This window comes from Trichocoleus sp. DQ-A3, from assembly GCF_039961975.1.
Classification (GTDB): domain Bacteria; phylum Cyanobacteriota; class Cyanobacteriia; order Cyanobacteriales; family FACHB-T130; genus FACHB-T130.
The window spans coordinates 1-57,671 of record NZ_JAMPKC010000010.1 but is presented as its reverse complement, the minus strand read 5'-3'; the positions used below and the strand labels follow the sequence as shown (position 1 = coordinate 57,671).

37 protein-coding genes (1 of these 37 running past the window's edge) are annotated in these 57,671 nt (G+C 45.8%); 18 read left to right on the top strand and 19 right to left on the bottom strand.

Annotated elements, in window-relative coordinates; genetic code table 11:
- From sufU to NDI44_RS16270, 4 genes are all read left to right on the top strand, one after another.
- Positions 1-294 carry the 3' portion of a Fe-S cluster assembly sulfur transfer protein SufU gene (gene sufU, locus NDI44_RS16285; protein WP_190411233.1) on the top strand. Its footprint begins 189 nt before the window's first position, so 294 of the gene's 483 nt are visible here — the last part of the coding sequence; its start codon lies beyond the left edge, outside the window; its stop codon occupies positions 292-294.
- A gap of 6 nt (positions 295-300) precedes the next feature.
- Positions 301-822, top strand: coding sequence for a Ycf51 family protein (locus NDI44_RS16280; RefSeq protein WP_190411136.1), 522 nt, complete (start codon positions 301-303; stop codon positions 820-822).
- A gap of 205 nt (positions 823-1,027) precedes the next feature.
- A complete protein-coding gene (locus NDI44_RS16275) occupies positions 1,028-2,212 on the top strand; it encodes an iron-containing alcohol dehydrogenase family protein (RefSeq protein WP_190411232.1) in 1,185 nt (394 codons plus the stop codon).
- A gap of 137 nt (positions 2,213-2,349) precedes the next feature.
- Positions 2,350-3,567 (top strand): aspartate aminotransferase, encoded by a 1,218-nt coding sequence (locus NDI44_RS16270; protein WP_190411135.1) that lies wholly within the window; start codon positions 2,350-2,352, stop codon positions 3,565-3,567.
- Positions 3,568-3,845: 278 nt separating this feature from the next.
- Here NDI44_RS16270 and NDI44_RS16265 read toward each other — a convergent pair whose 3' ends face one another.
- From NDI44_RS16265 to NDI44_RS16235, 7 genes are all read right to left on the bottom strand, one after another.
- Positions 3,846-4,397, bottom strand: a complete 552-nt coding sequence (locus tag NDI44_RS16265) for a hypothetical protein (protein WP_190411134.1) — start codon at positions 4,395-4,397, stop codon at positions 3,846-3,848.
- Between the two features lie 416 nt (positions 4,398-4,813).
- On the bottom strand, positions 4,814-5,083 hold the full coding sequence (locus tag NDI44_RS16260; protein ID WP_190411133.1) for a ChaB family protein: 270 nt from the start codon (positions 5,081-5,083) through the stop codon (positions 4,814-4,816).
- 403 nt (positions 5,084-5,486) lie between these two features.
- Positions 5,487-8,360: a right-handed parallel beta-helix repeat-containing protein gene (locus tag NDI44_RS16255; RefSeq protein ID WP_190411132.1), complete on the bottom strand. Its 2,874-nt coding sequence runs from the start codon at positions 8,358-8,360 to the stop codon at positions 5,487-5,489.
- A gap of 108 nt (positions 8,361-8,468) precedes the next feature.
- Positions 8,469-14,618: a DUF4347 domain-containing protein gene (locus tag NDI44_RS16250; protein WP_190411131.1), complete on the bottom strand. Its 6,150-nt coding sequence runs from the start codon at positions 14,616-14,618 to the stop codon at positions 8,469-8,471.
- Between the two features lie 538 nt (positions 14,619-15,156).
- Positions 15,157-18,753, bottom strand: a complete 3,597-nt coding sequence (locus NDI44_RS16245; RefSeq protein ID WP_199304753.1) for an endonuclease/exonuclease/phosphatase family protein — start codon at positions 18,751-18,753, stop codon at positions 15,157-15,159.
- A gap of 805 nt (positions 18,754-19,558) precedes the next feature.
- Entirely contained in the window at positions 19,559-20,311 is a 753-nt protein-coding gene (locus NDI44_RS16240; RefSeq protein WP_190411130.1) for a peptidylprolyl isomerase, read from the bottom strand.
- 192 nt (positions 20,312-20,503) lie between these two features.
- Positions 20,504-22,099, bottom strand: a complete 1,596-nt coding sequence (locus NDI44_RS16235; RefSeq protein ID WP_190411129.1) for a serine hydrolase domain-containing protein — start codon at positions 22,097-22,099, stop codon at positions 20,504-20,506.
- Between the two features lie 219 nt (positions 22,100-22,318).
- On the opposite strand from NDI44_RS16235, the gene dxs reads away from it, so the two are divergent.
- From dxs to NDI44_RS16195, 8 genes are all read left to right on the top strand, one after another.
- Complete coding sequence (dxs, locus tag NDI44_RS16230; RefSeq protein ID WP_190411128.1) at positions 22,319-24,226, top strand: 1-deoxy-D-xylulose-5-phosphate synthase; 1,908 nt, start codon at positions 22,319-22,321, stop codon at positions 24,224-24,226.
- Positions 24,227-24,476: 250 nt separating this feature from the next.
- A complete protein-coding gene (mtnA, locus tag NDI44_RS16225) occupies positions 24,477-25,535 on the top strand; it encodes an S-methyl-5-thioribose-1-phosphate isomerase (RefSeq protein ID WP_190411127.1) in 1,059 nt (352 codons plus the stop codon).
- A gap of 294 nt (positions 25,536-25,829) precedes the next feature.
- Positions 25,830-26,210, top strand: coding sequence for a type IV pilin-like G/H family protein (locus tag NDI44_RS16220; RefSeq protein WP_190684665.1), 381 nt, complete (start codon positions 25,830-25,832; stop codon positions 26,208-26,210).
- 172 nt (positions 26,211-26,382) lie between these two features.
- On the top strand, positions 26,383-26,931 hold the full coding sequence (locus NDI44_RS16215) for a type IV pilin-like G/H family protein (protein WP_190411125.1): 549 nt from the start codon (positions 26,383-26,385) through the stop codon (positions 26,929-26,931).
- 178 nt (positions 26,932-27,109) lie between these two features.
- Positions 27,110-27,664 carry a type IV pilin-like G/H family protein gene (locus tag NDI44_RS16210; RefSeq protein ID WP_190411124.1) on the top strand — a complete coding sequence of 185 codons (555 nt, stop codon included), beginning with the start codon at positions 27,110-27,112 and terminating at the stop codon, positions 27,662-27,664.
- Between the two features lie 73 nt (positions 27,665-27,737).
- Positions 27,738-28,037 carry a hypothetical protein gene (locus NDI44_RS16205; RefSeq protein WP_190411123.1) on the top strand — a complete coding sequence of 100 codons (300 nt, stop codon included), beginning with the start codon at positions 27,738-27,740 and terminating at the stop codon, positions 28,035-28,037.
- Positions 28,038-28,099: 62 nt separating this feature from the next.
- A complete protein-coding gene (locus NDI44_RS16200) occupies positions 28,100-28,900 on the top strand; it encodes a sterol desaturase family protein (protein ID WP_190411122.1) in 801 nt (266 codons plus the stop codon).
- A 116-nt stretch (positions 28,901-29,016) separates the two neighbouring features.
- Positions 29,017-29,541, top strand: coding sequence for a rhodanese-like domain-containing protein (locus NDI44_RS16195; RefSeq protein ID WP_190411121.1), 525 nt, complete (start codon positions 29,017-29,019; stop codon positions 29,539-29,541).
- A gap of 39 nt (positions 29,542-29,580) precedes the next feature.
- Here NDI44_RS16195 and NDI44_RS16190 read toward each other — a convergent pair whose 3' ends face one another.
- Positions 29,581-30,606 (bottom strand): 1-acyl-sn-glycerol-3-phosphate acyltransferase, encoded by a 1,026-nt coding sequence (locus NDI44_RS16190; RefSeq protein ID WP_190411120.1) that lies wholly within the window; start codon positions 30,604-30,606, stop codon positions 29,581-29,583.
- On the opposite strand from NDI44_RS16190, the gene NDI44_RS16185 reads away from it, so the two are divergent.
- A complete protein-coding gene (locus NDI44_RS16185) occupies positions 30,589-31,155 on the top strand; it encodes a hypothetical protein (RefSeq protein WP_190411119.1) in 567 nt (188 codons plus the stop codon). The genes NDI44_RS16190 and NDI44_RS16185 overlap by 18 nt on opposite strands.
- A gap of 179 nt (positions 31,156-31,334) precedes the next feature.
- On the opposite strand, the gene NDI44_RS16180 is transcribed toward NDI44_RS16185, so the two are convergent.
- The 6 genes from NDI44_RS16180 to miaA form a co-directional block, all read right to left on the bottom strand.
- On the bottom strand, positions 31,335-31,922 hold the full coding sequence (locus tag NDI44_RS16180) for a GDSL-type esterase/lipase family protein (protein WP_190411118.1): 588 nt from the start codon (positions 31,920-31,922) through the stop codon (positions 31,335-31,337).
- 114 nt (positions 31,923-32,036) lie between these two features.
- Positions 32,037-32,690, bottom strand: a complete 654-nt coding sequence (locus NDI44_RS16175) for a hypothetical protein (RefSeq protein WP_242036982.1) — start codon at positions 32,688-32,690, stop codon at positions 32,037-32,039.
- A gap of 45 nt (positions 32,691-32,735) precedes the next feature.
- A complete protein-coding gene (gene glcD / locus NDI44_RS16170; protein WP_190411117.1) occupies positions 32,736-34,208 on the bottom strand; it encodes a glycolate oxidase subunit GlcD in 1,473 nt (490 codons plus the stop codon).
- A gap of 8 nt (positions 34,209-34,216) precedes the next feature.
- Positions 34,217-37,243: a tetratricopeptide repeat protein gene (locus NDI44_RS16165; protein ID WP_190411116.1), complete on the bottom strand. Its 3,027-nt coding sequence runs from the start codon at positions 37,241-37,243 to the stop codon at positions 34,217-34,219.
- A 186-nt stretch (positions 37,244-37,429) separates the two neighbouring features.
- A complete protein-coding gene (locus NDI44_RS16160) occupies positions 37,430-40,582 on the bottom strand; it encodes a PAS domain S-box protein (RefSeq protein ID WP_190411115.1) in 3,153 nt (1,050 codons plus the stop codon).
- A 566-nt stretch (positions 40,583-41,148) separates the two neighbouring features.
- On the bottom strand, positions 41,149-42,075 hold the full coding sequence (miaA, locus tag NDI44_RS16155; protein WP_190411229.1) for a tRNA (adenosine(37)-N6)-dimethylallyltransferase MiaA: 927 nt from the start codon (positions 42,073-42,075) through the stop codon (positions 41,149-41,151).
- 375 nt (positions 42,076-42,450) lie between these two features.
- On the opposite strand from miaA, the gene gyrB reads away from it, so the two are divergent.
- The 5 genes from gyrB to NDI44_RS16130 all read left to right on the top strand — a co-directional run bounded on the left by gyrB (position 42,451) and on the right by NDI44_RS16130 (position 49,485).
- Positions 42,451-44,394, top strand: coding sequence for a DNA topoisomerase (ATP-hydrolyzing) subunit B (gene gyrB / locus NDI44_RS16150; protein WP_190411114.1), 1,944 nt, complete (start codon positions 42,451-42,453; stop codon positions 44,392-44,394).
- 437 nt (positions 44,395-44,831) lie between these two features.
- A complete protein-coding gene (locus NDI44_RS16145) occupies positions 44,832-45,809 on the top strand; it encodes a type IV pilin-like G/H family protein (protein WP_190411113.1) in 978 nt (325 codons plus the stop codon).
- A gap of 89 nt (positions 45,810-45,898) precedes the next feature.
- Entirely contained in the window at positions 45,899-47,827 is a 1,929-nt protein-coding gene (locus NDI44_RS16140) for an ABC transporter ATP-binding protein (RefSeq protein ID WP_190411112.1), read from the top strand.
- Between the two features lie 44 nt (positions 47,828-47,871).
- Positions 47,872-48,711 (top strand): DUF1838 family protein, encoded by an 840-nt coding sequence (locus NDI44_RS16135; protein ID WP_190411111.1) that lies wholly within the window; start codon positions 47,872-47,874, stop codon positions 48,709-48,711.
- Positions 48,712-48,936: 225 nt separating this feature from the next.
- On the top strand, positions 48,937-49,485 hold the full coding sequence (locus NDI44_RS16130) for a DoxX family protein (RefSeq protein ID WP_190411110.1): 549 nt from the start codon (positions 48,937-48,939) through the stop codon (positions 49,483-49,485).
- A gap of 215 nt (positions 49,486-49,700) precedes the next feature.
- On the opposite strand, the gene NDI44_RS16125 is transcribed toward NDI44_RS16130, so the two are convergent.
- From NDI44_RS16125 to hemE, 5 genes are all read right to left on the bottom strand, one after another.
- Positions 49,701-51,290: a B12-binding domain-containing radical SAM protein gene (locus NDI44_RS16125; RefSeq protein ID WP_190411109.1), complete on the bottom strand. Its 1,590-nt coding sequence runs from the start codon at positions 51,288-51,290 to the stop codon at positions 49,701-49,703.
- Positions 51,291-51,380: 90 nt separating this feature from the next.
- Positions 51,381-52,967, bottom strand: coding sequence for a B12-binding domain-containing radical SAM protein (locus NDI44_RS16120; protein ID WP_190411108.1), 1,587 nt, complete (start codon positions 52,965-52,967; stop codon positions 51,381-51,383).
- Between the two features lie 355 nt (positions 52,968-53,322).
- Complete coding sequence (locus NDI44_RS16115; protein ID WP_190411107.1) at positions 53,323-54,924, bottom strand: B12-binding domain-containing radical SAM protein; 1,602 nt, start codon at positions 54,922-54,924, stop codon at positions 53,323-53,325.
- A 269-nt stretch (positions 54,925-55,193) separates the two neighbouring features.
- Complete coding sequence (locus NDI44_RS16110; protein ID WP_190411106.1) at positions 55,194-56,171, bottom strand: NAD(P)-dependent oxidoreductase; 978 nt, start codon at positions 56,169-56,171, stop codon at positions 55,194-55,196.
- 59 nt (positions 56,172-56,230) lie between these two features.
- On the bottom strand, positions 56,231-57,280 hold the full coding sequence (gene hemE / locus NDI44_RS16105) for a uroporphyrinogen decarboxylase (protein ID WP_190411105.1): 1,050 nt from the start codon (positions 57,278-57,280) through the stop codon (positions 56,231-56,233).
- Positions 57,281-57,671 lie beyond the last annotated feature (391 nt).

Here is a 57,671-nt window from a genome sequence, read left to right as displayed (position 1 = left end):
GAAGGAGAAGGCTGCGCGATCGCAATGGCTTCTGCTGACTTGATGGCGGATGCTTTGCGGGGAAAGCAAGTAGATGTAGCGCTGGAAATGGTGGAACGCTTCCAAAACATGATGAAAGGGGAAGCCGAGTTCCCCAAAGAGCAACGCAAGCTGAACGTGATGCAAGGCGTTTCTCAGTTTCCAGTTCGGATCAAATGTGCTAACCTCACCTGGCATACTTTAAAAGCTGCCTTAGAATCACCCAATGGCAATCAGCCAAATGGGTTCGTCAGTAATGAAAAGGAAGACGCTTAAGTTGCCATGTTAACGACTACTTTTTTTCTAGAACTAGCCAAATGGTCGGCGGTTCTTACCATCGCCAGTGCAGTTGTAACCGTGCTGGGGTTTATTTTCCGATGGGGTATTCGGTTTCGGCTGGTGGGTAGCACTGGATTTATGGGTGTGCTAACAGCCGGTTTATTTTCTTTGAGTTTGGTACCGCTTACCCATACAGCAGTTCCAGGTTCGGTTCGCTATAAGTTGGTTTATGACACCGGCGGGGCGCAAACGGTGATTTCCGTACCGCCGACGATTTCCAACGCCCAATTAGATGCAACGATGCGTCAAGCTGCTAGCGATTTGTACTCTTATGGTCGTTTAGGTCGGGCCAAAGACAATTTACTGACCATTCGGGTACGTACCGTTATTCATCCCTCCCCTGGCGCTTCTAAACCGCTTTACTTGGGTGAGGTGAAGCGATCGCTAGCCATCCGGGATGATGAACAGCTTAACATCCAAGTCTTCCCAGAAAACCTGGCACAATTGCCAAAGTCTACCGCGTAATTACGGATCTTTCTCTATTTTCTCTACATTGGGTCTTTCAGAGTCAAAGCGAGGCGGAGCCTAGAAACGAGTGCCTAGAAACGAGTGTTAAATAGGCTGCTGCCTCCCTCAATTACTAAAGTAAAGTTATTAGAGAAATTTGTTATAAATTCTTTCATAAGCAGTATTGAGCAATTCCCTTCTTTAAACTAGAATGGTTGATTCTATGCCCAATCAATCCTTACCAGAGTTGTCTACTCAAACCGCTCCTTCGTTATTTCCGCTGATGGTGGCTCCCGGTCGGGTGCTGCGCGGTCAGAGGGCGCTGGAACAAGCGGGAGACGCGATCGCGACTTTTGGGCGGCGTCCCTTGGTTGTCGGGGGCGATCGCACGCTGTCCGTCACGCTACCCCGATTGCAGCTTGCCCTAAAACAGCAAAAGACAGACATTGCCCAGGCATCTTACAGTCCAGATTGCAGTACGCGATCGCTCGAATCTCTGCGGAAAGCTGTCACCGACCATCAAGCCGACGTAATTATTGGCATCGGCGGTGGCAAAGCATTAGATACCGCAAAACTCCTGGCTCATCAATGCCAGTTGCCAGTCGTCACAATTCCCACCTCAGGGGCGACCTGCGCTGCTTGGACAGCCCTTTCTAACGTCTATTCCGACGAAGGGGCATTTCTCTATGATGTCAGCCTCGATCGGTGCCCGGATTTGCTAGTGCTGGATTACGAGTTAATCCAGACTGCACCGCAACGCACCTTAATTGCTGGGATTGGCGACGCCTTGGCGAAGTGGTACGAAGCTTCTGTCAGCAGCGGTCACTCCGACCAAACTTTGATGATCGCCGCCGTGCAACAAGCGCGAGTGCTACGGGATATTCTCTTCCAAAAAGCCGCAGCAGCGCTGAAAGAACCGGGCAGTGAAGTTTGGCGAGAAGTCGTAGATGCCTCAGTTTTACTTGCCGGGGTCATTGGTGGTTTAGGTGGTGCCCAGTGCCGTACCGTCGCCGCCCACGCCGTCCACAATGGGTTGACCCATATCCCTGCTGCCCACGGTGCCATACATGGTGAGAAAGTCGCCTATGGCATTCTCGTCCAGTTACGGTTAGAAGAAATGCTGCAAAGCAACCAACTCGCAGCAACCGCAAGGCAACAGTTATTGAAGTTTTACGCCGAAATTGGACTGCCTCAAACTTTGGATGATTTGGGCTTGGGAAATATTACACTGGGAGAATTTCGGCAAGCCGCTGAAATTGCCTGTGCCCCTAACTCGGATATCCACCGGCTACCCTTCCGGGTGGTGGCCGAACAGCTGATGGCGGCAATGGTGTCCACAACCGCACCCGTTGAGGTAGGGCGTCCAAATCTGGGGCTGACCTCAGCGGCGAATCATAATGATGTTTGAATTTCAAAAATTGCAGGTTTAAACGCATTGAAGGTTGAAGAATCTCAAAAGTTGAAAGTTTTAATCAACCTGCCAATCTCCAACCTGCAATCCTGCCTGCCAACCTGCTTTCCTTGCCAACTTTCCTGCCTTAACCAATGACGTTAGATTGGATTAGCCCAGCGGAACGCCTGCAATCACTGCCCCCTTATGTATTTGCCCGTCTGGATGAACTGAAAGCCAGGGCACGCGAACAAGGGCTGGATTTAATTGACTTGGGAATGGGGAATCCAGATGGCCCAGCACCTCAGCCAGTGATAGACGCTGCGATCGCAGCGTTGCAAAATCCAACAAATCACGGCTATCCCCCCTTTGAAGGGACTCTCAGCTTCCGCCGCGCCATCACTAATTGGTACGGGCGTCGCTATAATGTTGACCTCGATCCAGATAGCGAAGCCTTGCCGCTACTCGGTTCCAAGGAAGGGCTGACTCACCTCGCCTTTGCCTATATCAACCCAGGCGATGTGATTCTGGTACCCAGTCCCTCTTATCCCCCACATTTTCGCGGGCCAGCGATCGCTGGGGGCAAAATTCACCCGCTGATTCTCAAACCCGAAAATGACTGGTTGATCGATCTCGGTGACATTCCCGATGATGTAGCCCAACAAGCAAAGATTCTCTATTTCAACTATCCCAGCAATCCTACTGGCGCAACCGCACCCCGCGAGTTCTTCAAAGATATCGTTGCTTTTGCCAAGAAGCACGAAATCTTACTCGTACATGATTTGTGCTACGCAGAATTAGCTTTTGATGGTTATCAACCAACCAGCTTGTTAGAAATTCCAGGGGCGAAGGAAATCGGCGTCGAGTTTCATACCCTGTCTAAAACTTACAACATGGCAGGCTGGCGCGTCGGCTTTGTCGTAGGCAACCAACACATCATTCAAGGGTTGCGGACACTCAAGACTAATCTGGATTATGGCATCTTTGCCGCCTTGCAATCTGCCGCCGAAACCGCCTTACAGCTTCCAGATGTTTATGTAAATCAGGTCTGCGATCGCTATCGCCGTCGCCGCGATTTTCTGATCGAGGGATTTGCTGAGTTGGGTTGGACAGTTCCCAAGCCAAAAGCCACCATGTACCTGTGGGTTCCGTGTCCGGTAGGGATGACCTCAACGGATTTTGCCCTCTCTGTCTTGCAGCAGACGGGCGTGGTCGTGACTCCCGGAAATGCCTTTGGTTTGGGTGGCGAGGGGTATGTGCGGGTGAGTTTGATTGCCGAATGCGATCGCTTAGCTGAAGCTTTGCGGCGTTTCAAAGAAGCCAATATCCGCTATTCATCCGAAAATGAGGGCGCGTTTATCAAGCAGGGATAAAACATCGAAGCTTGAATTTTTGGGTTTAATCTCCAATTTGGAAACTCGGCTATTTCAAAAATAACTAGCGTTATCCTTTAGATGAATTTGCTTGTATAAGTGCAAACTTTAATTAGGGATAAAATTTGTCTGATTTTCTACCGTTCCCAACCCCTCCCTGCCATTTTCTGAGGCTCCGGCACCCCTCCCCGCAGGCAGGGAGGGGTGCAATGTGTTAAAGGGAATTACAAATCATCTACCGTATCGTATCCAGTAGATGATTTTTGTTTGCGCCGCCCTTATTTCAAAGTAAAAGCTTTAGTTTCTGTTACCCTACCACCACCCACCTTGTCATAAATCGTTAGCTGAATTTGGTAAGTTCCCGGTTGAATTTTAGGAGTTGTATTAACAGTGCCATTGGGAGAGGCTGCTACATCATCTTTTAAAGCTGTATGTCCTTTTTCTCCAATTAAGCTCTTTTTCACCAAAATAACTTCGCCCTTGGCATTTTTAACTTCCATATCCATATCTAGCCAGTTTTTCCCATCCTGACCTTTCTTAAATTTGCCAACATTGAGCAAGACTAGCTGAACATCTTCTCCCCTTTTATAAACTCCATCATTAACCGGCACAACTTTTTTATCGGGAGTTTTTCTGACCAAAAAAGATTTTTCAAACTTCAGTTGAGAAGAAGTCGGTTTAGAGGTAGTTGCAGTCTGGGATGTAGGAGATTTTGGGGAAGGAGAAGCCTGAGAAGTAGTAGAGTTTTCGCCTCCACCACAACCACTGACCAGCGCCATTGAAAACACTACAAGACCTGTTAACAATAGGTTATTGAATGTTTTTTTCATTATGTTCTACCTCCTTTTATTTTTTTACCTGGTTAATTGATCAACCATGGAGTTGAGACAATTAGCAAGGTTGAGCTAGCTACAACCATAAATTATCATAATTTATTCAAATTTATCTTTTGGGCGCAGTTGCTTTAGTCAACTGGCGACGCGAACAATTTGCTTTCAGACGCCACGATGGAAATTCTTTATTGAATGCACTCTGGTGTAACCCTACCTTGTGAACCCAGAGGGAGAGGGGCTAGGGGTGAGGTTCTATCTGAGGGTATTTATCTATATATCGTTCGCTGCACTTGAAACGGTTCATTTTACGGCAAATTCAGTTAAACGTAGACCTATAGGCAGAAGGCGGTCTGTGACTTGCACAGACCGCCTTCTATTGTCAATCAATCTAAACGATTGCTACTTAAAAGCGTTTAATTGCCGCCAGACTGAACCGCAGCGCGGGTTACGGGATTTGAATTGTCTTCGTTTATCATTTCAGGAGTCCGCTCCCACTCGCCATTTTCACCTTGACGGTATTCGCTTTTGATGGTATTCCACGCAACTTTGCGGGCAGATTCTTCGTCCATCCCGTCTTCTTGGGCACTCTTAAATGCAGCCTGGAAAATCTGCTGAGCTGCCTCAGGCAGTGCTTGTACTTCTGAAGGTAAGTTATTAACTTGTTGATCTGGTTGCTCGGTCATAAACTACTCCTATTATTTTTGCCTGGGATCATCTTAGAAAGCCAGATGTACGAATTCCTCTTCCCAGGATGTAGTTATGGCTGCTCGATATACCTATCTGAGGTATTATCTTATGTAAAGTAATTTTGTATTTACATATACAAAAATTTGCCCCAAATCATCTGCTTGCAAATACAGTGGTTTAGCTCTCCGACTTGTTAGAGAACTCAGTGGACTCGGATTCACGAATCATTGAGGATTGCTATAGATGAGATGGAGCCGCTACCTAGTTCGCTGCTAAAGCGAGTTCAAAGCTTGGAAGCAAACAAATACCAATTCACTTTATGGCTCGAATCTCACCTGAAAAGGGGGTTGGAGGATCTAATGTGTAATTCCACAAAAGTGAACTGGTATCATTTACCGACTAAGGGAAACCACAAGTTCCAGCCGGTACAGTGGTTCCAGACCAATTGCTGAGGTCACTGGTAGAAATATTATTTGTAGACAGCGTTCCCGTTTCTATCTGGATCGCTCCTCCAAAACTGTCATTTAAGAAAAAGTTTCCAATCGTATTATTGCGGGGTTGGAGACAAATTGTATCGCCAGAACCGCTGGTTATTGCTTCGAGATCGCCGATTGCGCTGCCTGTTATGGTGTTAAGCCGGACTCCGGCAAAGATTTTAGCAGTATCGTAGCTGTTGAGGGAAAGCCCGGTAAAAGCATTATCTATAATTTGATTTGATTCACTGAGGAATTGAAGTTGGGCGTTTCCATTGATGCTGGTAAAAATTCCGTAAAATCCATTTTTGGAAATTTGCTGATTGTTAGAAATATTGACTGTTCCTATCGCTGTATCGGAAAGTGCGATATTCACTCCATTATCTTGATTTTCAGCAATGGTGCTATTGGTAATGTTGAAGGTTCCAGAGGTGTTATTTGAGAGAAGTATCCCAATCCCATAAAACCCGTTCTTAGAAATTTGAGTATTAGTGATATTAAACGTTCCAGTCGCGCTATCGTTTAGCTTGATAGAAATTCCATCAAATTGATTGCCTGAGATTGTGCTGTTGGCAATCTCAAATGTCCCCAAAGTATTGGATTCAAGTTCAATATTAATGCCACTAAATTGATTTGCAGTTATTTGGTTATTAGTCAGAGTAAAGGTTCCGGAAGCACTCTCGAACAGTTTTACCTCGACTCCGTCGGCGATGCTCCCGAAGCTGTTACTGCCAGTAATCGTATTCTCTGAGATATTAAAGGTTCCAGTTGCAGTATTGCGAAGTTCAAGATTGATGCCGTCCCCTTCGTTAGCTAAAGCACCATTGTTGGCGATCGTGTTTTTGACAAGAATTAGGTTAACTTGCCCCTGATTATTGCTGAGGGAAAAGCCTTCCAAAGCAGAATTTGCGATCGCATTGTCTTGAATTAGTATCTGGCCAGTCACGTTCTCAAGTAAGATGCCCTCACTGGCAGAATTCGCGATCACGTTGTCTCGAATAATTGCATTGCTGATGTTGCTTCCAGCGATGCCAGAACCAGTAGTTGTGCTAATGGCAAAACCCGAAAGGGTTGTCGTGTTCCCCATCGTGACTGTTCCTGTCACGTCTGCCAATACCCCCGCATTAGACAAGGGTAATTGTAAATTGCCGAGTTCCACGGTATCTATACGCTGCACAGGGCCAGTTGAAAGCACCTGCACTTGGTCGGGAATCTTGAAAGCAGGAACCCCAGGATTTGTCCCTGGTTGCACGTAGACAATATCATTGGATTGAGCCACAGCCAAAGCTTCTGCAACCGTTGCAGTCGGATTCTCGAACGTGCCGTTCCCGGTTCCAATTCCCAAATTGACGTGCCGAAATCTCCACGGTTGACCCGTCGCGGGATTCGTGACAAATACCGTATCCTGCACGCTGAAAGACTCAGATTCGGATTGTTCATCGACTACGATATTCGCGTTTCGGGTCACAGATTCCCCCAGACGCGCCAGAACCCGATCTTCTGTTCGTATCCCTCTCGGACGAGTTCCGGGAAAATTCGCCCCCACACTCAGCACTAAATTCGTGCCAAAAGTGGCATCATTTGAGAGCAATAGTCCCAGCCTGAAAGTGTCAGTAGGACGGGCTTCTAACCGAGTCCGCCAGCCTAAAATCTCCGAACTGCCTGGGGCATCATAATAATACAGTCCGGCATAACCTCGGAGGTCGCCGGTTTGACCTAGCTGGGCGATTTTCACGCCAGCTTCAACATCAAATCCTGCCATCGCTGCTTCAAAATTGCGATCGCGTTGAAGTTGTTGATTTCTAGTTTGACCCAAGAAATTACCCTGAAAGAAAGGGTCTGAAAACGATAAACCTGTAGAAAAAACCCTCTCTTGGGTCAGTTGGCGGGTATCTCCAACCGGAATGTAAGCATTCGCGCGAATATCCCAGTTTTCTCCTAAGCTTTCAAACCCAGCACCCAGTTGATTAAAGTTGCTATTACCCGTGTCGCGGGTATCGAAGGCGACATAGCCGCCCAAGATCCGGTTATCTTTGGCACTATAAAAGCGATGTCCTAAAACAATATTGCTGCTTATATGAGAATCTTCCGTTAACAACAGCAATCGACCTTCTAAGAAGGTGAGGTTGTCTGAGTTTTGCCATAGGGGAACAAAGCCTCCAATGCTACCAAAAGAACTTTCATAACCCACACCAGAACCAGTGGTAAATTCAGCGCCGATCCGGGGCAGAAATCGTTGAGAACGAACTCGATCTGATGGTGCTGTTTGTTTAGTGGCAGCGCTAATCTCTTCTGTAGGATCGGCGTTTTCTGGGGTTAGTATTTCTTGGAGTAACCCTGCTTCGCGCAAAGTCCGAGGAGGTGTTTTTACTTCTGCTAAAGGTTGAGAAATCTCAACCTCCAATGTCTCTGGGGAAGGTACGGTTTTGGGACTAGATTCTGGTGTGGGGAGTGCAGTTTTTACATTAGATATTTGGGCAAGAAAACGCCCTTGTTTTAGCGTGTAAAAAGACGGTTTGGCTAAAGACTTCTGGTCCTCGAAGCTTAAGGCTGCGGGTTCCAACGCCCCTGGTGGGTGTTTTGCTACATCAAGGGTATCGCCAAAGGATGAGTCTACAGTATCGTTATTTAATTCAGGAATGCCATCAGGTAGCTGGAGGATTGTAACGCCTGTAAAGTCTGTTGTCGAGCTTGATGGATTGGGTTTTAAATTAGGTGTTTGGGCGGTAGCAGTTGAAGTTAGCGTTCCTAACAGCAGCCAAATTGTGTAGATGTACGGTGTTGATGTTCTTAGAAGCATTTTCTCTATTAGATTCTGTTCTGGCTTCAGGCTCATATCCACAGCAACTCATTGTCAATAGTTGCCAAATCAGCAGCTTTAAATATTAATTAAAGCTGCTTCCTCATACTAGATACTTACAAAAGTAGAAGCTGCATTACTCATAAACGTAGCAGCATTCACCCCAGCCAATATTGCCAGAGTCTGGTTGTTGGAATTGTCAATAATACTGGTATTGCTTCCTTGCTGAATAATCGACAACTGGTTCAATTTCAAACCCCCGCCTAACCCTATGTAGTCTTGACCAATCTGGAAGTCGCGGATGGTGTCAGTGTCTTCCCCTTTGGCAACGGCGAAGATATCGCGCCCTAGACCTCCGGTGAGGATGTCATTCCCCAAACCTCCGTAGAGTCGGTCATCGCCCCCATCTCCCCAGATTTGGTCATGTCCGGACTCACCGTACAGATAATCATTGCCACCACAACCGTTGATGCGATCGCTACCTGTACCGCCGTAGATGATGTCATCCATACCTATCGAACCCCCAGTCAAGAGATTATTGTTGAGGTCGCCAATCAGGGTATCGTTGCCGTCATCGCCGTAAATCCGGTCTTTTCCCAGTCCCCCTACAATCGTGTCATGACCGCCAAAACCATTGATCCGGTCGTCTAAAGAGGTTCCCACCAAGGTTTCAGAAAGCCAAGTGCCGTTAATGACATTGAGGGGTGCAGTGTCGTTGTCAATGTTGACAACAGCAACATCTTGCGGGTTCAGTCCGTTGTATTTGGCGTCGGTGCTAATAGCAGGGGCAGTAACGATGCTGTAGGCGATATTTCCATCGACAAGTACATCGTCAACTCCTTTCACCGTAATGGTTTGAGCAATATTCCAATTATTTGAAGTAAAGGTCAGCGATGGGCTGGAAACGCTGCCTTCTGTCGGATCGGAACTTCCTAAACCAAGGGTGACGTTAGCTGTAGGTTGACTATTGAGTTTGACGGTAAAGTTGGCAGCGCCTCCGGCTTCGGTGGTGTTGCCGCTAATTGGGGTGATGGTAAATCCGGCGGCGTCGTTGTCGATGTTGGTGACAGCGACATCAACAGGATTGAGTTTGTTGTAGTTAAGGTCGGTACTGACGCTTGGGGCGGTGATGATGTTGTAGGCGATATTGCCATCAACCAGTGCATCATCAACTCCTTTGACCGTAACGGTTTGAGCAATATTCCAGTTATTGGCTGTGAAGGTGAGGCTGGGGCTAGAGACGGTACCTTCGGTGGTGTCGGAACTGGTTAAGCCAAGGGTGACATTAGCGGTGGGTTGGCTGTTGAGTTTAACTGTAAATGTGGCAGTACCTCCAGCTTCGGTGGTGTTGCCGCTGATCGGGGAAATAGTGAATCCAGGGGTGTCATCGTTTTTGATGATGCCTGTGGCAGTAGTGTTGCCTAGATTGGCGTTGGTAGCACTGTTGAGTTTGACGCTGAAGGTTTCATCTTTCTCAAACTTGTTGTCACCCGTGGCGTTAACCGTGATGGTTTTTGTTAAGGGGTCGCCCGGATTAAAGGTAAGGATGCCGTCGTTGTCGGTGTAGTCGCCGTCGGTTGTGGCGGCGGTGCCGTCGTTGGTACTGTAGTTGACCGTAATTGGCTGGTCGCTGGGGTTGGAAAGGGACACGGTGAAGGTGTAGGCGGTGGTGCCAGTATTGCCTTCGCTTTGAGTAACGGTGGCTGGTGCGATAGAGACGATGGGTTGAGAATCGTCGTTGGTGATGATGGCGGTACTGGCGTTCGCCTCTGGGTTAACGGTGGCGTTGGTCGCACTGTTGAGATTGACGCTGAAGGTTTCATCTTTCTCAAACTTGTTGTCACCCTTGACGTTAACGGTGATGGTTTTGGTTAAGGGTTCACCGGGATTGAAGGTAAGGATACCATCGTTGTCGGTGTAGTCGCCATCGGTGGTGGTGGCGGTGCCGTCGTTGGTGCTGTAGTTGACCGTAATCGGCTGGTCGCTGGGGTTGGAGAGACTGACCGTGTAGGTGTAGGCGGTGACACCATTACCTTCGCTTTGAGTAACGGTGGCTGGTGTGATGGAGACGGTGGGTTTGGCATCGTCGTTGATAACCGTTACCTGTGCTGTACCTGTAGTAATCGTCGAACTTGCGGGGGCAAGTGTTAGGTTCGGTTTACTCAGGGTGACATTGATGGTTTCATCTTGCTCAAATATTGTGTCACCCAAAACATCTAGGTTGATTGTTTTGGTTGTTTCGCCAACTCCAAAGCTAAGCGTGTCGGAAAGGGCAGTTGTCCCACCTGTAACCAGTATGTTGTTGTAGTCAATGCCATTGGTTGCGGTTCCACCAATTCCATAATCAACGGTACTGGCTACACCAATTCCGCTGCTGCGCGTGACAGTAAAGGTAACGGTTTGCTTACCAGTCTCACCTTCCTTTAAAGTTAGGGAAGCAGTAGTAATCGCGTATTGAATCGTGTCGTTGGATGCGATCGCTACCGTAGCATTGTTCTTAGCAGCATCAATGGTGTAACCCGCACCCGTCGCCAAGTTTAGCCGCAGCGTTTCGGCTAACTCTGGCAAAGTATCATCAACAGCAGTAAGAGTAACATTGACAAAACTCTGCCCATTTGGAATCACCACGGACAAACCGCCGCTACTGAGATTGTAGTCGCTTGCGATCGCAGGGCTGCTACCATCAACAGCAAGATTCACTGTCAAATCGCCCGTTGTGTTGCCAGTCCGGGTAATCTGGTAAGTTCCAGTATTTGCGCCTGCTTCTGCTGCATCAGCATCTATCGCCTGGATGCTAACTGTCGGTGTTCCAGAATTGACGGTAATTTGAAAGGTTTGCAATACTGAGGTATCGATACCACCGTTAGCAGTGCCACCATTGTCCTTAACTTGGACTGCAACTGTGGCTGTAGTAGCTGTCGCAATTGTTGCAGCAGGAGTATAAGTAAGATTACCTGTCAGCGGGTCAATTTTTGGTGCAGAGGCGAAGATACCAGGGTTGCTAGTGACGTTGACGATGTAGTTGTCGATGCTTTGACTTGATTCGTTGGCAGCACCCGGATTAAACCCACTCGCCCAGCCAGTGACAGTTTGCGCCCCTGCCCCAGCTGCGATACTTTGATTGCCACCAAGTGTGAAACTGGGGGCATCGTTTACTGGGTTAATAATAATACTGACTGTTTCAGCATCAATGCTGAAGGAAGATGCGCCGCCACCCGCCCCAGGATTTACTCCAGTTTTACCGCTAGTGAGTCCGTCAGAAGCATCCCAAGCGCGGAAGGTAATGCCTGAAGTGACAGTACCGTTAAAATCGGCATTAGGGAGAAAACGGATGAGATCGCTTGTTGTATCTTTTAGTACGGTAGCAGCCGCAGCAGACACCACAAACTTATTCCAGCTACTTCCGCCATCAGTAGAATATTCCCAAGTGCCGTTGGTATTATCCACCCCAATTACAGCAATTCCTTCTACTGCACCTGCATCTGCATCGGTGATGGGGTTGCCACCAGCACCGCTAGCAATAATTTCAGAAACCAAAGTCCCATTGTTACTGGCAAGGGCAACATCTTCGTTAATCGCTGTTAGTGCCGGACTCCCAGTATTATTTAATACCGGGGCATCGTTGGCTGGGGTGACGGAAATCGGTATCGTCTTGATATTGCTAGTCGCCGCACCATCGTTAGCTGTAATCTTGAGCGTGTCGCTACCATTAAAGTCTTGCTTGCCTTTGTATAGCAGTCCGTTTGTGGCGGCTAAGTTAGCGTTAATCTTGCTTTGACTGCCTGTCAGGGTGACAGTTCCCGTGCCGTTGCCATTGACTGTTAACCCAGTAGAGTTGACTGTCAAAGCACCATTGTTGACTTCTAGAGTGACGGTGATAGCAGTATTTCCCGCATCCACGTCAAATACGCTAACTCCTGCGATCGATAAATCGGTATCTTCAGCAACTGTTTGGGGTGCAAAGCTGCTGTTAGTTGTAATTGAGACATCTGATAACTTTACTTTGGCGCTGGCAGAGGTAGTACCATCCCCAAAGAAAATGAAGTTAGGGGTTTCATAGGGATCGATAGGCCCCACCCCCACCCAAGCAGTGTAATCCCGCAGCTTACCGCTAAGGATGGTGGTGCCACCTGTTGAGAGAGTGTAAGTATCGCCAAGAACTGTCAGCTGGTAGGGAATTAAACCCGCAGTAGTGTTGAAGGTAGCGCCTTCAGCATGGGTAAACAGAAGTTGGTTGTTGCTGGCAGAAGGATTTGTACTTGGATCTGTCTGAGTTGTGCCATCTTCCTGCGCCCAGATTTCGTTATCCCAGAATCCTAATTCGATGCCTTTTTTGTCGCTGCTGAGAACTATGATGCTGAAACCAGCTCTATCAGCAATGCCATCGCCGTTTTTATCAGCGGTGCCGCTCGTCGTATGATCTTCTGAGAGAACTTGGGCAGTGAAGCTGACGGTGTAACCAGTAGTGCGATCCAGGTTCGGCACGCTGTTAGGAGAATAGCCCGCATAAGTGCCTGAGTCGGCAGTGGTATCCAAGGTAGTTGCGCCACCGGAAGCACTTTGCGTTGCACTACCAACGGGAATGTATGTAAATCCTTGAGTGTCGGGCGTGGTATTTAACGAACCATCGTATTGAATTACTGAAGCACCAATAATCGGCGCATCGTTGACAGATGTAACGTTGATGGTTTCAGTAACAGCGGTGCTGGTGCCACCATCGCCATCGGTAACGACAAAGCGGACGGTGCGAGGAGTGGTGCTGGGGTTCTCTGAGGCGTTCTGATAGGTGATGTTTTGCAGCAGTGCAGTAGCGGCGGCGGGTATGGCGTTGGCGTTGAAAGTGACGACTAGAGGAGTGGTGCCAGTCCCGCCTGTGAAGGTGCCAATTTGCACTCCGCCGTATTTGACAATTGTGCCATCTAGCCCAATTTGCCCTGCACCGTTACCTTGGTTGCGAATTGCTAAACGGTCGGATGCCGTGCCACCTGCCGTAAAATCTACTGTCAGCTTCCCGGTGTCAAAGTTGAGGGAGTCGCTATCTGTGACAGTGGCGGTGCTATTAATGACGGTAGCAGCTGCATTTTCGGTGTAAGGCACAGGTGCAACTGTGAGAGCAATCGCCGGCGCAATGTTGGTGTTGGCGATCGTGTGGCTTCCTAAACCATTGAAGGTGTCTTGGGCGAACCCATCCCATTGAACGCTGGGATCAAATGGATCGAAAGGACTTGGATCTCCAGTTGTTACGTTACTCTTACGGCGCAGGGTATTATTTTGGGTACTGGTAAGCCCATTACCCCATTCTGTGCCAGGGTCGTTGCCAATTTGACCAATCGAGTCAATGATGGTTGCACCCTTACGCAGCACAACCGCATCGTCCCCGTTGTACCAGCCATTAAAATTGTTGGTTTGATCGGCTTGACCCAGAATGCTAAGGGCAGCATTAGCTTGTGCTAAAACAAATACATCCTTATCTGCTACTATGCCGCTCAAGTTGATAGTTAGAGTCAGGCTAGTGCTACCGTTTGCATAAAAGTCTACGGCGTAACCTGCTGCGGCTAAGTTAATTGCTGCCCCAGTACCGTTATAAAATTCAAGAGCTTTATTGTTGCTGCTACCTTCAACATACTCTGAGATGAACAGATCGCTTGGCAGGACTGAAGTATAAGTTGCGATCGCTGCTCCCCCAAACACCAGAGAAGTTTCTATCTGCCCTGTAGCAACTTCCAAATCCCAGTCACCGCCCAAAGCTGCGCTGCCTGTCAAGTCAACCGAAGCGGCAATGTCAGCACCTGTTAGCTGACTGAGTTGTTGCACAAAAGCTGCACCGACTTCCCCTGCTGCTACATCGCAACCGTAGAGAAGGATGTCAGCATCAGGGGTTAAAGCATTTGCCCACTGCTGTAACTGGCTAGTGTATGCTTCTAGGTTGCTTGAATTCAGTCGGGTTGACCCCAGTTGCAAAGTGCCTTGTGTGCCGTGGGAAACTATGTGAACGCTGGCGATGTCGGTGCGTTCTGCTAGCACTTGTGCGATCTGCGCTACTCCATCCTGCATTGGGTTCAGGATAAATACTTCCGTTTCCGGTTCCACACCAGCAGCGAGACTCTGGTAATTCTCAACTGTAGAGTCAATGAAGACTATCTTTTGTACTCGCTGGGTGGAAGAAGTCTCTACCACTGAAGAGTTTTCACCAGCAATGCCCTGACCAGCTTGGTTTGGTTTTTGATTTGAGGAGGAATGATTCCAAAAGTCTTGCATGATGAGGTTTGGGTGTAAATATCAATGGTTGAGATGAGTAGAGACACCAGAGCGATCGCCAGCGTGTCGCTCAATAACGTAGAGAAAGCCGTCAGTTTGTAGATATTCAGGTCGCCAATAGCTGGTGAACTGAATTAATCTCAGTAGATGCTGTCATATAGTTTCCAGAAATTTTGATAAACTAGCGTTTTTAGCCTCAATTATCGAAATTCCTGCAAATATCTGGCTAGAGAGGACATTTTGTTGATAAAGGTGTATCGAGCGAGGACAAATGCAAACAATCTCAAAATTGCATTGCTTGGAAAAGTTATAGTGTAGTCTTTAGCACATTTCAATTCTTTCTGTACTTATTTGACACTTTAATTGTTTACTACTTTAGGAAGATGAAAAAATTTTGACAAAAACTTTATAAAAAATTCATTGTGACTTTATCTCTGCTTTATATAATTTTTTCTTATAGAGGTTTAGGTCCGTAAACCCTAACCAGAACGATGTCCGATTACGGTCAACAGACGATTACCAATTGATTTTCACTTAACTAGATCGTGGTGAAATCATCGCTGGTCAGGGTGTTTGCTTGCACTCCAGTAAGTGTTGCTAATAGTTCCCCTGTGTTCGCAAGACCGATTAAAGTATCGTTTGCATTCGCACCTGTACCTTGGGTAATCGTTAGATACTCCAACTTCAAACCATCGGAGAATACGATGAGGTCTTGAGTATCCGTGAAGTCAAGAATCGTGTTTGTGCCGCTGTTATTCGATACAACAAAGCGATCGCTACCATTACCGCCGAAGAGTGTATTTTGACCAATCCCACCATTAAGCCAGTCATCACCGTCGCCACCGGCGAGGTAATCGTTTCCTTCTCCACCTAATAGAGTGTCCTTGCCAATCCCGCCACGCAGCAAGTCATCGCCACCCAATCCTTCTAACGTATCATTGCCACCTTGACCGTTAATAACATCGTTAGAAGCATCAAAACCTTGGGTGTTGTTATCCAAATCGTTAAGGAAAGCGACGGTATTTTTGTTGAAAATCTGTTTGAGCTCCTCGTTAGCGTTAGCAATTTCAAAGCTTTTCTGAATCTGCGTTTGTCCGTTAAAGAGAATATTGCCGATGTCTACCGACGCACCTGTAGATTGTTGGAGGTTATTGAAATCTTGGAGGGTAAAATTTTTCAAGATAACCTTCGTGTTATCAACGCCATCGAATGCGATCGCTAGATCGTTACCCGTTTGAGTTAAAAGTAGATTGCTGGCAATTAAACCAGTACCTTCAAATTTGAGGGTATCGACTTTGGAAATCATTTCTGCGGATGGATGATTTCCCGTTCCTACGCTACCAAAATCTGTAATCGTGTCGGTGCCATCGCCACTGCGAATCACAAAAATATCTTGGTCACCACCGCCGGTGAGGATATCATCTCCTTGCAGTCCGATCAGGGTATCGTTCCCCGCTTTCCCATCAATGCGATTATTACTATTATTGCCAACCAAGGTATTAGAACTTGCGCTGCCATTGATTGGTAAGGTAAAACGGGCGACTAGCGGATCGTGGTCGCTATCTTGAGTTGCAAACTCGGCATTGAGATGTACTACATCGATTTCTGCCGTTGTGTTGAGATTTTTACTGACCAAGATGTGGTCAAGTGCTTGAGAATTCCCTTCAAAAATGTAAGAATATTGTTCGTTTTTCGGCAAAGTATCAATCAGGTTCGTGAGGTCGTTTCCTTTCAATACTTCTAACGGCTTCGAGAACTGAAAATCATTAAAATCCCCCAGTACTATGACATTGGCATTGGGGTCAATTGCCAGTAGGCTATCGACAAAGTTATTAACGGTAGCGGCCTGCTGTAGACGTTGCGCTTCTGAAGTGAGTATTGGCGGTTGAGAACTTCCGAAAAGAGGTTGATCGCCACCTTTGGAGTTGAAGTGGTTGCCGATAACAAATACTTGGTTGCCCTTGAAGAGAAACTCCCCAACCAAAGGCTTGCGACTGTTGGCAAAGGCGTCACCATTAGAAAGGTTAGTGTCAATAATGCGACCCGGACTAGCGGAAAGTTCTGGGCCATCTGTTCCGCTATTTACGGTGGTGTTAGTCGTGGAGGTGCCGCCAGGACGGTCTACAAACTCAACGCGATTCGGGTTGAAGAGGAAGCCGACGCGGATATTCCCCCCCGGTTGACCGCCATCTTGGTCGTCTACCGGGTTAATTTGACGGTACTGGTAAGTTGCACCACCCAAAGATGCGATCGCATCTATTAGGGTTTGGTAAGTTTGGTTAGCATCAACGACACTATCATTTGTGGCACCATTGTTGTCTTGGATTTCCTCCAAGCTAATAATGTCTGGTAATTTGAGGTTATTGATAACAATATTCGCAAGGCTGCTAAATTTAGCGTTATCATCAGCAGGATTGAGATTCTCGACGTTAAAACTAGCAACCGTCAACTGGTCAGCACTTCCTGTTAATGCAGTTGTTTCCCGTGCTAAATTTCCAGAAATGACGTTAGGTAAAGGTGCAGTATTGAGAAGCTTATAATTGCCAAAGCTGTAGTCGATGACGCCAGTGATGGAACCAGTGAAGGTGTTGCCCACATTTACTTGAGGTTCACCGTTAATAATGGCATCGTCGATAATAATCCGTTCTGGGTTAAAATCCCCCGGCTGAACTACAATACCGCCCCTGTCCGTTCGGGTGCTAGCATTCACACCATTGTCAGCCAGGACGGGAATTTCACCAAAATCATTGGTAGGCCCTACCGCTACCGCATTATTCACCTGCACCCGCATTCCTTCTAGGCTTTCGTAGAAGTCAATGCCGTCTTGCGTCGGGTTGAATATACCTAATCCATCATCATCAATCACTTGAGTCGGAATCGTGCGTCCGCCCTCACCCAAAATAGTGCTATTAGGTAAAGGATTGCCCTTGGAAATTGTTGCAATCCCTGCATTCCCCACAATAATTTGAGTTGTAGAGAGACTGCTGCTATCAGAACCGCTAGGAATGAATTCATCAACAATCCCGCTAACCAGAATGGAGTCCCCAACACTGACTTTGGGGGTTATCCAAGTGAGGACGAAAATCCCCTCGGAGGTAGCATCATTCGTGTCCGGATTGGGATCTTGCAGATAAAATCCATTTGACTTTACTGCGGTGACGATACCAGGGACTTTGGAAACCAACTGACCCACCAACGGCGATGTATGGCTAGCACCTTGAATATCGTGGATGCGAAGATTACCAGCTTCTAGTTCGTCGTCAGTTACGGTTACGGTAATTGTGCCGCTAATATATTGGGTTGCAGAAGCTGTTAATGTCACTGTCTGAGAACCCTCTACAAACGGATCGTTCACCGCATCAATTGCGAAGGTTGCTGATGCCTGATTTGCTGGAATGGTTACAGTTGTCGCAACGGTAGCTTCGCTGGTGTCGCTGCTGAGTAAGTTAATCGTGAGTGACTTTGATAAGTCTCCGGTTCGGGTAACAGTTCCAGTGGCAGCACCTGCACCCGCAGCTTCTGAGAAGGTAGCGGAGTCAACCGTCAAACTAAGGGATTCTGTTATTTCGCTGCCAGTATTTGTCACTGTAAATGCACTACTGGGCATCGTCAACCGTTGGGTATTATTGCCCATCCAATTCGCTGGGTTGCTGATTTTTGCAAGTAACTCTGCTCTAGTTCCGAAAGTGCCGTTAGTAATGTTATAAGTTGCGTTATCAATTTCTGGGATAGATACCGCCGTTAACCCGTTTGTTAATCCTGGCGGTAATGCAGAGTTATTGTTACTGGTCGCATTCTCTGCCCATGCCGAATCGTTACTATTAAATGCATAAATAAAAGTGGGAGCTGTTGCCAAACCCTGGTAGGCAAGGATTTGATCTCCATCACTTGAAAGTTTCATTGAACCAACACCCGGATTGACAATTTCGCCAACCGAGTAGTTTCTATTTGCTGTCCAAGTCAGGGTTCCTTCACCCTTTCTAAATTCGTTGCTGCTTTGCCAACCTTTATTTGTAAAGTGAATTGCAGTTCCAGAAGCAATATCTTTTAGCAAAACAAAGGCAAATTGATCGGGATCGTCAAAATTGAAACCGATAATGGCGATGTCACCAGCAGCAAGCGTTGTCGGAGCCATATAAGTCTCTTTTCATTTTCAATGGTTGTCTAGAACTGTGAAGTCAAGTGGGAGTAGTATGGCGATCGCTAAATTCCAATTTTCAGGAGCGATCGCCATACTACTGTTTCTTCACAGAGATTACTCTTTCCCTCGGCAGGTCAAATTGAGCTAACCTACTTGTAGTAAAACAGATACTTTGGCAAAATCTATCTCTCCAGAAAATTGGTTGTTTGTAGCCAACATCATCAGCACTTATCTCAGTGCCAAGGGCAGGATTTCAAACTTTCCTTAGCCTAAATAGCACCACCCTAAAGATATTCAGTTGATGTTAACAAACCCTGATAATTAATTCTAAGTATAAATTAAGCTGGGATGAAGTTGCCGTAAATTCACGCAATCTTCATAAACCATCCTGGTACTAAGAAATCGCTATCTCTGTAGATATACTGAGAGCGGCAAAATGTGGGCTAATACTTGTCGGCAACCACCCTCTATCTTGGGAGGGCGAACCCTGCTGCGGGGCTACCTTAAAGTCGGGCAGGGAGACCCCGCCCCGTCTACTGCACGGTGGTTTCATACAATCCTTAGAAAATTTCGAGGCATTGCGACATTTTGTAGGGATATGGCAATCAAAAAGCCCCTACCGCCAACCAAAATCAACGTTACAGAATTTTCTTTTAATAAATGAAACCACCCTGCTACCGCTCCCCGTCCACAGCTACCGTGTATATACAAGTCTTCTTGAACTTGCAAGTCCCGTTTTGATCCCCCAACCCCCGCTAAATTGGGGGGCAATCAATTTACATCAACTTTGCCTTTAAAGTCATGCTGAATCCGAGACTGAAGACTCGATAAACTGTAATAAACCGACTTGTTGCATCCGCTCTTTGAGCCAGTTATTAAACATTTCGTCAATCAATCGACGGCGCATTTGTTCATCTAGCTGTGCTGGCAAGAACTTTTCAAGTCGAACGATTGCATACCACTCTTCCAGACGAGTAGGAGGCCATAACTGTCCCGGCTGACTAATGGATAGCATTTTTGCGATCGCTGGATGCAAAGCACTCAAACTTACCGGGCCAATGACTCCCCCAGTGTGAGCTTCTGTTCCTTGGGAATATTCTCTAGCTAACTCTGCGAAAGATTGCTCTCCTTCCTGAATTCTAAAGTAGACTTCCTGGGCAATTCCCATATCTTTGGTACGAATTAAGGAACACACTACCTGGTCGAGACTCGCTTTGCGAGCGATAAAATAAGACTCGACCTTTGAACTCCAAGTAGCCATCTTAAACTTCTCTAGCAGCAAGGGTCGTACAGCTAAGTCTTCCAGTTGTTCTAAGGTTATGCCTTGGGATACCGCCCAAGCTTTTCGCGTTTCTGGGGAGGTGAGTTGGTGTTGCGCGGCAAACTGCTCTACAGCCAATTGACGCTCTATATCTGTGCAAGAATAGAGCGCGATCGCTTCGTCAATAATAATCCCTTGCAAAAACTGGGGCAGCAACTGATAACGGCTCAACAAAGACGGAATCTCATGTGCCTGAATTACCTGGCTGCCAACTTGAAAAATTTCCGCCATCTCAAACGCAGCTACCCGCCTAGGTTTTCCCCGATTGCATGAGTCACTCGGATTGGTTCTCAACTCTTTGCTACTGACCAAATCTTATAGCAGATTCGGTCGTTATCTTTACAGAAGTGTGGATTGAACTAGAGAATTGCCAGATGACGCAACTATTGTTTTGGCTGAAATCAACAGAGCAATTGGGATGATTTAACAGCGGGTAAAGATGAAATAATTTCCTAAGTTAAGCGATCGCGCAACGCCATCCTCCGCAACTTGCACTTCAATTAGACCGAATTTGCAAGCAAAGTGGGTGTTATCTATCAGGATGCAGGGCACATCTTGGTTGAACATTTTGGTGTGGAGGAACACGCGATCTGCCTCAACATGGATAGTCAGCGTATCTAGATATGACGTGTAGCTGCCCGCATAAGATGCCCAAGCCGAGAAATCCGGCACAAACGAAGCATCGAGTTCGATGCGTTCGCAGGGTGAAGAGTTGACCATAATATACCGTGTCGGTTCTGTTGCTTCGAGGATAAAACCGACAGGAATTTTATCTTGGCTATCTGGCTTTTGTGCAAAATAAAGGTCTTTTTTGAGCGCCTGTAAAGGCATTACCTGCTCGTTTAATTCAAGCATCAGCTGACCATCCACCACCTGAATCTTGAGCAAACCCGTCTGAGGTCCCAAATATAATCCTGTATACTGCGACCATAACGCGGTATCGGGCGCGATCGCTTGCGGCTTCGGTGCCTGCTTTGGCAGATTCAGGAGTTCGTCAAAGATTCGGTTGACGATTTTGTAAGCAGCGAAGTCAGGGGCGCGACGGTTGAACACCAGCGAAACTGCAACATCAGCCTCCGGAACCATGAGGAACCAGCTACCAAAGCTGCTAATTGCACCATTGTGTCCGATTCGACGTATCCCCTTGTAGGGATCAACCATGAAAGTCAGTCCATATCCCGCCCCTTCCGCCGTATACCAGTCTGCATGAAGTGTTTGCATTTGGGCAACCGACTGGGGTGAGAGGATCTGGCGATCGCGAAAACAACCCTCGTTCATGTGCATCATCGCAAAGTTTGCCAAATCCAGCACCGTGGAAATGATAAATCCCGCCGGATAGCCAGCTGTATTATCAGCAAAACGGCGATCCACCCTTAACGTCCCATCCTCATTTTGGTCGTGCGATTGAGCAATCGGATAAGTCATCGCCACCGTCGGATCGAATGTCGTGCGTTGCATCTCCAAAGGGTCGAAAACTAACTCTTGCATCAGTTGTGTAAAGGGCTTACCGCTGACAGCCTCAGCAATATAACCAACCACCATAATGCCGGGATTGCTATAGGAATACAGCTTGCCGGGAGGTGCAATAATCGGGTACTTCGGGATCTGGTCTCGGACGTAAGCCTCAAGTCCCTCTGGATCGCGCCGACCATAGTTTTGGGCATCCGTAGGGAGTCCAGATGTATGCGTCATCAGCATCCGTAGGGTGATGCGTTCAGCAGCTCCCTCCTCGCTGAAGGCGAACCAATCAATGTAATCTGTAATGGGTCGATCGAGGTCAAGCTTACCAGTCTCAACCAGCCGCATCACCGCAGTACCAGTGAGCGGCTTGGTGACAGAACCAATCCGAAACAGAGTTTGCGGAGTTACAGGGATTGAGCCATCTTCCACGCTAGTGACACCAAAACCCCTGGCATAGATGACTTCCTGATTTTGGACAACCGAAAGCGCCACACCTGGGATAGCGGAGGCTTTCATCTGTTCTTCGATTTGCTGTTCTAATTGATAAAAGTTAAGCATTGGTCTCTACATCCAGAATTTTTGTAATTTACGGATTTCATCGGATATTGTGCATCCCGCTAACAATCCGGGTAACAGCGAGGGGGCTTCCGTGTCTCTAACGGTTAGGCAGACTAAACCCGCCTTGTCTACCGTAATCATTCGGTTCGTTCCCCCAAATCCATTACAGTTTAAAGAGATAACTAAAATCCGATCCTTAAGCTTATAGGGAAATCTGGAATGCATTTGAGTGAAATTACTCATCCCAACCAGTTGCACGGTCTATCAATTCGTCAACTTCAGCAAATTGCCCGTCAAATTCGGGAAAAGCATCTCCAAACTGTAGCCACCAGCGGCGGTCATTTGGGACCGGGATTGGGGGTCGTAGAACTGACAATCGCTTTGTATCAAACGCTAGACTTAGACCGCGATAAAGTGACCTGGGATGTTGGGCACCAAGCCTATCCGCACAAGCTGCTCACCGGGCGGTATCACCGCTTCCACACACTGCGCCAAAAAGATGGCATCGCCGGTTATCTCAAGCGATGTGAAAGTAAATTCGATCACTTTGGTGCCGGTCATGCTTCCACCAGTATTTCATCGGCTTTGGGTATGGCGATGGCGCGAGACCTTAAAGGTGAGAACTTCAAAGTCGTGGCGGTAATTGGCGATGGGGCGCTCACAGGCGGTATGGCGTTGGAAGCGATTAACCATGCCGGACACTTGCCCAAAACTAACCTGCTGGTGGTGCTGAACGATAACGAAATGTCAATTTCGCCCAACGTCGGCGCGATTCCTCGCTATCTGAACAAAATGCGTCTCAGTCCGCCGATGCAGTTTATTACAGATAATCTTGAGGAGCAATTCAAGCATATTCCCTTTGTCGGTGAATCCCTGACCCCAGAACTGGAACGGGTGAAAGAAGGGATGAAGCGTTTGGCAGTTCCGAAGGTAGGGGCGGTATTTGAAGAACTCGGCTTTACTTATATGGGACCAGTGGATGGTCATAATTTAGAGGAACTGATTGCCACCTTCAAACAAGCCCACAAAATGCAGGGGCCAGTCCTGGTTCACGTAGCAACTGTGAAAGGGAAAGGCTACGAAATAGCGGAGAAAGACCAAGTCGGCTACCACGCACAATCCCCCTTTAACCTGGCTACTGGTAAAGCGGTTCCCTCCAGCAAACCCAAGCCTCCCTCTTACGCCAAAGTTTTTTCCCACACGCTGGTTAAACTCGCGGAGAATAATCCCAAAATTGTCGGCATCACAGCAGCAATGGCGACTGGCACGGGTTTAGACAAACTCGCCAGCAAACTGCCCAAGCAATACATTGATGTTGGCATTGCCGAACAACACGCTGTCACTTTAGCTGCCGGTTTGGCTTGTGAAGAGATGCGACCCGTTGTCGCGATTTACTCTACTTTTCTGCAACGTGGCTACGACCAAATCGTTCACGATGTCTGCATTCAAAAATTACCCGTATTCTTCTGTCTTGACCGCGCCGGAATTGTCGGTGCTGACGGCCCCACGCACCAAGGGATGTACGATATCGCCTATCTGCGCTGTCTCCCGAACATGGTGCTAATGGCACCCAAAGATGAAGCTGAATTGCAGCAGATGATCGTGACTGGTGTTAACTACACCGATGGTCCGATTGCCATGCGCTATCCTCGCGGCAATGGTTACGGGGTTCCCCTGATGGAAGAAGGCTGGGAAGAACTACCCATCGGCAAAGCAGAAATTTTGCGCCAAGGCGATGATGTTTTAATCCTGGGTTATGGCTCGATGGTCTATCCCGCCATGCAGGCAGCAGAAATTTTGAGCGAGCATGGGATTGAAGCGACTGTTGTTAATGCTCGTTTTGCTAAGCCGCTGGATACTGAGTTAATTTTGCCTCTGGCTCAGCAGATTGGTCGGGTGGTGACGCTGGAAGAAGGCTGCATCATTGGCGGCTTTGGTTCGGCTGTGGCGGAAAGCTTGCTGGATAATCATCTGATGGTGCCGATAACGCGACTTGGCGTGCCTGATGTATTAGTGGATCATGCTACGCCAGAACAGTCGATGGCGGAACTGGGTCTGACACCGTCTCAAATTGCCGAGCGAGTGAGGAAATCTTTTAGTCCTCAGCTGTCAGCAGTGATGAGTTAAAGGTAGGTTTTTTTAACGCAAAGGTACGCACAGGTAAGCGCTGTCGCGCCGCTTCGCTAACGCAGAGGTACGCAATGATATCGGTTGCGCTTTGGGTGTAGTCTGAGCTTTCCTTGGTGTTCTTTTGCGTTAAGGCAAAATCACCCTAAGTTTTCGGGAGAAAGCACGAGGTAAAAAAGCAGTTAGTCGGGTAAATATCGGCTAAGTTGTTAGAAACTATCATATTGATAACTAGCAACTCACCGCCAATATGTCTACCAAAACTCAAGTTTTTCCGGTTATTTGGAACGAAGACCGCGTTTTGCTCATCGACCAAAACCGCCTGCCTACCGAGTACACGTTTGTCGAAATCAGCTGTTGCGAAGATATGGCGCAGGCGATTAAAACGATGATTGTCCGGGGGGCACCGGCTATCGGTGTTGCGGCTGCCTATGGGATGTACCTGGGGGCAAGAGAGATTCAGACAGACAAGCGCGAGGAATTTTTGACCAAGTTGGAGCAAATTGCCGAGATGTTACGGCAAACTCGTCCAACTGCGGTTAATTTATTTTGGGCGATCGCGCGGATGTTGCGAACTGCCTATGAGTCTCTCGGAACGGTAGAAGAAATTAAATCCATTTTACTCACCACTGCTAAAACGATTAATGCAGAAGACTTGCAAACTTGTCAGGCAATCGGCGATCACGGTTTAAAAGCTTTACCCTCCAATCCTCATAAACTGGTTATTCTGACTCACTGCAACGCTGGAGCCTTGGCAACTGCTGGCTATGGAACTGCCTTGGGCGTTGTTCGTTCTGCGTGGCGAGATGGGCGTCTGGAGCGAGTCTATGCTGATGAAACTCGTCCCCGCTTGCAAGGTGCGAAGCTGACTTCTTGGGAATGCGTCCAAGAAGGCATTCCAGTTACGGTGATTACCGATAGTATGGCAGCTCACTGTATGAAACAGGGTTTAATTGATGCAGTCGTTGTCGGTGCTGACAGGATAGCCGCAAATGGTGACACTGCTAATAAAATTGGCACTTACAGTCTTGCACTGGTTGCCAAGGCTCACAATGTTCCTTTCTTTGTTGCCGCACCCCTCTCTACGATTGATTTTGAGTTGTCTTCTGGCAGCAAAATTCCGATTGAAGAGCGCCACGCTTCGGAAATCTACCAAGTTGGCGATACGCTTCTTACTCCTGCTGGCGTGGAGTTTTACAATCCAGCATTTGATGTCACTCCCGCTGAATTAATTTCAGCAGTGATTACCGAGTATGGCGCGATCGCACCCAGTGAGTTAAAACAGTTTCAGACCAAACAATTGGTTTAGAAGGGCGCAACAATACAACAGAAAAATTAAAAGGAACGAACCTTGGGAAAGACCACAGCCAAAACCAAACAACATCTTTTTAAAACCGAACCAATCCGTAAATTTGCGGCGTCTACACAAACAGATTCATCGTCTCTTTACAATTGGCAAGATTCCCTCAAACAGCGAAGAAACATACTCTTTTTCGCAACGGGTGTAATAACGATAGGGAGTTTGGTATTGGTAGGTAATCCCATTGCTTTCGCACTCGGGTTTCCCCCTATGTTGAAATGTGGCCCAGTTAAGCAATCAGCAGTGGAAGAAAATATTGAGTCAATTAACTTAGCTCAAGAAGCCCATTTTTCTGAAAAAAAGTCCTTTGCTAACGACTTTAATAAGTTAGGAATCCGCCTTCAAAAGCAGGGTGACGACTACGAATATTCAACCCGTGCCACTTCTTCGGCTGCCTTTAGTTACGGGATATCCCAAAGTAAAGGAAATAACAGTTACGTTGGGGCTGTGTTTGTAATACCAGCTACTGAGGTCAAATCTAAAGCTGCTAACCGTGAGACAACAGTAACAATTTTGTGCCAAGCGGATTCCCCTGGCGCAATCAAACCTGTAGAGCCAGCTTATCAAAATGGCGCAGTTGCTTGCGGCTCCAACACCACAGAAATCTACCGTTATTCGCCTTAAGGCTAACTCGGAAGAAAGGTTAGATTGGGAATTGACACTTAAGCAATCCCAAATCTAACCTTTTCAGGAACTTCTCATTCTACCAGTGAATACTTATTAAAGCTTTTTGTGCTTTGCGTGTATGCAAAACACAAAAAAGTATATTGGGTTTATTTACTTGACAAAAGTGAAGATGATGAGCATCTATTTCCGAGCTAAGTGGTTACACTTTTTATTTAAAAAACATAAAAATGAAGGTATAGCCTTCTACATTGGAATTCTGATTCTTATAATAATTTTTGGTGTTTTGGCAGTTATGGCTTTGCCTATTTTTTTGAATTGTGCCAACACAGCCAATAACAAGAGATCGCAAGGAGAAATCTATATCGTCTCTATAAACAGAGGACAAGAAGCTTACTATTTAGAAAATAATACTTTTGTTGCTTCTCTGCCGAAACTCGGTCTAAGTATTCCAAGTAAAACAAAAGATTATGAATATTCTATTCGTGCAACAAAAACAGCGGTATTTAACTACGCGATCGCTCAAGAAACTGCTTCAAAACCCCTGAAGAGCTATGTTGGGGCTGTATTCATCGTACCGGACAATCATTCCCGAGACTTAACTACAGTAAGGATTCTGTGTCAAGCGAATGCTCCCGGTGCAATCAAGCCTGTAGAACCAGCTTATCAAAATGGCGAAGTCGCTTGCGGTTCTAACACCACAAAAATCTCCCGTTATTAGTCTTAAGGCTAACTCGGAAGAAAGGTTAGATTATGGATTGGTATCTAAGCAGGCCAAAATCTAAACTTTTCAGGAATTTCTCATCTTGCTAGTGAATACTTATTCAAGCATTTTGGACTTTGCACCTACGCAAAACACAAAAAAATATCCGGGGTTTGTTTACTTGAAAAGATAGAATATGAATATCTATTTTAGAGCTAAGTGGTTACAATATTTGTCAAATAGAAATGACAACCAGGGTAATGTCTTGATTGCGCTTTTGGTTGTCGTTGTCATTAGCATTGTTGGTATTTTGGTAGCTATAGCACTTCCTAGCGCTGTGAGCTGTGGAGGCAAAGCTGGTCAATCAGAAGGGAAACAATATATCGGCTCAATGAATAGAGCACAGCAAGCCTACTATCTAGAAAATGGTGCTTTTGTGGCTTCAATTCCGAAACTAGGGTTAGGTGTTCAATCTAAAACAAAAAATTACGAATATTCCGTTCGAGCCACAAAAACGGCAGTCTTCAACTACGCGATCGCTCAGAAAACTGCCTCAAAACCGCTGAAGAGCTATGTTGGGGCTGTCTTCATAGTACCTGTATCTAAGGTAGGCAAAAAGGCGGCTAAAAATAATAAGGAATCGTTAACAATATTATGCGAGACAGATACTCCTACTAGCCAATTCCCTGCCGAGCCAACTTACCAAAAGGGTGTTGTCACTTGCGGTTCTAATACTCATCCGTTACGCTAGTAGCACATCTAAAAATTATAGCGATCGCCTGAAACGGCAATCTTCCAAATCAAGTGATTCACCGGAGGTAATCATGCAGCTTAAGGATAAAGAAGAACAAGAGTCAGCCAAGATATCTTCACAATTAAATCTACCCATTCAAGCTGAAGAAACAACTGAAGATACAGCAACGAATGCGGCTTCTAAAGAGCAGTTATCGCGAAATCATCTTAGTCACGACCTAAAGCCACTCTTCGTCTTAATGGGAATTCTCGGGGCGCTGGGTCTTGGAGCCTTGTTCACGCTCTGTATCTTCGCCATTTATGATATGTCTACTACTTCGTCGGATACTTGTATAGAGATACAATCAGAAGACACTATCCAGCCTCTCTAAATCCTAAAAAGGTGTCTAGTGGGCAATGCCCACCATAATTAATCAATAAATGTCTAAAAGTTATGCTTCCTGATGTTGTTAAAGGCTTTTTTTTGCTGCTGTTTATATTAGTCCCCATAGAAAAAATATTTTTTTTACACAAACAGAAGATATTTCGTAAAGGATGGGAAACAGATGCCATCCATTATTTTATTGGTTACTTTGTTGGCAGAACGGCAGTATTAGCCATTAGTGGAATATTAATTGGACAGTTTCTCAAAAGCTTAATCAATTCAGAAATACAGATGAACGTTGCTTCTCAACCTGTAGCGTTCCAGTTTGGGGAAGCAATTTTTATCGCTGATGTTGGATATTACATTGCTCATAAACTCACTCATAAGATTCCTTGGCTGTGGAAATTCCATGCGATTCACCATAGCGTAGAAGAAATGGACTGGTTGGCAACGGTGCGTCTGCATCCCATTGACCAAATATTTACGAAAACTTTTCAGATAGTCCCGCTATACATATTAGGCTTTACTAAAGAAACGTTCGCTATATTTTTTATTTTTGGTGCTTTTGAAGCTTTCTTTATTCATGCCAATATAAAAATTAGGTTTGGCTGGCTTCGGTGGATAATTGCCACCCCAGAATTTCATCACTGGCATCACACCTCCGAGCGAAAGTTCTATGACAAAAACTTTGCAGCTCAGCTTCCAATTTTAGATGTAATCTTCGGCACTCTCTATATGCCTGTGGGTAAAATGCCGAACAAGTATGGGATATCCGAACCTGTGCCTTCTGGGTATCTTGGACAAATACTCTACCCGTTTTCTAAACGAAAAAAGTTTATGAATCAAGTTAAAAGAATAGCGAATATATAAAAAAGTTTTTATGGTTCATAATTTTTATTTTTAGTTGTGACTAATGACATCTCGGTATTACGGTTGCTATGGTAATGAGGTTGAGGTGTCACTCATCGGAAAGTTTTATGCAAATAATGACTAAAATAACCAGTCGTTTACGTCCTTTACCTGTAATTTTAGGGATTGTCGCTGTTAGTGTTGGTGCTTTAGGTGCCGCGCTCGCGATCGCAGACATCGACATCCAAGCGATCGCAACTGGCAAATATGCAAACAAAGTGACGGTAGCGCAGTTGCAGCAGGGAAAACTAAAGCCAGTGTTCCTTATTGATGTGCGATCGCCAGAAGAGTACGCTAAAGATCATATTGCCCAAACTCCACTGGTACCTCTGACTCAGATTGAAACGGGGATAGGGATTGAGCGTATTAAGGCATTGGTGAAAAAGAGCGTTCAACCCAATCAACCCGAACCAACGGTAGTGCTATATTGCACCAAAGGAACCCGTTCAACTAAAGCCTACTGGATGTTAGAGGGAACGGGGTTGAAGATGGCAGTCTTATCAGGCGGTATTACTGCATGGCGGAAAGCCGTGCCTGCGGAACAAGATAAAGCGGTCTTATCTCCAATTATTTTACAAGCCAAGAAGTTGAATGCTAACTAACTTCTTATAAAAACTGATTGAATGCAAATCAAACCTAGATTACTTCTTCCTCAGAAGTTGGTTAATTTGACTTTGCAGCTTTTCTTGTAATAGTTGTGCGTGTCGGTAAGCAGCGTTTCGGTCTTGCCGAGTAGAAGTTTTTGGTTCTGGAAGTTGCTCGTCTTCAACAACTTCGGTTGACCAAGTTTGATAGAGAGGCTGAATAAAATAACGCAGCCGACTTCGCATTGCCCAAACACCCATAGATGGGAAGAGAATGAAGAAAAACATCAAAAAAGAGACAGGCAAGAAAGGCAAGTAGATGGCTCTTGCAAATTTCTTAAGATTGATTGCCCAAGGATGCAAAGATTCATTGCCGATGCAAGCAACGGGCAGAATCGGAATGCGATAGCGATCGCTTAACTGGATAAAACTTGGGTGAAAAGTGTCTAACTGATAACGCCTTTTCCACCCTTTTCCCGGCCCGCGTATGCCCTCCGGCGCGTATAGTAAGATGGTTTTTTGAGCCACCGCCGCTTCAAATTCATCAGCTTCTGCCCTAACGCCGCCTAGAACTTGCGACCATCCTGGAGGTAGCCACCAAATCACCCAGGGATGTTCAAACAACGAAACACCCGCCAGCGGTTGCACAACCCATTCCCGTGTCTGGCTTAAAAGCGTTCCTAATCCCAAAATATCCCAAGGGAAACACATTCCCGCATGGTTCATTGATACAATCAACGGCCCAGTTTGAGGTAAATTTTCGAGTTGTTGTAGCTCTCCTTGAAAATAATATTTCACAATCGGAGCCAGCACTTCATCTCGAAAAGCTTGCTGATAATTTGGGTCAAACTCCCCTTCTCCCCGGCGGGGTGAACGAAAGCCGAGACGTATCCAACGAATCAACAACGCCAGATAAAATCCCCCAGGAATGAGAAACAATCCATACTCCAGCCAATTCCAACCATCGGGATCGGTGTGATAGTGTTGCCAGTGGCGGTTGAATAAAATCAGCCAGCCTGGAGGATACCAAAGACAAAACCAATCAAACCAATTCCAAGAATAATCGTGAATACGCCCAGCCATGCCATTCTCAATCTCGGCATTCTCGCTAAACCGCAACAATCGCACTTCAATCTCCTAATCGTGTTGGGCGCTATATTACCCGATATTCCAATTTTTGTTTTCTACCTTGTGGCGAAATATATTCAACGCCTACCGGAACGCCAAATCTGGTCAACAGCTTACTATCAACCTTTTTGGCAAAATATTATCCACCTCTTTCATTCAATTCCATTGGCTTTAATTGGGGTAGCGATCGCTCGCTACTACGGGTGGAAACCCCTTGAAATCGTCTTTCTGAGCATGGTGCTGCATTCCCTCGGAGATTTACCCGTCCACAGCGACGACGCGCACAGGCATTTTTTGCCCTTCAGCGACTATCGTTTTATCAGTCCTATCTCTTATTGGGATACTAACAAATACGGCACGATTGTTTCTTTCGTTGAGCGGTTGCTGGTGCTGGTAGCAAGCGTTTACGTCTTCGGGATGGTTCACTCCTACATCGGCAAAGGACTACTCATTGCAGTGAACTTGATTTATTGGCTCAGTTATCTCTACTTCTGGGTTTTCTAAGAAATATTGAACTTTTCGCCATGAAGTTACATCTTGCTCTAGGCTGTTGAAACACAGTTACACAAACAAAACCTGCTGGGAGCAGGTTACAAAACCCTTTATTTTCAGTTGGTTCGCGCTTTCCTAGCTAGAATGCGATCGCCTTTCCATTGTGAGCTTGGCGCAAGATGTGAATTGAGCTATTTTAACCACGATAACCACGCAGACCAACTTTGCACTAAGTGAGCAAATTCCGCATAACCGGCAGCACCAGGGTGAGCGCCGTCATTCGCTGTTGCCTCACCGATCCACACCGATGACGCCTGTAAAGGAGTAAAAACATCTAAATAAGGCACATTGCGATCGCTACATAAACAAGCTAACTGCTCAGACAAACCAGCGATCCTAAAATTTTGCTCAATCTCTGCAACTGGTGGCGATCCCACCATCAAGACTGGAAATTTTTGCCTTGCAACGTCAAGAATTGCACGGCAATTCTCTAAAGAATCCGCTAACTTCACACGAGTTTTCCCATCTTCCAGGGTGGTGTCATTGACACCAAACGAGAAAACAATCCTGCCATCATATTCTTTAGGCAAGCGACAAGCAACCTCACCTAGCCAACGGGATCTAATATCCGCGCTGGTTTCCCGCCGTACCCCAAGATTGTAATAAGTAATGTCATAACCTTGCTTTCGTGCTGCTGCACAAATTCTTCCCGTCCAACCAAGACACTCTGGATCGCCAGTTCCGTTTACAAAGGAGTCACCAATAAAGCAAATTCGCATTTTGCCTGAAATCTATTTTTAGTTTTTTCTTTACCTATCTATTTTTCTGAATAGCACAAGCATCGTTGCCTCTAGAAGGACTTTACCGGATTAAGCGATCGCTCTTACAGTTTTTCATAACAATTCCATTTCTTCTTTAATATTTTGTCTAGCTTGTTGTTCTAAAGCAACAAACATTTTTTCAGTAAAATATATTCGTTCTCGGTTTAAAAAGCTCTGCAATACTTGTTTCCTACCTGTTCTGTATTTTGTGGAAGAGACCCATAAATACTCTTTTCTAATTGCTTGAGCATATATTCTGTATTTAGTAGCCGATGCTCCTAATATAGAAAGGTCTGCATCTAGAAAAATTTTGCTATCAATACCGTCTATATTTTGATTGTATTTGGTTTTTCTAATTAAAGAATATACAACCTCTATAGTTGATGAGGGAATGTCTAACCCTTTCAAAATCATCGCTGCATATTCTGCACTTTTTTCCTCATTATCGTTAGCTTTTGGGTTATAAACTGCATCGTGAAACCAAACTGCAAATTCAATTGCTGCATAGTTTTGGGATAGCGATCGCAAATCGTTAAGCGTTGCTAAAACTTGTTCTATATGCTCCAAAGTATGATAATATCTACCATCACTGGAGTAAGCCTCGAATAATTCAAGCAACACTTTCTGACCAATCTCTTGCTCAACCTGAAACGGTTGTAGTAAAGACTCCCATCTAGATTGCAAATTAAAGCATCTTTCTATGTCTAGATTGTAGCGCGATCGCATACTTCCCCAAATTTCTTAGCGAATCATTTGCTCTTGGTTAATGAATTAAAATATATCAACTGACTCAAAGTGCTTTTGAGACTGAGCGTGTGCAGCTTCGCCACAGGTGCGGGGAGTAGGAAATATTTTACCTGGATTAGCCAAACCCTTGGGATTAAATACTTGGCGTACCCATTGCATTGTTTCTAAATCCGTTTCGGTAAACATTTGCGGCATATAGCATTTTTTATCTGCTCCAATCCCGTGTTCCCCAGAAAGGCTTCCGCCTACTTCTACGCAAAGTTTAAGAATTTCTCCCCCTAATTCTTCCACCTGTTCCAATGCCCCAGGAATCGAATTATCATAAAGAATGAGTGGGTGAAGATTCCCGTCTCCAGCATGAAAGACGTTAGCAATACGATAGCCGTATTTTTGGCTCAATGCTTCAATTTCTTGCAGTACAAATCGCATTTGAGTCCGGGGAATTACCCCATCTTGGACATAATAATCAGGGCTGAGTTTGCCTGCTGCTGCGAAGGCTGCTTTCCGTCCTTTCCATAGTTTTAGACGCTTTTCCGCTTCGTTTGCCGTGGTGATGCTACGCGCTCCATTGGTGGTGCAAATTTCCGAAATACGCTGTTTATTTGCCGCCACTTCCACTTCTAAGCCATCTATTTCGACTAATAAGATAGCGGCAGCATCTCTGGGATAACAACCTGTGGCTACAACATCTTCGACAGCGTTGATGCTGATATTATCCATAATTTCCATACCGCCTGGAATTATCCCAGCGCTGATAATATCTGATACAGCGGCTCCAGCATCTTCGACACTGGTAAAATCTGCTAAAAGAACGCAAATTGATTCCGGCGTTTTAAGGATTCTCAGAGTAATTTCTGTAGCGATACCTAGTGTGCCTTCAGAACCAACAAATAAACCTGTTAAATCGTAACCAGGCATTTCGGGAATTTGTCCTCCCACGTCTACAATAGAGCCATCGGGGAGAACTAGTTTTAAACCTAAAACGTGGTTAGTGGTAACACCATATTTGAGACAGTGGACGCCTCCAGAATTTTCTGCAACGTTACCACCAATCGAGCAGACAATCTGGCTGGAAGGGTCAGGCGCATAGTAAAATCCGGCACCGCTAACGGCTTGTGTTACCCAGTTATTAATTACTCCTGGTTGCACCACAACCCGCTGATTTTCTAAGTCAATGCTCAAGATTTTTCGCATCAATGCAGTAACAATTAGCACGCAATCTTCTACAGGCAAGGCTCCACCAGAAAGTCCAGTGCCAGCACCGCGTGCAACCCAGGGAATTTGATTTTGGTCGCATATCCTTACTGCCGCTGCGACTTCTTCTGTGGTGCGCGGCAGCACAACAAGGGCAGGTTTTTGTCGGTAGCTAGTTAAACCATCGCACTCGTAGGTTATTAACTCCTCACGACGCTGCACGACGCCGTTTTTCCCGATAACTGCCTCAAATTGCTTAATGATCGGTTGCCAGTTTCGTTGTTGTTTGTCTTGGGTAATCATCGGTAACTCTATGTCTGCGTAAGTCCCTTTTGGACAACCTGTTTATAAAAATCTTCAAGAGCTGCTACACAACTTTTGTCATCATAAAGATAGTCATGGCGAGCCTTGATTCTTTCTGAAACGTCGCGCCGCCAAACTGGGTCTAAACCTAACTTTACAGCAATATCAATATATTCTGCTTCAGTCTGAGCAATTGTGTCTGTCACCCCGATCATTCTGAGGAAGCTATAAGAGTGAAGACCTCGCATAAATTTCCCAGGACAGGTGACGACGGGTAAATTGCAAGCGATCGCTTCTAGCGCTGTATTGCCACCAGACCAGCTTATCGTATCCAGAAAAATATCTGAAAGTAAATTGAGCGTTAGATAATCTGGGCGACTAGGAACCTTAAGAAATACACAATGGTCTTCGCTATGCAAACCAACTAATTCAAAAGCACGTGAGAGACGTTTCCGCAGTAAATCACCTCGAAGAAATACAAATTGAGCTTCAGGAATACGCTGTGCTATTTCCGCAAAAATAAAATCATATTGTGGCAAATATTTGAAAGGTGCTTGGCAACACAAATAAATAACTGAATCATCCCGTAACTGAAAATCTGAGCGGGTTTTTGCCAACACAGGAATATCTTGTGGCTTTGGATAAGCCACACCAATATTTTGTAGACGAATCAGTTTCTCCGAATAATGTTCTTGTGCATCTTCCGGCTCCATCAACTGACTAGATAAAAAGTAATTCAAAGTTGGTAAACCAGTTGTAACTGGATGTCCCCACGCTACGCATTGTACAGGAGCAAGACGCAATCCAGCTATTTGTATCGTTGGAGCATCCATCCCAACTTCTGGAAATACAAGTATATGTAGTTTGTCAGACAAAATCTGTTGACATACAGCTTCAAGATTATAAGGAATATGGTGAAATACATCACTGTAATCCCGAAATTGTTGTGTTATATGGTCTGGTTCATTTCCTGTGTAATAACAGTAAATTTCAAAGTTTTGCTTTTCACAGTAACGCAACCAGCCTGTTAACCACAAGGTTCCGCTGTAAGAATGCAGATAAGCCGAAACATAACCAACACGAATTTTGTTGTTCTCCTTAAGCGGAGGCATGGATATAGGCTGCACCCATTGTGGATAGTTTGCTGCCATAATTTGATGGACTAAATTTCCATACTGACATTGCAACCCTACAACATTGTGAGCCTGATAAGCTAAGTAAAAGTTAGTGAAACAACTTATACCAATTAAAGCATTGGTTTTTTCTTCTGGCGTTTGAATTTCTGTCTCTTGAATTAATTTTTGTAGACCTTGTATAAATCTTTGACAATAAAAGTCAATTTCATTTGATGTATCGTAAACAGATGGTAAGATCAAATTTTTGAAAAGTTTGAATACGTATTCATTAGGCAGGATTTGAGATGCCTTTTCTGCACTTGATATTGCTTCTTTAATCCGTCCGTCCTGCTGCAATAATTTAATCAAGTAAAAGTGCAGTTTCCCAGCTTTCGAGTGAAAGCGAATGCCTTCTTGAAGTGTAGATATCGCTTTTTCTATCCGATTTAAATGCCTAAAAGATTCGCTCAAATTAAAATAAATTTCTGAAGCTGCTACTGAAACTTCCAAAACACTTTGATATTGCTTAATCGCCTCCTCATATTTCCCTAAGCTATAAAATTTATTTCCCAAGTTTAAAAGAAGCTGAACTGGATTAGCTTGAGCTGTTAATGCGATTTGCAAGTTACTCAATATAGTGGTATCGTTTGGGTTGAGAGATAGAGCTGTTTCATAGGCTTCAATCGCTTGAGTTAGAAGGTTCTGCTCCATCAGAAGGTTTCCTAAATTGAGGTAGCTACCAAAGTGGCTGGAGTTAGCTGCGATCGCTTGACGGTAGACTGCTTCCGCCTCCTTACTTTCACCTACCTGAGTGAGAAGATTGCCCAAATTGTTGTAAGCTTCAATTAGTTTGGGTTCAAGCGCGAGCGCTTCTTTATAAGCTGAAATTGCTTGAATATTTTGATTGATTTTCTCTAAAGCTAAACCAAGAATATAATATGCTTGAGCTGAAGAGGTATCTATTTTTATTAAAGTTAGAATAGATTCGATGCAGTTTTGATATTTTTCTGTTTCATAATATAGTATTCCTAAGTTTAGCCACGCTTCAGTCTTGTTATTTCGCCACAAAAGAAACTCGCGATACTTTTTTTCTGCTGCTGCAAAATCCCGTTGATGGTGGAAAGATAATGCTTCTTGATAAAGTTTATCTAATCCTTCTTCTTTTTGTTCAATAAATTGTAATTGATAGATAGCCTGAACAACTGATGTTTGCCGCACTTGGCTGAAAGCAGACCAGGGGTAGTTAGATTTTTTATTTGCATCCCAACTGAGTACCTGAATCCCATTCCAAAAAGTGTGATAGCCATCTCCTGGCGTCAGCAACTCCAGCAATAATTCGCACTCTGGGTTAGCAGCCATAAAATCCCAATTAGCTTGGCGCACCGCTTCCCAATTGCTATCATCGATAATAATCAATGCCTTCTCTGCTAGAAACGGTTTGATTAGGAGTAATCCTAATAATTGCGACCGATAGTCGTGAACACCATCATATAAATAAACCCCGATTTTGTCATCTGGATTAATTTCTCGAAGCTCTAATAAAAATTCTTCAAAGTCTTGATTGCAAAAATAAACTCGATCTTGAATATCAAAACCTGATAAATTATTAATTAATTTATCCAGATTCTCACCGGATTGGTCGAATTCAGAAAAGTTATCTACAGCGTATGCCATTCGTTCTGGATGATCGAGCAGTGCGCCAATTAAAGTAGAACCTTGATAACAGCCAATCTCGCAATATATTTCATCTGGTTCCATGCACTCCACAGCAAAATTGAGCAACTGCATTACGTTGGCAGTAGTCATTCCTTGAACTTGGTCAAGTGCCTGCTGAAACCGCTTTGATTTAGGTACAACCGATTCGCGTCCCCAATTTTCATAAAGGCTGGGCAGTTGCTCAACAAACTTTTGGTAATCCATCGCTAACACCTTGTATGCTTACTTTTAGTTTATCTAAAGAAAAAATTAGGCACAAAGCTTTGGTTCGTTAAAATCTTGAGGAAGATGATAAACAGGGCAAAAGTTAGTGCTAGAAAGGGGAGGGAGTGCCAATCGTGCATACTTGACCTCGTAGCGCGTATTGCATCGACTGCTGGAATCACAGCGCTAACTTAGAAGCTCGTGAATAGATTTCAACAAATCTTCTGCGGTGTAGGGCTTCGACAAAAATCTTTTAACTACGCCACCTGCGATCGCTGGGAGCTTATGGTTGGAAACCAAGCCGCTCACAGCAACAACTTTGACCTGCGGGTTCATTTTTTGTAGGGCGCGGATGGTGGTTGGACCATCCATCGTAGGCATCATCATATCAATTAACACGACATTGATTTCCGCGCGATGCTGGGCATAGAGTGCGATCGCTTCAATTCCATCGTTGGCAGTGAGTACCCGATAGTCATAGGCTTCTAGGGATGTTTTGGTTACTTCTCGAATGGCTGGTTCATCATCAACCACAAGAATCCATTCTCCGTGACCTCTGGGCAGTTCATAACGCTCCGTAGCTTCTGGATCTGTTGTAGTTGTGTTAGTTGCTGGAAAATAAACTTTAAATTGGGTTCCTCTTCCTACTTCGCTATAGACATTGATAAAACCGTCATGACCTTTAATGATTGCCAACACAGTGGACAGACCTAGCCCTGTGCCTTTACCGAGTTCTTTTGTTGTGAAAAATGGTTCAAAAATTCTTTCTAAACTTTCTGGAGGAATACCACTTCCAGTATCCGAGATAGTAATAACGATATAAGGCCCCATTTTGGCCTCAATATTCATCCGGGCATAGTTTTCATCGATGATAAGATTTTCGGCAGAGATACTCAAGACTCCACCATCTGGCATCGCATCGCGGGCATTAACGCAGAGATTCATCAACACCTGATGTACTTGAGTGGCATCTCCAGAGACAGGCCAAAGTTCCATCATTCGTACATCTGTATAGATTTCGATTGATTTAGGAAAGGTCTCTTTGGCAATTTTCTGAATTTCCCCAATTAAGTGCCCTACTTGAAGGGTCATTCGCTCACCTTCAACTCCTCGAGCAAATGACAAGACTTGCTTAATTAGCTCAGCACCGCGTTTAGTATTTGTTTCTAGTAAATCCAAAAGCCGCTGACTGCGCGGATCGGGAATTACCATTTGTAAGATTTGAATGGCGGCAAGAATTGGCGTCAGTACATTGTTTAGATCGTGGGCAATGCCGCCAGCCAGAGTACCGATACTCTCCATCCGTTGGGCGCGGCGGAACTGTGCTTCAAGTTGTTTTTTCTCTGTAATATCAGTGTCTACAGAGAGGATTGATTTGGGGTTGTTTTCATCATCGCGCACCAAACTCCAACGACTGGCAACGACAATTTGTTTGCCTTCTTTGGTGACTTTATACAATTCACCTTGCCATTCACCTTTGTTGTTAACAGTCTTGTGCGCTTCTAGGAGTTGAGGCGAAGGATCGTTGTACAAAATCTCCGAGACATTTTTCCCCAGAACTTCCTCCGCCTTCCAACCGTACAGTAACTCAGCTCCTTTACTCCAAAGTACGATTTTGTCTTTTAGATTTCGCACAAGAATTGCATCTGTTGTTACATCTAGCAAGGCAGCTTGTCTGCGGATTTTTTGTTCTGCCTCCTTTCGCTCGGTGATGTCCCGATCCATGCCGCGATAACCTTGGAATTTTCCATCACAATTCCAAACTGGAACTGCACTAGTTTCTAGGACAACCAGATGACCGTCTTTGTGAACAGTCGTATTCTCAAGACACGTAATGGGTTGTGCAAGGGCAGCCATTTGCCCAAAAATATTAGCAACTCGAAAAGCTTCTTCCGGAGGCATGAGATCGAAGGGAGTTTTGCCCAGAACTTCTTCTGGTTCATAACCCAAAATGTCGCGGAGCTTCGGACTGACATACGTGTAAACAACGTTTTCATCCACCTCCCAGACCCAATCGCTAGTGGTTTCGACTAAATTGCGAAACCGCTCTTCGCTTTGACGCCATGCCTCCTCGTTAGCTTTGCGCTCGGTAATGTCGCGGGCGATCGCATACATCAACCCTTCTTCAACGACTGGAGAGGCTGTCCAGGATAGCCATTTATACGAACCATCCTGACAGATGTAGCGGTTCTCAAAGTCGATGGTTGGTTCGCCCGTGGCAAGTTTCTGGAATTCGTCACGGGTTTTTCCTTGGTCTTCAGGATGAACAAAGTTAAACAGTAGCGTACAGCAAAGTTCTTCTTGAGAAAGCCCAAGTGTTTTCTCAAAAGCTGGGTTTACGCGCTTAAAATAGCCATCCAAACTAGCAATACACAGCATATCCAACGAGAGGGTGAATAAGCGATCGCGCTCTTCCTCTGCCCGCTTACGAGCGGAGATGTCCGTTTGCAAGCCTACGAAGTAGAGTAAGTTCCCCTCATCTGAAAATACTGGCGAAATTCTTAATTCATTCCAGAATGGCTGACCGTCTTTTCGATAGTTCAGCAGCGTCGTTTGAATCTCCTTTTGTTCGGCGATCGCTTGGCGAATTTGAGCGATCGCTTGCGGATCTGTGCCAGAACCTTTCAGAAAACGGCAGTTGCGACCCATAATTTCTTCTGGCTTATACCCAGAGATCCGCGAGAAAGCTGGGTTTGCGTAAACGATCGGGTTGTCTGGCTGGTTCGGATCGGTAATAATCACTCCCTCAGAAGCTGAAGTAATCGCCCGTGCCAGGTGCCGGTTCTCGGTAGCAGCTCGCTGTAGCGCCTCCTCGGCTCGTTCGCGTGCAGCGATGCTGCGTTCCTTTTCAGCTAAATTGCGCCGTAGCTCTAGTTGGCTAATTACCTGGCGGCTTAAAGCTTTAAGTGCCTCTACTTGTTCTGGACTGAGGTTTCGCGGTACATAATCAACAACACAGATCGTCCCGATTATCTGTCCCTCAGGCGTTATCAGCGGTGCGCCCGCATAAAATCGGACGCTGGGGCAAGCAATGACGACCGGATTAGTGGCAAACTTCTTATCAGCCAATGTATCAGGAATCATTAAAATTTCGTGTTGCTCAAGTAGGGGGCAGAACCCGCTATCACGGGGGAATTCTGATACTTCTAAACCCACCTTTGACTTAAACCACTGACGGTTTTTATCCAAAAAATTTATTAACGCAATCGGGGTTCCACAAACGTGCGCCGCTAAATGGGCAAGATCGTCGAATGCCTCTTCGGGTTCTGTATCAAGAATCCGATATCGGCGCAGAGCTTCTAGCCTCGCCGCTTCCTTACTAGACTCTAAAATTTTCATCAGTACTTATTCCTACTTGGACCGGATTTCGGTAGCCATCATCTGAAAATGCTTGTTCTGCCTTGTCGCGCTAAATGTCTCAATGCTGAAAAAGCAGGAGAAAGTCTCAGCGATCAACTTTTCCGTCCGATAACCCTAGCTAGATTGTTCCCTGGCGCTCCAATTGACTAACAGTTCCAGGAAAATCTACATAAAAATCGCTAAATTCTACACATTCTCGCTCAAACTAAAGGTCTCCAGCCTTTTACGACAGTACCGGAAGAGTGCCGGAAATGCGATCGCAACTGCTAAGGGTTATTTGTACCCGTAGGAATTAAAAAAGGCGGTTTTGCTGTTTTCATAGTCTATTAAATGGTTTTCCTATTCATATATAAATTCTATAAAATCTCTCTAAAGGTTGATGGCGGTTTAATATAGCAGAAAAGTTTATCATTGCATTTCCTGGGTAATCTGCTATACACGAATCCTTCAACTCCTTGTAGAAGAAAGCAAAGAAATCACTTCCATACAACTCGAAAATGTACGAAGTTAAGTTTAGTTACAAGAGTATAAAATTGGACAGGAAGTTAGCATCTAGCTTGAGGAGGCACATCCTGACAACTTGCGGCAATGAACTCTAGCACTCGTTGCCACACGCGCTCCAATAAATCGGGTTGATTTGCCTCAAACCACTCAATTTGGGGATAAGCACGAAACCAAGTGCGTTGTCGCTTAGCAAATTGACGAGTGTGCAAAACGGTTAACTCTTTGGCGTCCGATAGAGAAATCTCTCCAGCTAAATATTGCTTCATTTCCCTATAACCTAGCGTATCCAGCAGCGGCAGATTGCAACCGTATTTCTCACAAAGGGTTTTTACCTCGGCTTCCCACCCTGCGGCTAACATCTGTTCGGTTCGCTGTTCAATTCGGTGAGTAAGGTAGCTAGAGTCCGGGCAATCTAAGCCAATTTGGAGAATGGGATAATCGGGTGGATTCTCTCCTTGCTGCTCTGAAATCGGGCGACCCGTCACATAAAATACTTCTAATGCTCGCAATGTCCGCACGGGATCGTTAGGATGAATTTTCTGAGCGGCAACGGGATCGACTTGTTGTAGAAAAGCGTAAAGTTGGATTTGACCGAGAGATTGCAGTTGCGATCGCAATTCTTCTTGGGGCGCTACTCTAGGAATTTTTAACCCCTGCACAATAGAACGGATGTATAAACCCGTTCCTCCCACCAGTAAAGGCGGAGTTTCCTTGCCCAAAGCAGCAATTAAAGCTTGCGTCTGCTGCTGGTAATCTGCCACTGTCAAAGTTTCTGCGGGATCGCAGATATCAATTAAGTAGTGCGGTACCAACTTGCGCTCAGCATCTGTTGGCTTAGCTGTGCCGATATCAAATTCGCGGTACACTTGACGCGAATCAGCGCTAAGAATTACAGAACCCAGCCGCTGCGCCAATGCTAATGCCAGTCCTGATTTTCCCGTCGCGGTAGCACCACAAATAACAATCAGCGCTGAGGGTTGAGGACTGAGTGAAGAGGACTGAGGGTTAGCTAAGGACTGAGGACTGAGGGCTGAGGACTGAGGGTTAGCTGAAGACTGAGGGTTAGCTGAGGATTGAGTGAAGAGGGCTGAGGATTGAGGGTTAAGGACTGAGTGAACAGGTAATTTTCCGCTGCTCCCTGTGTCTGTTTCTCTTGCTTCCCGTTCCCTTGTGCCACCGTGCTTTCCTGCGTTGTTGCCTTTCACTGGGTACAGCCCCTAAACAAATATCTCTTGAAATCGCCCTACAGTCGCCCCGGAACCTTTTGTGTTATAATTTTGGAGTGTTTTTACATTTTTGAAGTCCCGGTGGGCTTCCAAGCCATTATTGGAGAATCCTTATTCATGACGAGCAGTTACAGTGCCGATCAGATTCAAGTTCTAGAAGGTCTTGAACCAGTCCGGAAAAGACCGGGGATGTACATCGGTTCGACTGGCCCTAGGGGACTCCATCATCTAGTTTACGAGGTGGTGGACAACTCTATTGATGAGGCTCTGGCTGGCTATTGCACCCATGTGGAGATAGACATAAACGCCGATGGTTCGGTGACGGTGACAGACGATGGACGAGGGATTCCCACAGATACTCATCCCACTACAGGCAAATCAGCTTTGGAAACGGTGATGACGGTGCTGCACGCCGGAGGGAAATTTGGCGGCGGCGGTTACAAGGTTTCTGGTGGTTTGCACGGTGTTGGGATCTCCGTAGTCAATGCCTTGTCTGAGTGGGTGGAAGTAACCGTTTGGCGCGAGAATCGGGAGCATATCATGCGCTTTGAGCGGGGTATTCCTGTCACCGAACTCAAGGCAACGCCAATTAAAGAAGCGAGGACAGGCACCTCGATTAGTTTCAAGCCAGATTTACAGATTTTTGTGACGACTGGCATTGAGTTTGATTACACCACCTTGGCAAGTCGTTTGCGGGAACTGGCTTACTTAAATGCGGGTGTCAAAATCACGTTTACTGACAACCGCCTGGAATTAGTTAAGGGTGGAGAGCCAAGAGTAGAAACCTACTGTTATGAAGGAGGTATTAAAGAGTATATCGCCTATATGAATAGCGATAAACAGGCTCTCCACGAAGAAATTATCTATGTATCCGGCGAACGCAACAATGTACAAGTAGAGGTGGCGTTGCAGTGGTGCGTCGATGCCTATACAGATACTCTGCTGGGGTTTGCAAATAATATTCGTACAGTTGACGGCGGTACTCACCTGGAAGGGTTGAAGGCGGTGCTGACGCGGACGCTGAATACGATCGCTCGCAAGCGCAATAAAATCAAAGAAAATGAACCGAACCTCGGTGGGGAGAATGTCCGCGAGGGTTTAACGGGGGTTATCTCCGTCAAAGTCCCCGATCCGGAATTTGAAGGACAAACTAAAACCAAACTCGGTAACACCGAAGTCCGGGGAATTGTTGATTCCCTAGTTGGCGAAGTTCTCACAGAGTATTTAGAGTTTCGCCCAAACGTTGGCGATGCGATTCTGGAGAAAGCAATTCAAGCTTTCAAAGCCGCCGAAGCAGCGCGTCACGCACGAGAGTTAGTGCGCCGCAAATCGGTTTTGGAATCTTCTCCTTTACCGGGTAAATTAGCCGATTGCAGTACGCGAGATCCCTCGGAATCTGAGATTTATATCGTAGAAGGGGACTCAGCCGGAGGAAGTGCCAAACAAGGACGCGACAGACGCAACCAAGCCATCCTCCCATTGCGCGGTAAAATTCTCAACATTGAGAAAACCGACGATGCCAAAATCTATAAAAACACGGAGATCCAGGCGCTAATCACCGCACTGGGATTGGGTGTTAAGGGTGAGGAGTTCGATGCTTCTCAGCTGCGCTATCACTGCATCGTGATTATGACTGACGCCGATGTAGATGGGGCGCACATTCGGACGCTGTTATTAACGTTCTTCTATCGCTATCAACGGGCGCTAATCGAGCAGGGTTACATCTATATCGCTTGTCCTCCACTCTATAAGGTAGAACGCGGACGCAATCATTACTATTGCTATAGCGATCGCGAAATGGCAAACCTGATTCAGCATGAGTTTCCCGCTAATGCCAACTACACCATCCAGCGATTCAAAGGTTTGGGTGAAATGATGCCGCAACAGTTGTGGGATACTACCATGAACCCGGAAACTCGCACTCTCAAACGGGTGGAAATTGAAGATGCGGCGGAAGCCGATCGCATCTTTACCGTTCTAATGGGCGATCGCGTTGCACCCCGCCGCGAATTTATCGAAACCTATGGCCCTCGTCTCAATCTCAACGATCTAGATATTTAGATTCTCCGGTTGAAATGATTGAATACCCCAAAATTGGGCAACTAATGTAAAAATGATTAGTACATAAGGTTGCCTTGTTACAAAAGTATGGTTAATTAAGAACTTAACCATACTTTTGTCTTTTAAAGCCCCTGCGCTAGATTTCCCATCAACACTGCACCAAAAGAACGCGATCGCTGTTTTTTCTGTGACATCGAAGCCTGCAAAAGGCTATAAAGCGGCTCTAAATGATTTATGAAGAAAAAAAACCGACTTCTCTAAAAATCGGGATCTTAAGAGCCAGCTCATCACTCAAATAGAATTGCTATAGCTTGGCTATGTTATAACTTGAAGGAAACTATATTTGCAATTTCATGTCTTACTAATTTAATCTCCGACATTTCACAGGAAAATCATCAAAATTTGGATAAAAAATATCAAGCAAACACCAAAAAGTAATGAATCACTTTATCATCAACTTTGCCAAACTAGTGAAACTCCCAGTTAACAACAAGTTGATTGTATCTAGCTTATTAATCGCAATCAACGGCATCCTGGTGACAGGTATCCTAGGGACATCGGCAAATACCCCAGCCAAACCCGCACCCGCAGCGACTCCAACCAAAACCACACCAGCAACGACCGCCACCCAGCAATTTGTAGGGCAATGGCAAGCCGAAGATCCGCAAACCGGGGAGTTGGTCACATTTATATTTGCGCCAGAGGGAAAATTATTCATTGTATTTCCAACGTCTGATGGACCTCCGGTTGCCGTCGGAATTAAGTACAAGGTTAATTCCCAGGCTAAACCGGGACAACTTGACCTGGTTTTTAGCAAAAAAGAGAGCATCCTGAGCATTTTTGAATTTATCGATCGCGGTAAACTACGTCTGGAATTAGAGGGACGGCAAGCTGGACAACCCAGACCCAATGCTTTTACTCCCAAGGCAACGATATTTGAGAAAATTTCCGACAGCGCGACATTACCCAAAGACGCCAAAGTAATTGAGCTGGAAAATGCACAGAGTCAAGTGTCCGAAGATTCGCAGCTTCCCAAACCGCAAACGGAAGCCAAACTGTATATCGCGATGGTAAACAAAGCGCAACAGGCTTATTATCAGCAGAAAGGCAAATTTGCCACAAACACTGAAGATTTAGGTTTAGGAGGCGAGCCAGCCAGCGTGTATTACAACTATCGGTTGGTATCACCCGGAAAGGACGCCCAAAGCGTGATGATCGCCGCCCAAGCCAAGAATGCTGAAATTCATAGCTACACAGGTGCGGTATTTGCCACCAAAAAGAACGGTGAAGCCACCACCCTCGTAGCGGTTTGCGAAACCCAGCGCCCCTCAACCTCGGCTCCAGCGATGCCGAAACCGCCGCAGAGTGGCTCATCAGCAGTTCAATGTCCATCGGGTTCGCGTCTGTTACAGTAATCGGCTGCCGTCGCTATCAACAACCCGATTGATTCTCTCGCGATCGCATCGATTGTTAAAATCCAGTTAAATTTCTCGCCTTGACTGCCATGAGTGACACCGTTTTAGACATCCGCAACCTGCAAGTTCAATTTTTAACTGATGAAAAGCAAATTTTGGCAGTTGATGGTATTTCCTTCAAACTGAGTCGCGGGCAGACTTTGGGCATTGTGGGAGAGTCGGGATCGGGTAAATCGGTGACTTCCCTCGCCGTCATGGGTCTGGTGCCAACTCCGGGGAAGATTAGCGGCGGTGAAATTTGGTTTCAAAACTCCCAGGAACGAGGCGGATCTGTAGTGAATCTGCGGGATCTGAGTGCAGAGGAGTTGCGGAAGTATCGGGGTGGTCAGATTTCGATGATTTTCCAGGAACCGATGAGTTCCTTAAACCCAGTTTTTACGTGTGGGTTTCAGTTAGTCGAGGCAATCCGTCAGCATCAAAATGTAACGCCTGCCGAGGCGAGGCGGCAAGCGATCGCGCGTCTCCAAGAAGTCAAACTCCTCGCTAGCGATGAAGAGATGCGACAACGCTATCTAGAAGAAAGACCAGAAGCCAGAAGAGATAGCGAAGCGGAAATTAATCAGCAGGTCAATCAGCAAAAATTGGCAATGCTGGATCGCTACCCCCACGAACTCTCCGGCGGGCAATTGCAGCGGATGATGATTGCAATGGCTATTTCCTGCAATCCAGCGGTATTGATTGCTGACGAACCGACAACCGCCTTGGATGTAACGGTTCAAGCGACGATTCTGGATCTATTGCGGGAGTTACGCGACGCCCGTGGGATGTCGATGATGTTTATCGGTCACGACTTGGGGGTAATTGCTGAAATTGCCGACGTTGTCGCCGTGATGTATCAAGGCAAAATAGTTGAATACGGCTCAGTTGAGCAAATCTTTTCTAACCCTCAACATCCTTATACCAAAGGTTTGTTAGCCTGTCGCCCCAGCCTTAACCGCCGGTTGAAATACCTGCCGACCGTCGCTGACTTTATGGAAGTGGTGAAGACACCTAGCGGCGAAATCGAGATTCGAGAAAAAATAGGCGTTAAGAGTCAGGAGTCAGAAGAAATTCTGGGTTCCACTCAAAACCCAGAAGCGATAGATCCCATCTCTACCACTGAAAAAGCTCTACTCTCTGTCCGAGACCTCCAAGTTGGCTTCCCAATCCAGGGAATGTTTGGTCAAACCAAACGCTATTTGATGGCGGTGAATGGCATCTCATTTGATGTTTATCCCGGCGAAACGCTGGGATTGGTGGGAGAATCCGGCTGTGGCAAAAGTACCTTAGCGCGTACCATCCTGCGTTTGATCGAACCCACAAGCGGGCAGATCGAGTTTGAAGGGGAAGATATTACAAAAGTCAGTAATCGGCGGCTGCGGCAATTGCGACGCGAGATGCAAATTGTCTTCCAAAATCCCTTTAGTTCTCTCGATCCGCGTCTAAAAATTGGAGATGCGGTGATGGAACCGCTACAAATCCATCACTATGGGAAGAATTCTAAGGAAAGACGCGATCGCGCAGCCTATCTCTTAGAGCGTGTAGGCTTAAATCCTGCCTGGATGAATCGCTATCCCCACGAGTTTTCTGGCGGACAGCGCCAGCGGGTTTGTATTGCTCGTGCTTTGGCACTCAATCCCAAATTCATCATCTGCGACGAATCCGTCTCGGCGCTAGATGTTTCCGTACAAGCGCAAGTGCTGAATTTGCTCAAAGAAGTCCAAAGTGAATTTGGCTTAACTTACATCTTTATTTCTCATGACTTGAGCGTGGTGAAATTTATGAGCGATCGCATTATGGTCATGAATCGGGGCAAAATCGAAGAAATTGGCTCCGCCGAAAATCTCTACCGCGAACCGAAGCAAGAATACACGCGCCAATTAATTGCCGCTATTCCTACCGGCAGTCTAGAACAGATTCAGCAGCGTCAGCAAGACCGAATCAAGATATCAGTAGGAGGGCGAGAAATTACTAGTTAAGTATTCATCCTTAGCTCAATCTATACTTTGGGGAAGCGCAAACTATGACCTTAACGAAATCAACAATTACCGATGAGCAGTTTGTCAAACTACGCTGTAGCAGTGACAGTAAAACTCACTATTTCCCGGCTACAGGTGCTATGTATGCCCATCCGATAGATAACGATCAACCTGTTCATCTGTTTGATTTCTTAGGCGTTGATATCTCGCGCTGTATTCAAGATAATTCAACATCCCGCTGGACGCTTGTAAGTCGTAAAATTACACTTTATCTCGATCCCAAAACTGGAGAAATTCTAAAAAGTTGGAAAAACCCCTGGTCAGGTGAAACACTGAATATTATGCACCGTTCTTATGACTACCAGGAGTTCCAGATTCCACAACAGATAGATGCTCACATAACTTCAGAAATATCCTCAGTTTCATTAGATTTCAATATGAAACTGCCCAACCCGTTATCAACGAACCCCAAGTTTGCAGATTATTCGCCAGAGAAGTATGTCCAATCGTCGGATTCCTACAAATTTATTTTTCCGACAAAAATACTATCTGACGAACCCATCAGTGCTAGCGACAATCGCGCTGTTACACTTTCTTATTACCGCATGGGGCCGTGGGAACCGTGGATGAAAATGAAGGGGAAACCCGGCTTTTTAGTCTTAAATTACACTGGCAATAAAACTGATGTATTTGAAGATATCCCTGTAGCCATTAAAGAACAAATCGAACATCGGCTGCCTTTATTCCGCGAAGCTCCAACCTGTAGAATTCAGCGTTCGATTGCTACCAGTTGGAGCCGTTTTGACGAACAATTTGATGCCTACCTACGAGGAGAAGAATTTCCACTACCCGCCCCGATTATAGATGAGCCTTGTATTGAATAAAGCCGATTCTTACTCTTGACAAATAACAAAACTCAGGATTTTACCTTATAACTTCAACACTCAGAGAATAGCGCTTGTTGGCTGCTATTCAAAAAGGGAAAAAACAGACTTATTTGGGTTGGTAGGTTTAGCTTGGCTAATTCATTTCTCATTAAACTTTAATTAATTCAAATCTCTACAGTTAAAATCAATTAAAGTTTAAGTAACACAGTTGGAGTTATAGCAATGACTGAAAATAGACCCTATATTGGTCTAAAAACTAGGGATATTGCGATCGCCTATTTGTTGCTGCGAATTCTGATCGGCGTGAATTACTTTAATCACGGCTTTACTCGCATCGGCAATATTCCCGGTTTTGCTGAAAATACTGTCAACCAACTTGCAAATTCTTATTTCCCGGAATTTTTGGTGAGGATCAATTCTTACTTAGTACCCCCGGTTGAATTAATCGTGGGAGTATTGATCTCCATTGGATTAGCAACGCGCAGCGCCCTAATCGCAACATTTATCCTGATGATCGTCTTGATGATGGGTGTCACATCCATACAAAACTGGGGTGCAGCACAAACGATGCTTATCTACGGGATTGTGCTATTTATATTGCTAGCTGGTAGCAGCTTCAATATTTACTCCATCGATCGCTGGCTTGGCAACAGGCGGACTGTTGCAGGTTCAGGAGATCATCGCGACAAAAACATACTCAACTTTGCCAACAACTTTTGGACAAGACGCAGACGGCAAAAACGTTTGTCTTCCTATACCAGTCCTAAATGATTTCTGAAAGCAAGATTCCCGACTTCTTGGATAAGTTGGGGATTTAAACCACTGGCATCTCGCAACTAAAACAGGATTGCTATATACCAGTTTTAAATAAAGGAATTGCTCATCCTCAGTCACTTTATGGGCGCTATTCTGCGATTCTCCAAACCCCATTATTAAGTCAGTCTCTTAAATAATAGGGGTTTGGAGGATCTGAGGTGTCGTCTACCCTACGCATTCACTGGGGTTTTCACCTCTTGCGGCTGTTGAACCGCGTCTTCTGCCATAAACTCTGCCAACTGCGCCTCAATTTGCTCTTTGACAATCTGGCGATACTCTACGAAATGCTCAATTTGAGCGCAAACTGCTAAATAACTGCTGATTCCGCCTCGATTGTGGCGATACATACTAAACAAGTTGCGCCAGAACTGCCAGCGAGTTTTACGAAGCACACCTTGTCGCCAACAAATGATTAATAAGGCTCGAATCACAACCCAATCTATTTTCTTCTTCGCACGTTTTCCCTTATTCGGATACGTCGCTTCTCCTAATATGCGAAAGTGACGATAAGTGCGGTCTAGAAAACGCTCCGGATCGTACAATGTCCAAAATGCATCGATGTATTCGCGGGCAATGTCTTCTAGAGGACGTGTGGGCACAAAGTTCATCAATGTCGTTTGATTGATGTTGGCAGATTCACCTCGTAGCCGCCCTTCTTTCTTTAACCGATGCCAAAGGGCGGTATCGGGTAAAGCTTGCAACATACTAAATAAAGCGGTGGGAATTGCCGTTTTCTCGACAAAGTTGACAATGCGATCGCCTGCACCGGGTTTTTCTCCATCAAAGCCTACGATAAACCCAGCCATCACCCGCAATCCCGATCGCGCGATCGCTTGAACGGAATCACTTAATGAATCTCGCGTATTTTGGAACTTCTGAGTCAGTGCTAAACTCTCCTCATCGGGTGTTTCAATTCCTAAAAACACCGCTCCAAAATTACACTGAACCATCATATCCATCAATTCTTGATCTTTTGCCAAATCCACCGATGCTTCCGTCGCAAAAGAGAAAGGGTACTGATGTTCCACCATCCACGGTTGCAACTCTTTCAGGAATAACTTGACATTCCGCTTATTCCCGATAAAATTGTCATCCACCATAAAGATGCTACGTCGCCAACCCAACTCATAAAGGCGTTCTAATTCTGCTAATAATTGAGATGGCGTTTTTGTGCGCGGTTTGCGTCCGTAAAGGACAATAATGTCGCAGAATTCGCATTGAAATGGGCATCCCCGCGAAAACTGCACAGACATTTCTGAATAAGCGTCAAAATCTAGTAAATCAAAGCGGGGAACGGGTGTGGAACTGACATCCGGCTTCTCTCCTCCCGCCCGAAAAGTTCCTGAAGTTTCGCCACGTTGCACTGCCTCCACAAACATCGGCAGGGTGATTTCCCCTTCATCCAAAATCAAATAATCTGCGCCTACCGATTCTACTTCTTGAGGTAAAGCGGTGGGATAAGGGCCGCCGACTGCGACTAACTTACCCCTTTGCTTTGCTTCTTTGATTTGATCTAGCAAATCTTCTTTTTGGACAATCATTGCCGACAGAATTACTAAATCTGCCCATGCCCATTCAGCTTCAGTTATTTGGGTAACATTTCGATCTACTAACTTAAACTCCCACTCTTGGGGCAAAATTGCGGCAACGGTCACTAAACCTAAAGGCGGCAACATTGCCTTACGATTTAGCAAGGCTAAAGTTTTTTCAAAGGACCAAAAACTTTTCGGAAATAGTGGATATAAAAGTAAAACTCGCATTAATTGACAATCCTCACGCTTAATTGGTCATTGATGAGAAGAAATGAAAAATGGGTAAAAAATTTCTAATTCCCCATTTTTCACTTGATATCACGCACTTGCACCGACACTGTTTTTCACAGAAGAAACTTTAGCTTCCTGTTTCGATTGTTGTGCTAGATACTCAGCTAACTGCACCTCAATTTGGTCTTTGACAATTTGGCGATATTCAAGAAAATGCTCGTTGTGGGCACAGACGGTGAGGTAATGATCCCAAACGCCAGGATTGCGTTTGATGATACTAAACAAGTGGTGCCAGAACTTCCAGCGAGTGTGACGCTTAATGCCTTGTCGCCATGCCACAATTGCTAAAGCCCTCAACTCCATTAAACCAGGCATTTTAAACGGAACCTTTACTTTCGGTGCGCCCAGCATCAGAAAATGGCGGTAAGCCCGATCTAAAAACTTTTCAGCATCGTATAAGTCCCAGAAGGCGTTGATGTATTCCCTGGTAATCTCTTCTACAGGTCGGGTCGGGATAAAATTCATCACATTGAACTGGTTGCCCGATGCGCTATCCAGCAATCGCCCCTCTTTTTCTAGGCGGAACCAGAGGGCAGTGTGGGGTAAAGCTTGCAGCATTCCGAAAATGGTGGTCGGAATCGCTGTTTGTTCGGCAAAGCGGACAATGCGATCGCCTGCGCCTGATTTTTCTCCATCAAAGCCAATGATAAACCCAGCCATCACCCGCAACCCCGCCCGCGTGATGGTTTCTACCGAGTCAGCAAGCGAAGTTCGGTTATTTTGAAACTTCTTCGTCATCTGCAAACTGGCTTCATCTGGCGTTTCAATTCCCAGAAACACGGCATTAAAATTGCACTCCACCATTAAATCCATCAGTTCTTGGTCTTGCGCCAAGTCAACTGATGCTTCAGTATTAAAGCTAAAGGGATACTGGTGTTCCGCTTGCCAGGTTTTTAACTCTTTGAGAAATAACTTGACGTTGCGCTTATTACCGATGAAGTTATCATCCACCATGAAAACGCTACGACGCCACCCTAATTGGTAGAGATACTCTAACTCCGCTAATAGCTGTTCTGGTGCCTTCGTCCGGGGTTTGCGACCATACAAAACAATAATGTCGCAAAATTCGCACTGGAAAGGACAACCCCGCGAAAACTGCACCGACATCGTATCGTAAGCATCAAACTCCAGCAAATCAAAACGCGGGACAGGAGTTGTCGTCACATCCGGTTTTTCCCCATCGGATCGGAAAATCCCACCCTTGTCACCTCGTGCGATCGCTTCCATAAACATCGGCAGGGTGATTTCCCCTTCATCCAAAATTAGATAATCTGCACCCGCATTAGTGGCTTCATCAGGCACAGAAGTCGGATAAGGGCCACCTACCGCAACCGCTTTACCGCGCCGTTTGGCTTCTCGAATTTGAGCGAGTAAATCCTCTTTCTGGACAATCATTGCCGAGAGAATGACCAAATCCGCCCACTCCCACTCGTCTTCTGTGACGTTGCGAACGTTTCGATCGACCAGCTTGAATTCCCATTCTTGAGGCAAAATTGCGGCAACCGTCACTAAACCCAGCGGCGGCAATAAAACCTTGCGATTCACTAATTCTAGGACTTTCTCAAAAGACCAAAAAGTTTTAGGAAATAAAGGATAAAGCAGTAAAACTCGCATTGAATTGGCAACCTCGGACTAATTTTAGTGATTCGTAGCAGGGGCAAATTGTTCTATCACTTTCGACGTGCGATCGCTCATGAAGGAGTCATTAAATTGACTGAATACAATATGCCGCTAGGTTTTCGCTAATGATGAATGGATATTCCATGCTAACTAACTCAGTAGCCGAATGTAGTTAACCGTTGGTTAGGGGGGAGTGGGAACCTGATATCCACCTACTGACTCTGGACTTTCTGCCTCCCTACTCCCAGACACTACCAGTAATTTTGATTCCTGCCGGTTAACGAGCCTTTTCATTTCAGAGCGATCGCAAAAGCCCCTGTTCTGTTAGCAATCCCGAAACAACCCTGTCTTATACACCGACAGGATTTTTTTCTTTTACAGATGCCGATGAGATATCTTCCATCTGTTGCAGTTTTGCTTCTTCTGCCTGAAACTCAGCTAACTGGGCGTCAATTTCGTCCCGCACAATCTGGCGGTACTCTAGAAAATGCTCATTATGAGCGCAGACTGCGATGTAATGCTCAAAAACACCAGGATTGCGTTTGAGGATGCTCAATAAGTGGTGCCAGAACTTCCAGCGAGTAGTGCGTTTGACACCCTGACGCCACATCACAATCAGCAGCGCTCGCAGATCCACTAAATTTGGTAATTTAGCAGGAGCCTTGCATTTGGGCGCACCCAGCATCAAGAAACAGCGATAAGTCCGATCCAAAAACTTTTCGGCATCGTATAGTGTCCAGAAAGCCTCAACGTATTCTCTGGCAATCTCTTGCAGGGGGCGAGTGGGGACAAAGTTCATCAAGGTGGTTTGATTGATGTTGCCATCTTTACCCCGTAGACGACCCTCCTTGTCTAATCGATGCCACAGCGCTGTATTGGGTAAGGCTTGCAGCATGGCAAAGGTGGTAGTGGGAATCGCATTTTGTTCGGCAAATCGGACAATGCGATCGCCTGCGCCAGCTTTCTCCCCATCAAAGCCAATAATAAACCCAGCCATTGGGCGCAATCCGGTTCGCGTAATTGCCTCCACCGCCTCACCCAGAGAACTGCGCGTATTTTGGAACTTTTTCGTTAGCGACAAACTCTCTTCATCTGGCGTTTCAATTCCCAGAAACACCGCATCAAAATAGCACTCCACCATTAAATCCATCAGTTCTTGGTCTTGCGCCAAATCAATCGAAGCTTCTGTATTAAACCGGAAGGGATACTGGTGTTCTGCTTGCCAGGTTTTTAACTCTTTGAGAAATAACTTAACGTTGCGCTTATTGCCGATGAAGTTATCATCCACCATGAAAACGCTACGACGCCACCCCAATTGGTAGAGATACTCCAACTCTGCTAATAGCTGTTCCGGTGCCTTCGTCCGGGGTTTGCGACCATACAAAACAATAATGTCGCAAAATTCGCACTGGAAGGGACAGCCCCGCGAAAACTGCACCGACATTGAATCGTAAGCATCAAACTCCAGCAAATCAAAACGAGGAACCGGGGTTGTCGTCACATCGGGTTTTTCCCCATTAGAACGGAAAATCCCCTGTTTTTCGCCCCGCTGAACTGCCTCAACAAACATCGGCAGGGTGATTTCCCCTTCATCTAAAATCAGATAATCTACACCCGCTTTTTGAGCTTCCTCCGGGACAGAAGTTGGGTAAGGGCCACCACACGCTACCAGTTTGCCGCGCCGCTTGGCTTCCTTGATTTGATCAAGTAAATCCTCTTTCTGAACAATCATTGCCGAGAGAATGACAACATCTGCCCATTCCCACTCTTGTTCTGTAACGGTGCGGATATTTCGATCGACCAGCTTGAATTCCCACTCTTGAGGCAAAATTGCCGCCACGGTGACTAAACCCAGCGGCGGCAATAAAACCTTGCGATTGACTAATTCCAGAATTTTTTCGTAAGACCAAAAAGTTTTAGGAAACAGGGGATAAACTAATAAAACTTTCATTGAATTTAAAACCTCACACCTTTTTAAATTTCAGCTATTAGCTAATACATAGCACACGAGCCTAGCTGAATCTGGCAAGCTTAGGTTAAGTCTGATAGCTTTTTTAACGCAAAGGTACGCCAAGGGTGACGTAAAGGTACGTAGAAAATCAGTAAGAGGTCTTGATATGTCTAAGAAACTCTTCTGAAGACAGCCTCTAACCTCCTTGGCGTACCTTTGCACTAACCTCTGCGTACCTTTGCGTTAAAACAACCTTTTAAATCTAATTTCTACTCGTTCTTAGCTGTCAGCTGCTTTTTTTGAACTCCGCTTATTTTCAGCACATCGCTGAATGTGGCACAGTAATTCGGCAGACCCAGGGTAGCCGGGTTGACGGGATCTTGGTAGGTAAAATGACGGTAGCGCAAGCAGAACCGATCCCAAGGTGCCATCTGAATTCGGAACAAGAGGATGAAGAAATCAGCTAGCCAGGGAGACAGGGGCACGCGAAAATAAATTTTCTTGTCTAAATAAGCACAAACTTCTTCTACGGCTTCGTTGACCGTTATGGGTGCTTGACCCAAAACCAGCTGTCGAGGTTCCGAGGGGCGAGGAGGATGTTCGATCAGGAATCGTACCACTTGGGCAATATCTCGCCCGTGCATATAGTGGAAACTGCCGTCGGCTTTAAAAAAGCGAATCAGGTCAATCAACTTTGCCACCCCTGGCAATCCTGAAGAAAGATGGGAGTAGGGTTTGTTGGCATCTCCTCCGAGAACCAAGGTCGGAAAGAGGGTAGTGATGCGGGGTGCGATCGCTAATTTCGATAAGCGCTGCAAGCAGTCATACTTAGAACGAATGTAGTCTGTCCCTAGTTCTCCCGCTTCTTTCAATAATTCGTTGTCGCGTCCGAGGATGCTAGCGGTAGAAAAGTAAATGACTTGTTCGCACACTGCGGGGTCGAGCAAGTTTAGCAACCGGATGGTTTTAATCACATTCACGTCAAATACCGCTTGGGAGCCGCCCCAAGCGGTTGCAGCTAAGATCGCGACATCGATTGTCTTGAGTAGATTTCCCACTCGTTCAATGTCTCGCAAATCAGCTTTTACAACGGTGATTCCCGGTCGAGATTGGTAGTCAATTTGCAGTTTGTCTGGATTTCTGACTAACAGATACAGCTCGTGTTCGGTTTCTTGAATCAGGCTTTCGCTAATGTAGTGACCAATGCAGCCACTCGCACCAGTTACCAAAATCCGCTTGGGGTTCATAAGGGTTGGTCATTCGTCCTTAGTCAAGAATGATTCGTCTTTAGTTCAATGACTAATGACTAATGATTTTTGACTGATTTGGCAGTTTCAAAGAAGAAAGCTACGTTTTCTTCGGGGGTACTGGGTAAAACACCATGACCGAGATTCATGATATGACCTTTGTTTCCGGCTTTGCGGATCGTGTCATAAATGCGATCGCGGATGAACTCTTTTGAGCCAAATAAGGCACAGGGGTCCATATTTCCCTGTACACCGATGTTTGAGCCAAGTCTTGTCCTTGCCTCTGCCATGTCTACCGTCCAATCTACGCTGACGATATCCGCGCCGGATTGTGCCATCCTCTCCAGAATGCCAGCACTACCATTGATGTAGAGAATCAGGGGAGTATCCGGATGCGTCTGTTTTACCTGGTTGAAAACTCGCTGCTGATACGGTAGAGCAAATGTCTCGTAATCTTGCGGACTCAGTTGTCCTGCCCAAGAATCGAACATTTGAATGACTTGGGCACCGCTATCAATTTGGTAGCGGACGTAAGTTGCGATCGCATCCGCCAATTTACCCAAAAATTGATGCAGCATCGTTGGCTCTGAAAAAGCCATACTTTTAATAATTGCGTAGTCTTTCGAGCTTTTGCCCTCAATCGCATACGCTGCCAGCGTCCAAGGGGCACCCACAAAACCCAAGACAGTTGCTTTGTTGCCGACTTCTTGGCGTAATGTTTGCAAAATTTCACCGATAAAAGGCAGCGATTCCCCAGGTTCTAGAGGATGCAGTTTATCAATTTGCTCTTGGCTGCGGATGGGCGGATCGATGACTGGTCCTCGGCTTTCGATGATATCAAAGGGAATGCCAAGTCCCGGCAACGGAGTTAAAATATCAGAAAATAAAATTACCCCATCTGGCTCAAAGGCACGAAACGGCTGTAGGGAGATTTCGATTGCCAGTTCTACTTTTTCCGAGCGATCGCGAAACGCAGGATACTTATCTCTTAAATCTCGATAAGCTTTCATATATCTACCCGCTTGCCGCATCATCCACACTGGCGGACGGTCTAAAACTTCACCACGGGCTGCCCTCAGCAGATACGGAACTTGGGTTGCAACGGTCATTTACACTTCACCTAAAGACTTATTTAAAGGCATTTGTTTAGCTTATCATTGTCGGATTCCCCAAGTTTAGTTTTGCGATCGCTTCTCTTGAGTTTGCCCGCCATGAGAGAGGCAATCCACGCTAAACCCTTCTAGATAGGGTATCAACTCCTAGAGACATGGAATGTGCGTTTCCCTAGTAGTAGTCAGCGAGCCTGAGTGACTCTCCGACACGCGAAAAACCCGGCTTCTTGAATCAACCGGGTTTTTCTGTTGCGTGCTTTTTTAACTACCTATTGAACGTGAGTTCGGGATAAGAGAGGGGCAAAACAGATAGGCTGAAAGCGCGAATTCTCATCCATCTGCTTACCCCATGTTCAGTCTAGAAGACCTGTTCTGCTCCGTCGATGAT

Bases quoted from the DNA above. Each gene is read 5' to 3' on its own strand.
- NDI44_RS16280 (WP_190411136.1), top strand. From the start codon at position 301: ATGTTAACGACTACTTTTTTTCTAGAACTAGCCAAATGGTCGGCGGTT.
- NDI44_RS16275 (WP_190411232.1), top strand. From the start codon at position 1,028: ATGCCCAATCAATCCTTACCAGAGTTGTCTACTCAAACCGCTCCTTCG.
- NDI44_RS16270 (WP_190411135.1), top strand. From the start codon at position 2,350: ATGACGTTAGATTGGATTAGCCCAGCGGAACGCCTGCAATCACTGCCC.
- NDI44_RS16265 (WP_190411134.1), bottom strand. From the start codon at position 4,397: ATGAAAAAAACATTCAATAACCTATTGTTAACAGGTCTTGTAGTGTTT.
- NDI44_RS16260 (WP_190411133.1), bottom strand. From the start codon at position 5,083: ATGACCGAGCAACCAGATCAACAAGTTAATAACTTACCTTCAGAAGTA.
- NDI44_RS16255 (WP_190411132.1), bottom strand. From the start codon at position 8,360: ATGCTTCTAAGAACATCAACACCGTACATCTACACAATTTGGCTGCTG.
- NDI44_RS16250 (WP_190411131.1), bottom strand. From the start codon at position 14,618: ATGCAAGACTTTTGGAATCATTCCTCCTCAAATCAAAAACCAAACCAA.
- NDI44_RS16245 (WP_199304753.1), bottom strand. From the start codon at position 18,753: ATGGCTCCGACAACGCTTGCTGCTGGTGACATCGCCATTATCGGTTTC.
- NDI44_RS16240 (WP_190411130.1), bottom strand. From the start codon at position 20,311: ATGGCGGAAATTTTTCAAGTTGGCAGCCAGGTAATTCAGGCACATGAG.
- NDI44_RS16235 (WP_190411129.1), bottom strand. From the start codon at position 22,099: ATGCTTAACTTTTATCAATTAGAACAGCAAATCGAAGAACAGATGAAA.
- dxs (WP_190411128.1), top strand. From the start codon at position 22,319: ATGCATTTGAGTGAAATTACTCATCCCAACCAGTTGCACGGTCTATCA.
- mtnA (WP_190411127.1), top strand. From the start codon at position 24,477: ATGTCTACCAAAACTCAAGTTTTTCCGGTTATTTGGAACGAAGACCGC.
- NDI44_RS16215 (WP_190411125.1), top strand. From the start codon at position 26,383: ATGATGAGCATCTATTTCCGAGCTAAGTGGTTACACTTTTTATTTAAA.
- NDI44_RS16210 (WP_190411124.1), top strand. From the start codon at position 27,110: ATGAATATCTATTTTAGAGCTAAGTGGTTACAATATTTGTCAAATAGA.
- NDI44_RS16205 (WP_190411123.1), top strand. From the start codon at position 27,738: ATGCAGCTTAAGGATAAAGAAGAACAAGAGTCAGCCAAGATATCTTCA.
- NDI44_RS16200 (WP_190411122.1), top strand. From the start codon at position 28,100: ATGCTTCCTGATGTTGTTAAAGGCTTTTTTTTGCTGCTGTTTATATTA.
- NDI44_RS16195 (WP_190411121.1), top strand. From the start codon at position 29,017: ATGACTAAAATAACCAGTCGTTTACGTCCTTTACCTGTAATTTTAGGG.
- NDI44_RS16190 (WP_190411120.1), bottom strand. From the start codon at position 30,606: ATGGCTGGGCGTATTCACGATTATTCTTGGAATTGGTTTGATTGGTTT.
- NDI44_RS16180 (WP_190411118.1), bottom strand. From the start codon at position 31,922: ATGCGAATTTGCTTTATTGGTGACTCCTTTGTAAACGGAACTGGCGAT.
- NDI44_RS16175 (WP_242036982.1), bottom strand. From the start codon at position 32,690: ATGCGATCGCGCTACAATCTAGACATAGAAAGATGCTTTAATTTGCAA.
- glcD (WP_190411117.1), bottom strand. From the start codon at position 34,208: ATGATTACCCAAGACAAACAACAACGAAACTGGCAACCGATCATTAAG.
- NDI44_RS16165 (WP_190411116.1), bottom strand. From the start codon at position 37,243: ATGGATTACCAAAAGTTTGTTGAGCAACTGCCCAGCCTTTATGAAAAT.
- NDI44_RS16160 (WP_190411115.1), bottom strand. From the start codon at position 40,582: ATGAAAATTTTAGAGTCTAGTAAGGAAGCGGCGAGGCTAGAAGCTCTG.
- gyrB (WP_190411114.1), top strand. From the start codon at position 42,451: ATGACGAGCAGTTACAGTGCCGATCAGATTCAAGTTCTAGAAGGTCTT.
- NDI44_RS16145 (WP_190411113.1), top strand. From the start codon at position 44,832: ATGAATCACTTTATCATCAACTTTGCCAAACTAGTGAAACTCCCAGTT.
- NDI44_RS16140 (WP_190411112.1), top strand. From the start codon at position 45,899: ATGAGTGACACCGTTTTAGACATCCGCAACCTGCAAGTTCAATTTTTA.
- NDI44_RS16135 (WP_190411111.1), top strand. From the start codon at position 47,872: ATGACCTTAACGAAATCAACAATTACCGATGAGCAGTTTGTCAAACTA.
- NDI44_RS16130 (WP_190411110.1), top strand. From the start codon at position 48,937: ATGACTGAAAATAGACCCTATATTGGTCTAAAAACTAGGGATATTGCG.
- NDI44_RS16125 (WP_190411109.1), bottom strand. From the start codon at position 51,290: ATGCGAGTTTTACTTTTATATCCACTATTTCCGAAAAGTTTTTGGTCC.
- NDI44_RS16120 (WP_190411108.1), bottom strand. From the start codon at position 52,967: ATGCGAGTTTTACTGCTTTATCCTTTATTTCCTAAAACTTTTTGGTCT.
- NDI44_RS16115 (WP_190411107.1), bottom strand. From the start codon at position 54,924: ATGAAAGTTTTATTAGTTTATCCCCTGTTTCCTAAAACTTTTTGGTCT.
- NDI44_RS16110 (WP_190411106.1), bottom strand. From the start codon at position 56,171: ATGAACCCCAAGCGGATTTTGGTAACTGGTGCGAGTGGCTGCATTGGT.
- hemE (WP_190411105.1), bottom strand. From the start codon at position 57,280: ATGACCGTTGCAACCCAAGTTCCGTATCTGCTGAGGGCAGCCCGTGGT.